This window comes from Roseinatronobacter sp. (genome assembly GCF_051859525.1).
Classification (GTDB): Bacteria; Pseudomonadota; Alphaproteobacteria; order Rhodobacterales; family Rhodobacteraceae; genus Roseinatronobacter.
In genome coordinates this window covers 1-57671 of record NZ_JBHYFM010000006.1, presented here as the reverse complement: position 1 = coordinate 57671, position 57671 = coordinate 1, and the positions used below count along the sequence as shown (strand labels likewise).

Sequence of the window (57671 nt, the reverse complement as noted above, 5' to 3'; positions counted from 1 at the left end):
CGCCACAGCACAAAGCCGCGATTTCGGGGCGGAAGGGGGCACGGTCCTGCCCCTGTATCCGCCCCGGTTTGGCGGGCTGCGATCAGCTTGCGCTGCTCATCAAGGCGGACAGATTTCCGCGATGGCTGTGCAACACCATGCGGTTCAGCGCGTTGACATAGGCTTTCGCGGACGCCACCACCGTATCGGTATCCGACGACTGGCCGGAAAACACGATTCCGTCCAGTGCCAGACGGACACTGACTGTGGCCTGCGCGTCCGTGCCTTCGGTGACGGCATGCACCTGATACAGTTCCAGCCGCGCATCATGCGGATACAGCATCCTGACGGCATTGAAGGTTGCATCAACCGGCCCGTCGCCTGTGGCGTCAATGAATTTCTCAACCCCGCCAATGGACAGCGTCAACTCGGCTTCCTGCGGGCCTTCGGTGCCGCAGATCACGCGCAGCTTGCGCACTTGCAGATAAGCGTCCTCGTCATTCAGGCTGGCCTCGGCCATCAGTGCGATCAGGTCGTCATCGTAAACTTCCTTCTTGCGGTCGGCCAGCGCCTTGAAGCGCACAAACACGTCCTTCAACTGGTTGTCGCCCAGTTCATAGCCCAGTTCCGACAGTTTCGCGCGCAGGGCCGCGCGGCCCGAATGCTTGCCCATCACCAGATTGGTTGCCGCCAGCCCGATATCTTCGGGGCGCATGATTTCAAAGGTTTCCTTGTTCTTCAGCATGCCATCCTGATGGATGCCAGATTCATGCGCAAAGGCATTCTTGCCGACCACGGCCTTGTTGAACTGCACAGGAAAACCCGACACTGCCGCGACCATGCGCGAAATGCCCATGATCTTGGTGGTATCAATGCGGGTGTTATAGGGCAGGATGTCATTGCGCACGCGCAGCGCCATCACCACCTCCTCCAATGCGGTGTTGCCCGCGCGTTCGCCCAGACCGTTGATCGTGCATTCAATCTGGCGCGCGCCCGCTTCCACGGCCGCCAGTGAATTGGCCGTCGCCATGCCAAGGTCGTTGTGGCAATGCGTCGCAAAGATGATTTCATCCGCACCGGGCACGCGTTCCAGCAACATGGCAATCAGCTCGGCACTTTCGCGCGGATAGGTATAGCCCACTGTGTCGGGAATGTTGATCGTCGTGGCCCCTGCCTTGATGGCAGTTTCCACAACCCGGCACAGATAGTCATGCTCGGTGCGGGTGGCGTCCATGGGGGACCATTGCACATCGTCGCACAGGTTGCGCGCATGGCTGACTGTATCATGGATGCGCGCGACCATTGCATCCTGATCCAGCGCCGTAATGTCGCGGTGCAGGGGCGATGTGCCGATGAATGTGTGAATGCGGGGGCGGGCTGCGTGTTTCACGGCCTCCCAGCAGCGGTCAATATCGTTGAAATTGGCGCGGGACAGGCCGCAGATGACAGAATTGCGCGAATTCTTCGCGATCTCGCTGACGGCCTGAAAATCCCCTTCGGATGCGATGGGAAAGCCCGCTTCGATAATATCGACGCCCATTTCATCCAGAAGGGCCGCGATTTCCAGCTTTTCCGCATGACTCATGGTGGCGCCGGGGGATTGTTCACCATCGCGCAATGTTGTGTCGAAAATCAGGACATGGTCCTGTTTGGGGGCGGCTTGTGTCATCTGTATAGTCCTGTAACCGGAGAGATGTTCTGTCTGATGCGTTTTCCGGGCGCTTGCAACCTCTGAGCGGCGCGCCCGTTCAGGACACGCTCAGAGGCTCCTAAGAAGAAGCAGGCCCGTTTGCAAGGGCAGCACCGGCAAAGCCGCGATATGCGTGTTCAGTGACATGGCGCTGTTATACGCGCGATGCCATCGGTTGAAAACCCCGAAACTGGCGTCACTTTCGCGTAGGGCCGTTTGCCCAACAGCTTGACTTCATGCCCGCCCCCGCCCATGAAGCCTGCAACATATCAGGTGAATGACAAACAAGCGGATTGGGCGCATGGCAGCAAGTGACGGCAAGAAAGACGGCCTTTGGGAAAACATAAAGACAATCATCTATGCCTTGGTGATTGCGGGGTTGTTTCGCACATTGTTTTTCCAGCCCTTCTGGATTCCGTCCGGGTCCATGAAGGAAACGCTGCTGATCGGGGATTTCCTGTTCGTCAATAAAATGGCCTATGGCTATTCGCGCTATTCCTGCCCGTTCGGGGCCTGCCCGATCACCGGGCGCCTGTTCGCAAATGATCCCGAACGCGGCGATATTGTCGTGTTCCGCCACCCCGGCACAGGGGCAGACTATATCAAGCGGCTGATCGGTATGCCGGGTGACCGTGTCCAGATGCGCGACGGAATTCTGTATCTGAACGACGAAGCCGTGCCGCAAGAACCTGATGGCGATTTCGCCGAAACCTATGAGCGTCAGGGCGGTGCGGGCCAGTTCCCGCGTTGTGCGAATGCGCCCGTGGGGCAGGGGGGGCAATGCCTGAAACCGCGCGCCATTGAGACATTGCCAAATGGCGTCAGCTATCCGGTTCTGAATATCTCGGACGGGGGGGCGGCTGATAACACGCCGGTATTCACTGTGCCGGAAGGGCATTTCTTCTTCATGGGTGACAACCGCGACAATTCACTGGACAGCCGCATGCCGCGCAGTGTGGGCGGCGTCGGCATGGTGCCGTTCGACCACCTGATCGGGCGTGCGCGCCATGTGGTGTTCTCTGCCGAAGGGCGTTCGCTGTTCTTCGTGTGGACATGGCGCAGTGACCGCTTCTTTGCGAGGTTGCAGTGACGCTGTCGCGGGAATTACAGGCATTTTCTGTCCGCATAGGGCATGAATTCACGAATCCTGAACTGCTGCGCCGCGCCCTGACGCATCCGTCCATTTCGTCACCGTCACGGCCTGACAACCAAAGGCTGGAATTCCTAGGTGACAGGGTGCTGGGCCTTGTGATGGCCGAAGCGTTGCTGCGCGCGGACGAAGCGGCCAGCGAAGGCCAGCTTGCGCCAAGGTTCAACGCGCTGGTGCGCAAGGAAGCCTGTGCCGATATTGCGCGCAGCGTTGATCTGGGCGATGTCCTGAAACTGGGGCGGTCTGAAATGCTGTCGGGCGGGCGGCGCAAGGATGCGTTGCTGGCCGATGCCATGGAGGCCGTGATCGCAGCGGTCTATAATGACGCCGGTTTCGATGCCGCGCGCGATATGATCCTGCGGCTGTGGGGGGCACGCATCGCCAGCGTCAAGGATGATGCGCGCGATCCGAAAACCGCATTGCAGGAATGGGCGCAGGCACGCGGGCAGACACCGCCTGCCTATGTTGAACGCGACCGCAGCGGCCCCCCGCATGCACCCGTATTCACCATAGAAGTGCAACTGTCAGACGGGTCTGTCGCGCAAGCCAGCGCCGGTTCCAAACGGCAGGCAGAACAAAAGGCCGCGCGACTGCTTCTTGACCGGCTGGAGGGCCAGACATGACCGATACCCCCGAAACGGACACCACGCCGACCCATACAGGACCAACCCGCGCGGGGTTTGTCGCCCTGATCGGCGAACCCAATGCCGGCAAATCCACGCTGACCAACCGGATGGTGGGCGCGAAGGTCAGCATTGTCACCCATAAGGTCCAGACCACCCGCGCGCGCATCCGCGGTGTGGCCATGGAAGGGGCGGCGCAACTGGTGTTCGTCGATACGCCCGGCCTGTTTCGGCCCCGCCGCAGGCTGGACCGCGCCATGGTTGCCGCCGCATGGGGCGGGGCGGCCGACGCCGATATCGTCGTGCTGCTGGTTGAAGCGCATCGCGGTGTGACTGATGGCACACAGGCCATTCTTGATGCGCTGAGCGAGCATATCTCGCCCAAGCAGACTGTGGCGCTTGCCATCAACAAGATTGACCGCGTCAAGGCCGAAGCGCTGCTTGCGCTGTCCGAGAAGCTGAACGCGGCCTATCCCTTTGCCAAAACCTTCATGATCTCCGCCGAGCGCGGGCATGGGGTGGAGGATCTGCGCCACTGGCTGGCCGAAACCCTGCCCGAAGGCCCGTGGTTGTACCCCGAGGACCAGATCGCGGATTTGCCGCTGCGCATGATCGCCGCTGAAATGACGCGCGAGAAACTGACTTTGCGCCTGCACGAAGAACTGCCCTATCAACTGACGGTCGAGACCGAGATGTGGACCGAACGCAAGGACGGCTCGGTCCGGATTGACCAGATCATCTATGTTATCCGTGACGGGCATAAAGGGATTGTTCTGGGCAACAAGGGCGAGACCATCAAATCCATTTCACAAGCCGCCCGCGCCGAGATCGCGGAATTTCTGGGCCGTCCCGTGCATTTGTTCCTGCAAGTCAAAGTGCGCGAAAACTGGCTGGAAGAAGCGGCGCGCTATTCCGAAATGGGGCTGGATTTCCGCGACGGAAACGCATGAGTGCGCGGCTGGCATCCGGCATCTGGGTGTCGGCTTATCTGCGCCGCTTGCAGATAGACGGGATACCGGCCTATGTCATCGCGCGCGGGGACGATACCGCAGGCGCGGTGCTGGTGAAGCTGGCATTGATGGACGGCACTGCGCGCGCATATCAGCGCGGGTTTGACCTGAACAGCGGGGCGCGTATCTGGCAGGTGCTGGTTGAAGGGCCGGAAGCCGTGGTTGATGGGGCCATAGCCCGCCAGCGCAGTTTTGACCCCGACCTGTGGGTGATCGAGGTCGAGGATGCGCGCGGACGTATCCTGCTTGATGAAATGGAGTAAGGTAATAGCGGAAAAAATGCTGCATCTGCAAAATTTAAAGCGCTTGCAATTTTATTTAATGCGCTTTAAACGTGGCGCTAATGGAGGGGGCGGTGACCAGAACACGCACATTGTCAGATCTTGCGCGCCATTTGGGCCTGTCGCCTGCGACTGTGTCACGTGCCCTTGCGCAGCATGAACAAATCGCGCTGAAAACCCGCGAGCGTGTGGCGAAAGCTGCGCAGGAATTGGGCTATGTCCCGAACCGCACGGCGCAGGCGTTGGCATCCGGCCGCACCGGATTTGCAGGGTTTCTGTTGCCCATGCGCGGACGTGGCCTTGCCGATCCGTTTCTTGGCGAATTTGTCAGCGCCCTGACCGAAGGATTTGGCGCAAAGGGTGTCGAACTGCTGCTGTCTGCCGTGCCGCGTGACGGGTCCGAACAACGCCATCTGGAAAGCCTGATAACATCAGGGCGGGTGGATGGCATGGTTGTCAGCCGCATTGAATGCGCAGACAACCGGATCGCATTGTTGCAGGATCATGGTGTGCCGTTTGTGGCGCATGGCCGGCTGGCGCAGGATGAAACGGGCTATAGCTGGCTGGATACGGACGGCGAAACGGCCTTCATGGAGGCGTTTGATCTGCTGTATCAGGCAGGCCACCGCCGGTTTGGTTTGTTAAGCATCGATGATCCGCTGACCTTCCGGCAAATGCGCGAGGCCGGTTTGCGCAAGGCCTATGCTGCCAATGGCGACCCCGAACTGACATTGCGGCATGTGTCATGTTCGCGCTACGACATGGACACGCGCGCACGCGCCATTGCGGGCATTCTGTCCGGTGACGACCGCCCGACTGCGGTACTGGCCATCGCCGACGGGTTGGCATTGGAATTGATGGCCGAGGCACAGAAACAAGGGCTAAGCGTGCCTGATGACCTGTCGATCATCGGGTTTGACAATATTCCCGCCGCAGCACATGTCGCGCCGGGTCTGACGACATTCGACGCCTGCATCGCCGAGAGTGCCACCCAACTTGCCGAAATGCTGCTGATGCGGATCAACGCGCCCGATGCGCCGCACCAGCAACGCCTGCTGCGCCCGCAACTTGTTTTGCGGGGCACACACGGGATTGCACCCGTCACCGCGGCCTGACCGCGCAACCAAAGACCAAAACCGGGAGGAAAGACCATGAAGTCCAGACTGAAACTTACCTTACTTGCGACTGCAAGCGCTTTAATTTCCACAAATGCCATCGCCGAGACCTTGTTCTGGTCCAGTCAGGCCACACCCATCGAAGAAACCCAAGCCATGCGCGAGCAGGTCTTGTCGGGCTTTGACGGGGGTGTGTCCTTCCAGCCCGCCGATCCCGGCCCATGGCTGACGCGTATTCAGGCCGAACTTGGGGCAGGCAGCGGCAGTATCGGGGTGCTGGGCGCGCTGCATGGTGATTTCACGCCGCTGTCGGATAACCTGTCGGATCTGTCGGGGGTGGATGCCAGCGCTGTTGCGCCGGGATTCATGGAACTGGGCACGCTTGGCACGACCGAACAGAAATATATTCCCTGGATGCAGGCCACCTATGTCATGGCCGCACATACCAACGCGCTGGAATATCTGCCTGAAGGCGCCGACCTGATGGCGCTAAGCTATGACGAGCTGATTGCATGGGCTGCCAATATGCATGAAGCCACGGGCGAGCCGCGCTTCGGGTTCCCCGCAGGACCACAAGGGTTGAAGCACCGCTTCTTTCAAGGGTATCTGCTGCCATCCTATACAGGGTCCATGGTGACCGAATTCCGATCAGATGCGGCGGAACAGGCGTGGACGGCCTTTCTGGAACTATGGGAACACACAAACCCTGCATCCACCAATTACAGCTTCATGCAGGAACAGCTGATTTCCGGCGATGCATGGCTGGTGTTTGACCACACCGCGCGGCTGGCAGATGCGTTCAACCAGCAACCGGATGATTTCGTGGCCTTTCCTGCGCCCGCCGGTCCGGCGGGGCGGGGATTCATGCCGGTTCTGGCGGGTATCGCGGTGCCTGTCACTGCCCCTGACATGGACGCAGCGACAGCCTTGATCGATTACATGCTGGCCCCTGAAACCCAGATCGCAACCTTGCGTGCGACCAATTTCTTTCCTGTAATCGATGTGGATTTCCCCGATGACATGCCCGCTTCGGTTCAGGCGGCAGGGGCTGCGATTTCGGCCATGTCGGGCGCAGATGACGCCCTGCCTGCGTTGTTGCCAGTGGGCCTTGGGGAACTGGGTGGCCAGTTCAACCAGATTTATAATGACACGTTTGAACGTATCGTTCTGGCAGGCCAACCCGTCCGCGCCGTTCTGGATGATCAGGGCGATGCGCTGCGGCGTATTCTGACGGAAGCGGGCGCGCCCTGCTGGGCACCTGATGCGGCATCCGAGGGGCCTTGCCCGGTGAACTAGGGCATTATCGGGGCTGCCGCCCCCACCCGGTCCCTGTCGGGGACCGGGTTCCCCCGCGAGTATTTCTGGCAAGATGAAATCATAGGGGCGGAATGGACCGCCTGCCGAACAAGGAGCCGGTAATGCCACGAGCCTTGCCCTATCTGTTGCTGCTGCCTGCATCGGTGTTTTTGCTGGTGTTCTTTTTCTATCCGTTTGGTCTGGTGGTTGTCGAAAGCCTGACCCGCGGTGGAGAATGGAGCACCGAGAATTTCACCCGCATGACAAGCCATTGGAAATTCGCGCCAGCGTTCTGGAACACGATCTGGCTGACCGCGATTGTGGTGCCGGTGCAACTGGTCATGGCGCTGACCATGGCATCTGTGGTGCAGAAGCTGAAAACGGGGCGGTCGGGGTTGTTGTATATTTTTGCGATTCCGCTGGGAATTTCCGATCTGGCGGCGGGGTTGATCTGGCTGGCGATATTCGAGCAATCGGGGTTTCTGAATTCGATACTGCATGCGTTTGGCATCATAGACCGCCCGACCCTGTACCTAGGCTATCAGAGTATGTGGGTCATCTTTCTGGCCGTCGTTCTGGCCGAGATCTGGCGCGCAACGGCGATCATGATGGTGATCATTGTCGCGGGCATGGGGCTGATCCCCAAAGAGTATAGCGAGGCCGCCGAAGTGTTCGGGGCCAGCCGCTGGCAGCGGTTCACACGCGTCACGCTGCCGCTGTTGCGGCCCAGCCTGCAAACCGCGCTGATCCTGCGCATTCTTATGGCATTCGAGGTGTTTGCGGTTGTTATGGCGCTGGGGGGCACCACGCTGCCGGTGCTGATGGGCGAGACGTTCCAGTGGCAGTTCCAGTTGCAGGATCGCGGTGTTGCCGCCGCTTATGCGATGGTCATTCTGGGGCTGTCGGTGGCATTCTCGCTGGTCGTGCTGCGGCTGTTGCATGTCCCTAAAGGAGCGCGGATATGACTGAAACGCCCCCCACCGCCACACACCCCGCCCCGCAGCTTGAGGCACGGCGCGCAGGCCGGTTCCTGTTTCATGCGGGCATTGCGCTGCTGGTGTTATGGGTGTTGGTGCCCATCTGGTTTTTGTTCGTCAATGCGCTGTCGGCCCCGTCCGAGGTGACAGGGTTTCCAAAACGGCTTTGGCCAAGTTTCGATCTGGCATCCGTGCAGTTCTTCTTGCAATTCCAGGGCGTCACGCAGGCGCTGTGGAATTCGGTCAAGGTGGCCGTATTGACGATGGTGCTGTCAATCGCGATGGGGGCGCCAGCGGGCTATGCGCTGTCGCGGTTCGAGTTTCCGGGCAAGGAATTTTTCCGCGTTCTGGTCATCATGACGCGCGCGTTTCCGCTGCCGCTGCTGGCGCTGCCCTTGGCGGTGATGTTCATTCGCACGGGTCTGGATGACACGGTTCTGGGGCTGGCGCTGGTGCATGCGATGCTGGCGCTGCCTTTTGCGGTGCTGATCACCTTTTCGCTGTTTTCCGGCATTCCGGTGGAGTTGGAGGAGGCTGCGTGGACATTGGGCTGCAACAGGGTGCAGGCCTTTATCAAGGTTGTGCTGCCGCTGGCGCTGCCGGGCATTATGGCGAGTGCGGTTTTCGCTTTTGTCATTTCGTGGAACGAGGTGTTTGCGGCGGCTGTGCTGACCATAGAGAACCGCACGCTGACGGCGTTCCTGTTGCAATCGCTGAATGTGTCGCCCTTGCCGCTGAAATTTGCGGGCGGTGCGGCGCTGGTCATGCCTGCGCTGATCTTCATCTTTGCGGTGCGAAAATATCTGTTCGCGATGTGGGGCATCGCCAATCGTTGAAAGGAGGGCCGATGGCCGAGATTGTCATCAAGGGTGTTGCGAAGGATTTCGGAGCCTTCACCGCGCTGCATTCGGTGGACCTGACCATTGCCGATCAGGAATTCATGGTGCTGTTGGGCGCGTCGGGCTGTGGCAAGACCACGCTTTTGCGTATCATCGCAGGGCTGGAGACACCAAGTCAGGGCGAGGTCTGGATCGGGGGGCGGCGGGTGGACCACCTGCCACCGCGCGCGCGCGGCATTTCGATGGTGTTCCAGAATTATGCAGTGTTCCCGCATCTGACAGTGTTTGAAAACATTGCCTTCGGGTTGCGCATGGCCAAGGTCGCGTCATCCGAGGTGGACCGCCGTGTGCGCCGCACGGCCGAATTGATGCATATCGAGCAGTTGTTGAAGCGCTATTCCGGCGAATTGTCGGGCGGGCAGCGCCAGCGTGTGGCCGTGGCGCGCGCGCTTGCGATGGAACCTGATGTTATTTTGATGGATGAACCGCTGTCCAATCTGGATGCGCTGCTGCGGTTGGAAATGCGCGCCGAGTTGAAGGGCGTTCTGGCGGAATCGAAAACGACCACCATCTATGTCACCCATGATCAGGTCGAAGCGATGTCGCTGGCCGACCGCATCAGCGTGATGAATGGCGGCTATATTGTGCAGGCCGACCGCCCGACCGAAGTATACCGCAACCCCGCCGCGCGGTTCGTGGGCAGTTTCATTGGCAACCCGCCGATGAATTTCCTGCCTGCAACACCAGACGGGGCAGGGCGCTGGCAAGTGGCAGGCCAAAGTTTCGCGGGGCCGCAAGGGGCTGCTGCCGAATTCGCCATTCGCCCCGAAGACCTGCACCCGTCCGACACGGGCCTGAGCGCAGAAGTGCGCGTTGTCGAGCCCCTTGGGCCGCATACGCTTGTGACCGCGCAGGTGGCGGGCCAGCCGTTTCGCGCCGTGCTGGAAAGTGACCGCCACATTACCCCGGGCGAGGTGATCACCCTTGCGCCCGTTCCCGACCGTATCCGCTGGTTTGACCCTGAAACACAAAAGGCCATCGCATGACCGACGCGCTGCGCAATGCTGCAATCGATATTCTGAAAATCAACGACAGGGGGCAGTACACGGTGCCCACCAAGGGGCTGTATCCGTTCCAGTGGAACTGGGACAGCTGCCTGACGGCCCTTGGCCAGCGCCATTTTGACGAAGCGCGCGCATGGACCGAGATCGAGACCCTGTTTGCGCATCAATGGCCTTGCGGGATGGTCCCGCATATCATTTTTCACCAGATGGATGACGGGTATTTCCCCGGCCCGACCGTGTGGGGCACGAACCGGCCTGTGCCGACATCCGGCATCACGCAGCCTGCGGTTGCAGGGTTTGCGCTGAAACGGCTGTTTGATCGCGCACAAGACCCTGCCCATGCCATGACCCGCTTGCGTGCGCTGTTGCCAAAGGTGGCCGCATGGCACCGCTGGTTCTATGCCACCCGCGACCCGCAGGGCGAAGGGCTGGTTGCCATTTTGCACCCGTGGGAGGCAGGGCGCGACAATTCCGTGGACTGGGACGCGCCGTTCGATCAGGTGCCAACCGACGGGATCACCCCCTATACGCGGCGCGACACCCTGCATGCCGACCCGTCGCACCGCCCCACCAAGGACCAGTATGACCGCTATCTTTGGCTTGTTGAGCATTTTCGCGCATTGGAATGGGACACATCGAAACTGCATGATGCGTCACCTTTTCAGGTGGTTGATCCCGGTTTCAATGCAATCCTGATACGGGCGTGTTCGGATCTGGCTGATCTGGCCGGTTTTCTGGGCGAGGAACAGATCGCGGCCGAAAACCGGCATTTCGCGCAGCGCGGCCTGTCCGCGATGGAAAGCCTGTGGTCGCCGCGCCATGGCCAGTATCTGTGCAAGGACCGAATAACCGGCAAGCTGATCGACAGCGCGTCCGTTGGCGGGATACTGGCGGCATTCTGCGACATTCCGCGTGAACGTGCGGCAAGTATTGCCGCGACGATACGCAATCATGAGACCCGCTATAGTGTTGCCAGCCATCCGCCCCATGACCCGCGATTTGATGCAAAACGCTATTGGCGCGGTCCTGTCTGGCTGGTGGTGAACTACATGATTGCCGACGGACTTGCACGGGCAGGCCAGCAGGATGCGGCCGCCCGTATTTCTGCGGATAGTCTGGAACTGATACATAAGGGCGGCTTTGCCGAATATTATGACCCGATCACCGGAGAGGCGCTTGGCGGCGGGCAATTCACATGGACCGCTGCCATGGTGCTGGAATTTCTGGCGCGCGAAACGGCCTAGGTGATGTCTGTTGCGCGCTGCAAAATAATGTCTGGACTGTAAAGCAATGAAAAACCCGGCCATTGCTGGCCGGGTTCCATAACGTGTCCTGCGCCTGTGTCAGATCACGGCAGCTGTTCGGACAATTCGTTGAACGCGGCTGTGAACCCTGCAAGCGACATTGTCAGGTCAATCGGCTGATCGGGGGCCGCGACCGGAACCACCTGCCACACAGCTTCGGCGCCACGGCGGAAGGCGTCAACTTCTTCTGCGGTGAAGCCCACGCGCGCGATGCAGCCCACCACTGTGCAGAATGTGAAGGGATAGCGTTTGGCCGACCCGCCATCGACCTGCATGATCAGCTGCGCGGTCAGCAATGTTTCCAGCGGTGTCAGGATTGTTGCGCCAGCAGCAGCTTCCTGACCGGGGGGCAGCGGGAACATGGTGATTTCGGCCGTTGCGTTACCTTCGCCATCGCGCAGCAACTGATACATCTGGCAGGGGTCATCGCCCTCGGGGTTTTCCACGCAGACCAGTTCCCAATCGCCATGGGTGTTGCCGATATAGCTTCCATCGCCCATTTCCTCGCCCAGCACTTCGCCTGTGGAAAGTGCCGTGATGGGGGAATCGGTGGCTGTGGTGGTCTGCGCCATTGCCGCAGATGTGCCCATAAGTGCGGCGAATGCTGCGACAGATGCGATATTGAAAAATGGGGTATATTTTCTGGACATGCCTTGATCCCTGATATGCTCGTTTTCCAGATGTGTCCTATCACGACATGCGTCAGGTGTCAGTCGAAAAAGATGGGACCACGCACTGGTGAAGATAGCTGTGCGTGCGGGCGGACCGCAGGAAGAAAAGGCATTAAAATAAGGGCCCGAAGGCCCCTATTCATGTCGATTATTTGCTTTTCTCCCTGTCGGACCGGCCGACGATTGGCCACACCGTATGGCGAAAGCGACACTGCGTCAACAGGAAATAGTAACCCGATTGTCATGGGATGTGACGCAATACCATTGCGTGCGCGGCAAGAAAAAAGGCCGTGCCCAAGGGCACGGCTAGTCTGACAGGGAGGATGCGCATCCGGGGATCACAAACACGGATGCGCAGGATCATAATTAGACCAAAATGGTTAAGAATTGCTTTTCTCATCCGGGGCTTTCGGCGTAATCTTGCATCCGGATACAAGTAGTCGGGGTATGAGTGATGCAAGACCAAAATGGACCGGTTCTGGTTGGCGGCGGCGGAGAGGGGCAGACTGTCCCGCAAGTGCTGCGGCTGGGATATGGCAACCGCCACGGGCTGATTGCGGGGGCGACCGGCACAGGCAAGACGATCACCATGCAAATCCTGGCCGAGGAATTCTCGAATGCGGGCGTTCCGGTATTCCTGACCGACATCAAGGGCGATGTTGGGGGCATGGCGATGGCGGGCACGCCCAAGGATTTTCTGGAACGCCGCGCTGCGCAAATCGGGCTTGACGGCTACGGGTATCAGGGCTGTCCCGTGATCTTCTGGGATTTCTTCGGCGAGCACGGCCATCCGGTGCGCGCGACAATGGCGGAAGTTGGGCCGCTTTTGCTGTCACGCATGCTGGATCTGACCGAAGCGCAAGAAGGGGTCATCAACGTGGCCTTCCGTATTGCCGATGATGAAGGCCTGCCGATACTGGACCTGAAAGACCTGCGCGCAATCCTGAATTTTCTGGGCGAGAACCAGCGCGAGATATCGCAGCGATACGGCAATGTCACAACCGCCAGCATCGGCGCCATTCAGCGTAAGTTGCTGGTGCTGGAAACGCAGGGCGCGGTACATTTCTTCTCCGAACCGGCGCTGGATCTGTCGGATTTCATGCGTCTGGCGCCGGACGGCCGCGGATATGTCAGTATTCTGCATGCCGAGCGCCTGATGCGCACCCCGCAGCTTTATGCAACTTTCCTGCTGTGGCTGTTGTCCCAGTTGTTCGAGGAATTGCCGGAAGTCGGCAACCCCGACAAACCCAAGCTGGTCTTTTTCTTCGACGAGGCGCATTTGCTGTTCAACAACGCCCCCCGCGCATTGGTTGAGAAGATTGAACGCGTCGCGCGGCTGATCCGGTCCAAGGGGGTGGGGGTGTATTTTGTCACGCAAAACCCCGATGATGTTCCTGATACTGTGCTGGGCCAGCTGGGCAACCGCATCCAGCACGCGTTGCGCGCGTTCACTGCGCGCGACCAGCAGGCGTTGCGGCGGGCTGCGCAAACCTACCGCCCCAATCCGCGTTTCGATATTGCCGATACCATCCGTGATGTCGGCGTAGGCGAGGCAGTCACATCGTTTCGGGAGGATAAGGGCAACCCTGGCATGGCAGAACGCACATTGATCCGCCCGCCCGCATCTGCGATCGGGCCAATCGATGACGGCGCGCGGCGCATGGTCATGCTGCAATCGCCGGTGGCCGGAAAATACGAACAGATGGTCGACAGCGACAGTGCGCATGAAATGCTGGCCCGCCGCGCCGAAGCCGCCGCACAAGAAGCCCAACAAGCATTGGGCGCAGACCATGGCCCCGATGCGGACAGTCCGCGCGAATTCAACGCCGCGCGCCGCTATGACGGGGGGCGTGCGCGGGCGCCGCGCGCAGTCAGGACGCCCGCCCGCACACCGGCGCGGCGCGGGGACAGTCCCGTGGATGCGTTTGCGAAATCCTTCGCGCGCCAGTTGGGGTCCAGGTCAGGGCAGGCGCTGATGCGCGGTGTGCTGGGGGGCTTGCTGAAAGGGCGCTGAGTGCTTGAGGCCGCGCGCGATTCCATGTAAGCGCTAGGCAAATCCGTCTGTAGAAGTGACGGGTTTGAATGAAACATGATGCCACAGCGCGCCTTGAACGTCCCTGCGGACTGGCGCGCTTTCGTGCATGACAACACGCGGAGCGCGCGAGCGAGAGTGATATGAAATTCCTTGATCTGGCCAAGGTCTACATCCGTTCGGGCGGGGGCGGTTCGGGCTGCGTGTCGTTCCGGCGCGAAAAATTCATTGAATATGGTGGTCCTGATGGCGGCGATGGCGGGCGCGGGGGCGATGTCTGGGTCGAAGTTGTCGACAGTCTGAACACGCTGATCGATTTCCGGTTTCAACAGCATTTCTTCGCCAATTCCGGCCAGCCGGGCATGGGCAAGGGCCGCACCGGCAAGGATGGCGCCACTGTCACCTTGCGCGTGCCCGTCGGCACCGAAATTCTGGATGAAGATCAGGAAACCGTTATCGCCGATCTGACCGAGGTGGGCCAACGCCTGTTGCTGGCCAAGGGCGGCAACGGGGGCTGGGGAAACCTTCAGTTCAAGTCTGCGACCAATCAGGCCCCGCGGCGCGCAAATGCCGGCCAGCCCGGCGTTGAACGCACGATCTGGCTGCGGTTGAAACTGATTGCCGATGCCGGGCTTGCTGGCTTGCCCAATGCGGGCAAATCCACGTTTCTGGCGGCCACATCCAATGCGCGGCCGAAAATTGCGGATTACCCGTTCACCACGCTGCACCCCAATCTGGGGGTTGTCGGCATTGACGGGCGCGAATTTGTCATGGCCGATATTCCCGGCCTGATTGAGGGGGCAAGCGAAGGGCGCGGGCTTGGCGACCAGTTCCTGGGCCATATTGAGCGCTGCGCGGTGCTGTTACAACTGGTGGACGGCACATCAGAGGATGTGGCCGAAGACTGGCGCATCATCGACCATGAACTGGACGCCTATTCCCATGATGTCGCGCTGAAGCCGCGCATCATTGCGCTAAATAAGATTGACGCGCTGGATGATGAGGAACGCGCCGAAAAATGCGCAGCCCTTGAGGCGGTATGCGGGCGCAAGGTGCATATGATCTCGGCTGTGTCGGGCGAAGGGATGCAAGGCGTTCTGCGCGCGCTTCTGGCGCGGATCGACAAGGGCAAGCAGGTCGAACAGGATGACGGGCCATGGCAACCCTGAGCGCGGCAGCGATGCTGTCACAGGCGCGCAGGGTCGTGGTCAAGATCGGCTCGGCGTTATTGGTGGAACATGGCGGTTTGCGCGGCGCATGGCTGCATGCGCTGGCGCAGGATATTGCGGCGCTGCGGGCGCGCGGCGCCGATGTTGTTGTCGTGTCATCAGGGTCGATCGCGCTGGGGCGGGGGGCGTTGGGCCTGCATAACGGGACATTGGCGCTGGAGCAAAGCCAGGCTGCCGCATCGGTCGGGCAGATCCGGCTTGCACGCGCCTATGAGGAAGCACTGGCCCCGCATGGCATTACCGCAGGGCAGGTTTTGCTGACGCTGGAAGATACCCATGACCGCCGCCGCTACCTGAATTCGCGCGCCACCCTGTCCACGCTGCTGGGGTTGGGTGTCGTGCCGATTGTCAATGAAAACGACACAATCGCCACGGATGAAATCCGCTATGGCGACAATGACAGGCTGGCGGCGCAAGTGGCCGTGACAATCGGGGCCGATGTGCTGGTGTTGCTGTCGGATGTGGACGGGCTGTATTCCAGCAATCCGCAAACCGACCCTGCGGCAGCGCGTTTCGACATTGTCGAGGTTATTACCCCCGAGATCGAAGGAATGGCAGGCGAGCCGGTGTCCGGCCTGTCCAAGGGGGGCATGAAAACCAAGGTCATGGCCGCGAAAACCGCCACTGCGGCGGGCTGTGCGATGGTCATTGCGGCAGGTGCCGCGCTCCATCCGTTGCGCGCGGTTCTTGATGGCGCGAATGCCACGCTCTTTGCTGCGCAGGGCGATCCGCGTTCGGCGCGCAAGGGCTGGATTGCCGCGATGAAACCCAAGGGAATTCTGCATGTTGACGCAGGGGCCCAGCAGGCCCTGCAACAGGGCAAATCATTGCTGCCCGCCGGTGTTACCCGTGTCGAGGGGCAGTTCCAGCGCGGCGATCCTGTGTCGATTGTCGGCCCGTCCGGCGCGCTGGGGCTGGGGTTGGCAGGCTATTCCAGCACGGAGGCGGCCGCGATCGCAGGCCATCATTCCCGCGAGATCGAGGCGATTCTGAACTATCCTGGCCGTGTGGCCCTTATTCACAGAGACGAGATGGCGCTATGACCGAAATCAGTCCCGAAATGCTTGAGATGGGCGCGCGTGCCCGCGCCGCCGCGACAATGCTGGCAACGGCCAGCGCCGAGGCCAAGAGCGGCGCGCTGATGGCGGCCGCACAGGCCCTGATCGCGGCGCAGACCGAAATTCTTACAGCCAATGCGCGCGATATGGCGGCAGGGCGCGACAAGGGGCTGTCCGCCCCGATGCTGGACCGGCTTATGCTGGATGAGGCGCGTTTGCAGGGAATTGCGGGTGCCCTGCGCGAGATTGCGGCGCAAGACGATCCTGTAGGCGCGGTCATTTCGGAATGGGACCGCCCAAGCGGGCTGCATATCCGGCGCGTGCGCACCCCTTTGGGCGTGGTCGGTGTCATCTATGAATCGCGCCCCAATGTGACCGCCGATGCAGGCGCGCTGTGCCTGAAGTCCGGCAATGCCGTGATACTGCGCGGCGGGTCGGAAAGTTTCCACTCCTCTCGTGCGATCCATGCGGCACTGGTGGCCGGGTTGCAGGCGGCGGGGCTACCCGAAGATGCAATCCAGCTTGTCCAGACGACCGACCGCGCGGCAGTCTCGGACATGCTGCGCATGGTTGAACATATCGACGTCATCGTGCCGCGCGGCGGCAAGGGTCTGGTCGGGCTGGTGCAGCGAGAGGCGCGGGTTCCCGTGTTCTCGCATCTCGAAGGCATTTGCCATGTCTATGTCGATGCCAGCGCCGATGCGGATAAAGCGCGCCGCGTGGTGATCAACGCCAAGACGCGCCGGACCAGCCCTTGCGGGGCGGCGGAATGCCTGCTGATCCACCGTGACCTTGTGGACGGGCTTGGCGCGCAGATTATCGCGGATCTGGTCGCCGCAGGGGTCGAGATGCGCGTGGACGAAGGTTTGCAGCATCTGCCCGGTGTCGTTCGCGCGCGTCCAGAGGATTTCGGGTATGAATTCTTAGATAAGATCATGGCAGCGGCGGTGGTCGATGATGTCGATGCCGCGATGGCGCATATCCGTCAATACGGATCACAGCACACAGATGCGATTCTTGCGGAAGATGATTCCGTTGCCGCGCGGTTCTTTGCAGGGCTGGACAGCGCGATCCTGATGCGCAACGCGTCCACCCAATTCGCGGATGGCGGTGAATTCGGGCTTGGGGCAGAAATTGGCATTGCCACAGGCAAGATGCATGCGCGTGGTCCCGTCGGCGCCGAGCAGTTGACCAGTTTCAAGTATCTGGTCACCGGCGATGGAACCGTACGCGCCTAAGTTGGCTGCGGGTTGTGGCACGGAACTGTTGCTATTGGGTCTGTTGCGGTCATTGGGTAATGCCCAAGGTGCGGGACAAGGCCGAAGGCCGCCGCACCATCGGCGGGCCGTCCCACGGCCTGCCGATGGTCTAATGGCAGTTCAAGCCTTGATTTTCAGGAATATGCAGCCTGCATAAAGTGAATTTCTATTACGTCGGATCGGCAGTCCCCGGCCCACCGATGGCGCGCGCTTTATCTAAGCACGAAGGTCCGCAACAGACGCCCAAAGCCCTCCCGTATCGTCCCCGTCTACTCTCGCATCAGCGGATAGCCGTCCCCCCATATGGCGGGACTGTCCCTTGCCAGACTGCGCGCTTCGGCGCGGGCCAGATGGGCCAGAATGGCCTGCCGGTCCGGCCCGTATTGGCGCACAGCCCTGTGCCACAACCGCAGCGCGGAGCGTGCGGACCACGGCAGGGCCGCCTGCGCCAGCCAGCGGCGCAGGTCAGGGGGCAGGCGGTCAAACTCGGCCATTGGGCTGGACCGCCTGCGCAAACTGGATTTCAGGTTCGCGCGCATGCGTCATGCGGCCTTGCGCTGTCCCCATTTGGGGAACGGGTCATCAAGACCTGCCCAAAGTTCGGGGGTGAAACTGTCGCAATCCATCAGGCAGGCATCCAGCTTGGCAATCAGCGCCGCATGATCCATGCCCGCGCCAATGAACACCAGTTCCTGCCGCCTGTCGCCCCATGGATCAACCCAGTTTTCGCGCATCTTCTCCAATGCCTCGGCGTGGTCGGGCCAGCGGTCACGGGGCACAGCCGCCCACCAGCCCCCCAAGGGCGTCACACTGGACATTGCACCGGCAAGCGAGAATTCGGCCACCCAATTGGGCCGCGTTGCCACCCAGAAATGCCCCTTGGCACGAATAACACCGGGCAGATTGCCGTTTAGCACCGCATGCACCTTGGCGGGGTCGAATGGCTGCCGCGCGCGGTAAACAAATGACGTCACACCATATTCTTCGGTTTCAGGGACATGATCGGCAAAGCCGTACAGTTCCTTGGCCCAAAGCGGGTGTTCATGCGCGGTGTCAAAATCAAACAGGCCGGTGTCAAAAATCTGGTCTGCCGCGACATGCGAATGGTCGGTTTCGATCAAGCGCGCATCGGGGTTCAGCGCCTTGATGATCTTGCGCGCGGCATCGGTTTGCGCAGCGCCCGCATCAGTGACCTTGTTCAGGATAATGACATCGGCAAATTCGATCTGGTCGGTCAGCAGATCAACAAGGCTGCGTTCATCCTGTTCGCCCAGAACCTCGCCCCGGTCGGACAGGAAATCATGGCTGGAGAAATCGCGCAGCAGATTGACCGCATCCACGACCGTCACCATTGTATCCAGCCGCGCCACATCCAGCAAACTGTCACCATGCTCGTCGCGGAACTCGAATGTAGCGGCCACCGGCAGCGGCTCGGAAATGCCGGTGGACTCGATCAACAGGTAGTCAAAGCGCCCTTCCTGCGACAGGCGCCGCACCTCGGCCAGCAGATCGTCGCGCAGGGTGCAGCAGATGCAGCCATTCGACATCTCGACCAGTTTTTCCTCGCCGCGCTTCAGGTCTACACCGGCATCGATCAGGTCGGCGTCAATGTTCACTTCGGACATGTCATTGACAATAACCGCAACGCGGCGGCCTTCGCGGTTGTTCAGGACATGGTTCAGCAGCGTTGTTTTGCCTGCGCCAAGAAAGCCCGACAACACAGTGACGGGCAGGCGGGGGTCGGGGACGGGCATGTGACACCTTTCAGTTATGATATATTATAACATTATTGCGGTATCTAATACAGTCCGGCCAGTTGAACAAGGGGTCAGGGCAGAAGCTGGCGCAGCAAATCGGCGTTAACATAGCCGTCAGGGGCCAGCCCTTGCGTTTTCTGCCATGCCTGCACGGCGGCAATTGTTGCGGGGCCGATGCGTCCGTCCACACCGCCAGTGTCATGGCCCAATGCGTTCAGCCTGCGTTGCAATGCGCGCCGTTCATCCTGTGTCAGGGCGCGGTCGCCACGCGGCCAGCTGCCGCGCAAACCGCCGTCACCGCGCAACCGGTCGGACAGGTGGCCCACCGCCAGAACATAGGCATCGGACAGGTTGTATTCCTTCAGCACATCATAATTTCCATAAGTCAGGAATGCGGGACCACGCGCGCCACCGGGCAGGACCAGTCGCGCCTGACCTGACTGCAATTGCGCCCCCGCTGCCGCGCGCACACCGGCATTTGTCCACGCAGACACCGCTTGTGCCTGTCCGGTCAGGCGCAGGTCGAACCCGTCGGGCAGGACCACCTCGCGCGCCCAGGGCTGACCGCGCGTCCAGCCGCGCCGGGCAAGGTAGTTTGCCGCCGATGCCAGCGCGTCAGACGGGTCATCGGCCCAGACATCGCGTCGGCCGTTACCGGTGAAATCCACCGCATAGGTCAGGAAACTGGAGGGCATGAACTGCATATGACCAAATGCGCCCGCCCATGACCCGATCATCGCCTGCGGGCTGATATCGCCCGCCTGAACGATACGCAGCGCATCCAGCAACTGCGCTTCAAAAAATTCACCGCGCCGCCCGTCCTTGGCCAGTGTCGCAAGGGTTGCCAATGTCTGCGTGCCGCCACGGTTCGCCCCGTAGGAGGATTCAATGCCCCAGATCGCCACAAGAATTTCGGGCGGCACCCCGTAGCGCGACTCAATGCGGGTCAGAATATTCGCATGACGGCGCAAGGCAGACTGCCCTTGCGAAATGCGTGCGGGGGACACGGTGCTGTCCATATAATCCCAGATGCGCGCGCCAAATTCGCTTTGGCGGCGGTCAAGGGCCACAGTTTCGGGCAGCAACTGCATGACGGGCAGGGACCGGTCCAGCGTCGCCTGCGTGATGCCGGCAGCAAGCGCACGGGTTGCAAAACCCGACCGCCATGCGTCGAAATTGCCGGTTTGCGGCTGCGCCAGCACGGCTGGCCGTGCGGCTGGCCTGGGGGATGTGTCAACATTGGCCAGCCCGCAGGCTGGCAAGGCAAAGGCCAAGGTTGCGGCCGGTATCCAACGTGACATGATATTCCCCGATTTGCGTGCACCCCGAATGCTAGCGGTCCTTTGGTCGGGAACCAAGATGGCAATGTTCACAATCTGCGGGACTTCGCCGATGGCTGCTTTTCTGCGCGGCCATGTTCCGCTACGCTTGCCCCAAAAATATATCAAAGGGGTAAGCAGTGCCATGCAACTTTCTAGACGTTTCTGTATCGCGGGATTGTCCGCAATCTCCCTGTCGGCCTGTATGGGCGGGGGGGTGCCAATGACACCACCGCAAACAACAAGCCGCATGCGGCCACAGGCAAATGCCGAATTTGACGCGTGGCTGGCGCAGTTCCGCACGCGCGCCGCATCGGCTGGCATAAATGCAAGCACACTTGACCCTGCCCTGCGCGGGGCAGGTTTCCTGCCTGATGTCATTGCACGCGACCGCAGGCAAACCGAATTCACCCGCACATTGGAAGATTATCTGTCAATCGCTGTTTCTGATGAGCGGCTGTCGGCGGGGCGGGCGGCCCTGTCGCGTCACAATTCAACCCTGCGCGCGATTGAAGGACGCTACGGCGTCGAGGCCGAGGTGATCACGGCAATCTGGGGGCTTGAATCGCGCTATGGCACGGAACGCGGTGATATTCCTGTGATTTCGGCACTTGCGACACTGGCCTTTGACGGGCGGCGGGGCGCGTTTTTCGAAAGCCAGTTGATGGCTGCGCTGCGTATCTTGCAACGTGGCGATACAAGTGCGGCCAATATGCGCGGGTCATGGGCGGGCGCAATGGGGCATACGCAATTCATTCCGACCACCTATCAGGAATATGCGGTGGATTTCACCGGCAACGGGCGGCGCGATATCTGGGCAGAAGATCCGTCCGACGCGCTGGCATCGGCGGCAAATTACCTGTCGCGGATGGGCTGGACACGGGGCCAGCCCTGGGGCGTGGAAGTTCAGTTGCCCGACGGGTTCAACACCGGTCTTGCCGGACGGGGCAGTTCGCGGGAGGTGTCGGAATGGACCGGCATGGGTGTGCGCGACATGAACGGGCGCGCGGTGGCGGACCATGGCGCGTCATCGGTCATCATTCCGGACGGCCCGCGCGGGCCTGCCTTCATGACATTCCGCAACTTCACAGCGTTAACGCGTTACAACAATTCCGAATTCTATGTCATTGGAATTGGGCATCTTTCGGACAGGTTGCGCGGCGGTGGCCCTATTCGGGGAAATTTCCAGCCGGACCGTCATGGCCTGCGTCTGGGCGAGCGGCAGGAAATCCAGCGCCTGCTGACGCGTGCGGGGTTTGATACGCAAGGCGTGGACGGGGTGATCGGGCCGAATTCGCAATCTGCAATCAGCGCCTATCAGCGCGCGCGCGGGATGGACGTTACCGGCAACCCATCGCGCGATCTGTTGGAGCGCTTGCGCCGCGGGGTTTGATAGAGGCAAAGGAAAAGGGGGCTTGCGCCCCCTTTATCATGTTTCTGCCCTGCGCTGCGCTTCGGGCCGTATTGAGTATTTTTGGCAAGATGAACCCCCTGACGGTGATCCATCCGGAGAGGGCGTTATCAGGCCTTGCCTTTGTAAATGTCGACCAGTTTGGCCAGCATCGCAAGCGCATCCTCGCGGGAGCGCTGGAAACTGTTACGCCCGATGATGGACCCGTTGCCGCCCCCGTCACGAATGGCGCGGGCGTCATCATAGACCGAATCCTCGCCCTTTTTGGCGCCGCCCGAGAATACCACGATACGCCGTCCGTTGAAGCTGGACTGCATACAATGTTTGACGCGCGCCGCTTGGGTGGCGATGTCGATTTGCTGGTCTTCATAGACTTTTTTGGCTTCCGGCAACATCAGGTGATCGGTGGACAGTTTGATCTTGATGATATGCGCCCCCAGAAGTGCGGCGATCTGTGCGGCATAGGCGGCCACATCAATACCGGTTTCGCCGTCTTTGGTGATGGCTTCGCCGCGCGGGTAGGACCAGATGACAGTGGCCACGCCTTTGGCAGCTGCTTCCTGCCGCATGGCGCTGATTTCTTCAAACATGCCCAAGGCGCAATCCGAACCGGGATAGATGGTAAAGCCGATGGCGGCGCAGCCAAGGCGCAAGGCATCATCAACACTGGCGGTGATCGCCTGATTTTTTCCTGCTGTATCAGACATCAGGGAATTGGCGCTGTTCACTTTCAGGATTGTGGGAATCTGGCCTGTGAATGTGTCCGCGCCTGCCTCGATCATGCCCAAAGGCGCGGCATAGGCATTCAGGCCTGCATCAATGGCCAGTTGGTAATGATAATGCGGATCATATGCGGCGGGGTTGGGGGCGAATGTCCGTGCGGGTCCATGTTCGAACCCCTGATCGACCGGAAGGATGATCATTTTGCCGGTGCCGCCAAGTTTGCCTTGCATCAGCATGCGGCACAGATTGGCTTTCACACCGGGGGTTTCCCCTTCATAATTGCTTAGGATTTTCTGAACGACGCGGGTTGCACGCATGGGCTGCTCCTGTCCGGATGGTTGTTTTGGGCAGGGTTAATCCCTGCATTGTGACGAAACAATGATGATAATGCGCAAGACAGGGATGTTAGCGCAATCAACCGTTTCTTTGGTGTGTTTGCGCCGTGACAGGAACAAATGCGGCCCTGTTTTGCCCGCGGGAAGGGCAGGCGGGTCGCGGGGCCAGTGCTTATGTGTTAAATCACATGGCATACTTGCGGCGAGTGATTGCCGGATAACAGGGTATATGCAGCGAAGTTCATGCTTGTCATTCCGGCAAAAGCGGGGTTTTGTTGCCCGCGCCCAAGAAAAGCGAAATGTGATGCCTGATTTCAAACCACCGAAAGACGCCTATACCCTGATATTGGAGGCCATCGATCTTGGTGTGTACAAGCCCGGTGACAGGCTTGTGGAATCAGAGCTTGCGGACAGGTTTGGCGTGTCACGCACCCCCATCCGTGAAGCCCTGCAACGGCTGGAAACGCAAAGCCTGTTGACGCGTGACGGGCGGTCCTTGATTGTTGCCTCTCTGGATCATAACCAGCTGGCGGAATTATATGCCGTCCGCGCCGAGCTGGAAGGGTTTGCCGCGCGACTGGCGGCACGCCATGCCACCGACGAGGAGGTGCGCCTGCTGCGCACCATGGTGGAGGAGGACCGCAAGCTGATTGATGACCCCAAGGCGCTGAGCCGCGCCAACCGGCGGTTTCACAAACAGATTCATCTTGCCTCGCATAACCGCTATCTGGTGCAGCAACTTGATCTGGTACATCGGTCCATGGCGCTGCTGGCCACCACCTCGTTGAGTTTTGAGGGGCGTGGAACCCAGACCATTGACGAGCATTCCGCGATTGTCGAGGCAATTGCCGCGCAGGACGGACAGGGCGCCTATGAGGCGTTGAAAACACATATCTCGACAGCGTTCCTGACACGGTTGCGTCAGGATGCGGACAGCGCGGACCGCTATTCGCTATAGCGGGAACCGCGCGCGCGCCCCGACACCGGGACAGGGCGCACGGGTGGTTTCAGAACACCTGATCCAGAAAGCGGTCAAGCGCTGCATGGGCCTTGTCATTGGCGTCGGCGTCCCAGTCATTCGATCCTTCGACCGTGAAGGAATGGCGCGCGCCGCCGAATATCTGGGCTTCATGCGCAACGCCTGCGCCGTGCAATTCGTCCATCAGGCGGGCCAGATCGGACATGCCTGAAACCGGATCGGCAGACCCGTGCAGAACCAGAACCGGGGCAGGGGTCGCGGTGTAATCCTGCCCTTGTGGTGTGTCCAGCCCGCCATGGAAGCTGACAAAGCCTGCCATATCCATGCCTGCGCGCGCCGCTTCCAATGCGGCGGCCCCACCGAAGCAATAGCCGGTGATGACCATTTGCGCTGGCACATCGTCCAACCCTGCCACGGCCTGCGCTGCGGCATCGATGCGCGCGCGGAACATGTCGCGATCTGCATAGAGGGCGCCAGTCTCCCGGCGGTAATCGTCCATTCCCTCCAGCACGGCATCACGCCCGAACAGGTCAACCGCAACCCCGACATAGCCGGACTGCGCCAATGCATCGGCGCGCGCGATTTCATGGTCATTTACGCCGTCCCAATCATGGACAATCAAAACAGTGCCGCGCGGCGGGCCATCCGGCCGCGCGACATATGCTTCGAACACCACGTCATTGACGCTGTATTCCAGCGTTTCCGCAAAGCCACTTTGCGCCGAAAGTGCAAGAACAGCGCCTGCCCCTGCAACCATGACTGACTTCAACTTTTGCATGCGCTCTTCCCCTTGGCTGACACATATTGGTCAGAACTTAGGGCACATACCGGAAATTCAACCGCTGTCGCGTCAGGCCAGCTTCGCCTTGACGATTGCGCCAGCCTTGCCGAAATCCATCTCGCCCGCATGTCGGGCCTTCAGCACCCCCATGACCTTGCCGATATCCCGCACAGAGGTCGCGCCAGTCTCTGCTATGGCGGCGTCAACGGCTGCGGTCATTTCATCGTCGGTCATCTGGCGCGGCAGGAAGGTTTCGATCACGGCAATCTCCGCGATCTCCTTCTCGGCCAGATCAAGGCGCGCGGCTTCTTCATAGGCGCGTGCGGAATCCCTGCGCTGCTTGACCATGCGCGTCAGAACCGCGACCAGATCACCATCGCTTAACTCGCCGCTGGTGCCATCACCGCGCGCAGCGATTTCGCGGTCCTTGATGGCGGCATTGATCAGCCGCAAGGTTGCCAGCTTCGCGCTGTCCTTGGCCTTCATCGCTGTCTTTAGGTCGCTTGATATCCTGTCGCGCAGTGACATGGGGCCGTCCTGTCTCAAATGGGGTTGTTGGGCGCGGACCCTAACGAAGGGCACACCCGCTCGCAAGGTTCAAAAAAATCGGCGGGGCGCAGATATCTTTTCTTCTTTCAAAATACGGGCCGGATTCGCTTGATTCTTGGTGCGCATGGCCGTAGGTTCCGCCGAAATCCGAACATGACGGAGCGACAGGATGTGTGCGCAGACACTCAAACCCACAGCATGCCTTGTTTTGGCTGATGGGACAATTTTTTATGGACGTGGCTTCGGGGCTACGGGCAAAACCGTGGCAGAGCTGTGTTTCAACACGGCCATGACCGGCTATCAGGAAATCATGACCGACCCGTCCTATGCGGGGCAGGTGGTTACGTTCACCTTCCCTCATGTCGGGAATGTGGGTGTGAACGCGGATGATGACGAAACCGCAGACCCTGTCGCGGCTGGAATGGTCGTCAAATGGGACCCGACAGCGCCCAGCAACTGGCGCGCAACCGAACCGCTGGTGGACTGGCTGGCCAGACGCGGCCGTATTTGTATGGGCGGCGTGGATACGCGTCGCCTGACGCGTGCGATTCGCCAGCAGGGTGCGCCGCATGTCGCACTGGCGCATGATCCGGACGGCAATTTCGATATTGAGGAATTGCTGGCCATGGCGCGCGGGTTCAAGGGCTTGGTCGGCCTTGATCTGGCGCGCGATGTGACATGTGCGCAAAGCTACCGCTGGGATGAAATGCGTTGGGCATGGCCGGATGGATATTCGCGCCAGACGGCACCCGTCCACAAGGTTGTTGCCATTGATTACGGGGCGAAGCGCAACATCCTGCGCTGTCTGGCCAGTGCCGGTTGTGATGTGACTGTGCTGCCCGCGACGGCCACAGCCGAACAGGTGTTGGCGTTGAACCCTGACGGGGTGTTTCTGTCGAACGGTCCGGGTGATCCCGCGGCAACGGGCGAATATGCTGTGCCAATGATCCGTGATGTTCTGGAGGCCGATATTCCTGTCTTCGGGATTTGTCTGGGGCACCAGATGCTTGCACTGGCGCTTGGGGCCCAGACCATCAAGATGAATCACGGCCATCACGGGGCCAATCATCCGGTCAAGGACCATGAAACCGGCAAGGTCGAGATCACCTCGATGAACCACGGTTTCGCAGTGGACAGCCAAACCCTGCCCGATGCGGTGGTGGAAACGCATACGTCGCTGTTTGACGGGTCAAATTGCGGCATCCGGATGAAGGACCGGCCGGTGTTTTCGGTTCAGCACCACCCCGAAGCCAGCCCCGGCCCGCAGGACAGTTTCTATCTGTTCGAACGCTTTGCCCGACATATGGCCGACCGCAAGGCAGGCTAGACAAATCTGGTGCCCTGCGATTTGTCAGGGCACCTGCCACTGCGCGGGGGGGATGCGGCGCAGGGTTCTTTTCGCGCCAGACACCACCCGCGCGGCCAATTCTTAATCAGTTGTTAATCATCATCGTGTTTCCCTTGGCGTTAACCAAAGTGGAACACTCGATGCGGCTGTATCGTCAATCAAGCACGCCATCTGCCCCGCAATACGTCGCGGGGTCGCCCCTGCATCTGACGGTGCAGCGTGACAAAACGCATGCGCGCGACTCACTTGGTGCCATACTGCGCGATATGGGGGCCATCAGCGACGATACCCTGCTTGAGGCGTTGAAACTGCAGGCGCAACAGGCCACCAGCCTTGGCGATCTTCTGGTTGCGAACGGGCAGATCACCGAAGACACCCTTCTGCAGGCGCTGTCCATCCAGTTTGACACCCCGATTGTGGACACAGCGCGCCAGAAACCCGACCCTGCGCTGACAGACAGGATCGGGGCCGAAACCTGCATTTCCTTGCGGTGCATGCCGTGGTGCAATGCGGGCGCGGTCACAGTGATCGCAACCCCGCGCCCTGACCAGTTCGAAGCGAAGCGCGCGCAGCTTCACGCCATATTCGGCCCGGTGGTTCCGGCGCTTGTTTCAGAAAATGCCTTGCACGACACGCTGTTAAGCCTCCGTCGTAACCGACTGAAAATATGGGCGGAAACCTGCGTTTCGGGTCGGGACAGTTGCAGGTCCATGAATTTCGATCATATGCGGAACTGGCTGGTCGCGGCGTTGGGCGCGGGGGTTGTGGCGACCGTGTTGTTTCCGCAAGCTGCGTTTCTGGCACTCACACTTGTGGCAAGTTTCTTTCTGGCATTTTCCGCCATGTTAAAGATTGCTGCCGCATTTTGCGCATTCTCGGACCAGCCCCCGCGCGAACACTCCGCAGGCAGAATCGTCAATCTTGCAGAGCGCCGCAAGCCGGTCGTGTCGATCCTTGTGCCGCTTTACAAGGAACCCGAAACTGTGCCGCGCCTGTTGCAGCGCCTGTCCCGCCTGACATGGCCGCGCAACCTTCTGGATGTTCTTCTGATTGTCGAGGAAAACGACACAGAAACACGGCAGGCCCTGCGCGCTGCCCGATTGCCGCGCTGGATGCGGGTTGTGCCTGTGCCAGATGCGCCCCTGAAAACCAAACCCCGCGCCCTGAATTATGCCATGCTGTTTGCGCGCAGGGGGTGCTGGATTTCTATAACCCGCGCAGCAACTGGCTGGCGCGGTGTTTTACCATCGAATACGCAAGCTGGTTTCGCGTCATCCTGCCAGGCATGCAACGGCTGGGTCTGGCAGTGCCGCTGGGCGGGACGACGCTGTTCTTCCGCCGCGATATTCTGGAACGCCTTGGGGGGTGGGACGCGCATAACGTGACCGAGGATGCGGATCTTGGCATCCGGCTTGCGCGGCGCGGCTATTACACCCAGCTTCTGGACACGGTCACCTATGAGGAAGCGAATTGCCGTGCCATTCCATGGGTGAAACAGCGGTCCCGCTGGCTGAAAGGATATGCAATCACATGGCTGGTGCATATGCGCGACCCGCGCGCCCTGTGGCGGGATCTGGGGGCGTGGCGGTTCTGGGGCGTTCAGGTGCTGTTTCTGGGCACATTGGTGCAATTCATGCTGGCCCCGTTGCTGTGGTCCTTCTGGCTTGTCATGCTGGGCTGGCAGCATCCGCTTCTTGACGCGTTTCCGTCCCACGCCCTGAAGGTATTCGTGGGGCTTTTCATCCTGACCGAGGCGATAAACCTGACCGTCGGAATATTGGGAACGCGCGCGCGTCATCATCGCCATCTGCGCCTTTGGCTGCCCACATTGCACGGCTATTTCCCCTTGGCTGTTCTGGCCGTCTACAAGGCCCTGTGGGAACTTGTTTCGGCGCCGTTCTACTGGGACAAGACCAATCATGGAAAACACGGCGCGGCCCTTGACGCAATCGCGGTTCACAGTCAAACCTAGAACCGGCGCATTATCGGGCGCCGACACCTGACAGGTTACATAAAGAATGGCGTGCAATGCTATATTTTGAAAAGCAAAACCTTGTTTTATTTGCGACACCCAAAACCGCAAGCACATCGCTGGAAGCCGCACTTGCGCCGATGGCGGACATTGTGTTGCAGGGCGATCCGCGGATCAAGCATTGCACATTTCATCGCTATAGATGGCGGTTTGAAAAATTCCTGATGATTTTCAAGAAGGTGCAGCCGGAAACGGTCGCCCTGATACGGCACCCCGAAGATTGGCTGAACAGCTGGTTCCGGTTTCGCCATGGCGACTGGCTGAAGGGCACCCCGCGCAGCACGCGCGGCAAAAGTTTCGATGAATTTGTTGCGGGCTACCTTCAAGACCCCAAACCTGAATTTGCCGCAGTGGGGTCGCAGGCGGCCTTTCTGACCCACCCCAACAAGGATGACCGTGTCCAGACCCTGTTTCGGTATGACGCCATGCCCGAATTCCAGAAATGGCTGGAAGAAAGGCTGGAGTGCAGTCTGGATCTGCCACAGAAGAATGTCTCGCCCAGAATGGAGACAAGCTTATCGGCAAATCTGCGTGCGCGGCTGGAAACGGGATCTGCGCGGGATTATGCGCTGTATGACATTGCACGCGACAGCGCATAAACTGCCCCTTACGCTGGAAAACGCCCCCTAAGCAGGAAAAGGATGACAAAATGACACTGGAAACCCGCATTCAACAGGCGCGCGGCGAAATTCCTGCTGATCTGGTTCTGCGCGGGGCGAAGGTGCTTTGCGTGGTCACCGGCACATATATCGAAGGTGACGTTGCCATTTGTGACGATACAATCGTGGGTATTGGCGCAGGGTATGACGGCGCAAGGATCATCGAATTGCATGGCCAAATCCTTGTTCCGGGGTTTATCGACACGCATCTGCATATTGAATCGTCGCTGGTGACCCCGTTCGAATTTGACCGCTGTGTCGCCCCGCGCGGGGTGACAACCGCCATTTGCGACCCCCATGAAATTGCCAATGTCGCAGGCAGTGCGGGTATTCGCTATTTTCAGGACGCGTCAAGCCGGACAGTGATGGACATACGGGTGAACCTGTCATCCTGCGTGCCGTCCACACATATGGAAACCGCAGGCGCGGCGCTGGATGCGCAGGATCTGCTGGCGCTTGCGGACCATCCCAGCGTGATCGGGCTGGCAGAGTTTATGAATTTTCCCGGCGTTATCCACCGTGATCCCGGATGCATGGCGAAATTGCACGCCTTCGCGGGGGGGCATATTGACGGGCATGCGCCGCTGTTGTCGGGGCGTGACCTGAATGCCTATATCAGTGCGGGCATTCGCACCGAACATGAATCCACCACCGCCGCAGAAGCCCGCGAAAAGCTTCAAAAAGGGCTGCGTTGCCTGATCCGCGAAGGGTCTGTCAGTAAGGATATGGTGGCGCTGGCACCACTGCTGACGCCCGTGACCGCGCCCTATATGTGCCTGTGTACTGACGACCGCAACCCGCTGGACATTGCCGAGCATGGGCATCTGGACCACATGATCCGCAGCCTGATTGCGATGGGCTGTGACACGCTGGCGGTGTATCGCGCCGCATCACTTTCAGCGGCCGAGGCGTTCGGGCTGAAGGATCGCGGACAGATCGCACCGGGCAAACGCGCCGATATTGTCGCCTTGCCCGATCTGGCTTCGTGTCGCGCCAGTCTGGTGCTGTGCGGGGGCAGGGTGGTCGATGATGCGGCATTCGCCGCGCGCGATGTGATAGCACCTGTGGCACGCGATTCCGTTCGCGCACCAAAGGTCGGCGCGCGCGATTTCCGCCATGCAGGCAACAGCCCCGACACCCCCGTCATTGGCATTCTGGAAGGCAAGATCATCACCCAACACCTGCGAGAGGAAATACCACCCCAAGACGGCGACAAACGCCCTGATCCCGCACGTGATCTGGCACGCGTTGCCGTGGTTGAACGGCACGGCAGGAACGGGAATATCGCCACGGGGTTTGTGCGCGGTTTCGGCATGACATCAGGCGCGATTGCGGCGACGGTCGCGCATGATCACCACAATATCGTAACTGTTGGCGTTGATTATGACGATCTGGCGCTGGCGGTGAACCGCCTGTCCGAAATCGAAGGGGGCTTTGTCGTGGCGCACGGTGGGCAGGTTGTGGCGGAACTGCCCCTGCCGGTTGCGGGGCTTATGTCGCTGGACAGCTATGAACAGGTCCATGCCCGCCTTGTTGAATTGCGCAGCGCCGCCAAATCACTGGGCGTGACGCTGGAAGAGCCGTTCTTGCAACTGGCCTTCATTGCCTTGCCCGTAATCCCGCATCTGAAAATCACCGATTTCGGCATGGTTGATGTGGACCGTTTCGAGGTGATCTGAAGCGCGCTATTCAATGCTGTAAGGCAACAGTTTCCGGTGGTCGGGATCAATACGCAGATGGCGTTCCAGCGGCGGAACAGAGCGCTGGTGGCAATTGTCGCGTTCGCAGATGCGGCAGGAAATTCCAATAGGATCATACCCGCCTTCGCGGCCCAGATCCATGCCGTCACCGTAAACCAGCGCGCCCGCGTGGTTAATCTCGCATCCCAGCCCGATGGCATAGCGTCGCACGGGCGCGTGAAACGCACCGCCGCCTTTGGTCACGGCCAACGCAAGGCAGAAATACCGCATACCGTCAGGGGTTTCCGCCAGTTGGCGCAGAAATCGCCCCGGCGTTTCAAAGGCGCGATGCACATTCCATAACGGACACGCCCCGCCGAAACGCGCAAATTGCAATCGCGTGGCGGAATGGCGTTTCGTGATTGTGCCCGCCTGATCGACCCGCACAAAGAAGAACGGCACCCCCTTGGCCCCCGGACGCTGCAAGGTCGACAGCCGGTGCGCGACCTGTTCGATGGACGCCCCAAAGACTTCGGCAAGTGTTTCCAGATCGTGGCGGCAGTCCTGCGCAGCGGCCAGAAAGCGGCGGTAGGGCATGAGTGCGGCACCCGCAAAATAATTCGCCAGCCCGATCCGCGCAATTGCGCGTGCCTCGGGCGACTGGAACCGCGCAAGGTCCAATGTGGCCTCCAGCAGGTCATGCTGGGTCAGCAACGCGACCTGATGGGCCATTTGGAACGCCTGCGTTGCGCGTGACACCCTCGATGACAGTTCCAGTATGCCGCGTGCGGCGTCAAAGCGGCGCAAATCCTCGGTATGGGTCAGCCGTATTGTGATCTTGTGATCGGCAAGCACCGATGCGGCATGCGCCATGAAATCCATACCGGTTTTCGCGCGGCCGGCGAAAGTCTCGGCTGCGCGGTCCACGGCGTCAATGTAGTTGTCACAGTAGTGAAAGAAATCACGCACCTCCTCCCAAGGTGACAAGCGCAAGGTGGTGTCTTCGCGGCCCAATGCCTCGTCCAGCGAGGCAAGCTGTTCCTGTGCCTGCCGGTAGGCGCGGTGCAGGTCCAGAAACGCGCGCGCAAATCCCGGCGCATTGGCCCCCACCAGCCGCAGATCGGGCAGGGCAGGGTTGGCGGTGGCAAAAAGCGGGTCTGCCAGCGCCTCTCGCAGGTCGGATACCAGCCTTTCGCTGTCGCCCGCCGAAAGTTCCGTTACATCCATGCCGAATTCGCGGGCCAGCGCCAGTACAACCGCTGTGGACAGCGGGCGATTGTTGTTTTCCATCTGGTTCAGATAGGGCAGGGATACGCCCAGCTTGGCGGCAAAATCCTTCTGCGTCAGTTGCAGTTGCAGCCGTGTTTCACGCAGTTTTGCACCGGCATACAGTTTTTGCGGTGGCATGGCCCCTCCGGCAACTTTGCTAAGCTGGAAGGCAAACTTTGCAAACCGCGTGCCTTAGGTCAAGCGCCGATCTGCCGCGCACGGCGCATCACATACAAGACCGGCGCAATGGTCGCGCCTGTGGTGGCCAGCATCATCCAGATCAACGGACCAGCGCCGCTGCCCGGTGTCAGCAGCGCGCCCGCCAGTGCCGATAACGCCGCACCACCCCCGATCATGATGGCCCCGCCCATGCCGCTGGCGGTTCCCGCCAGATGGGGGCGCACCGACATCATGCCCGATGTGGCCGATGGCAATAACATGCCATTGCCAAGCCCGATCATGATGAAGCAGCCGAAAAACACCGGCGCACTTAACGCGCCACCCAGATACAACAGGGCCAGCAGGATCATGCCCGAGAACCCGATAAGGCTGCCGACAAGGATCATTTTGTTGATCCCGTAGCGCGCCGCATACCGTCCGGACAGGAAATTACCGAACGCATAGCCGACCGCAGGCGCCCCGAAATAGATACCAAGCTGCGAGGGGGTCAGGTCGAATACCTGCGATCCCACAAAAGGCGCCCCCCCCAGATAGGCGAAAAACGCGCCCGATGCCAATGTCGCCGACCCGCAATAGCCCCAGAACCGGCGCGCGCGCATCAATTCGGGCAAGGCCGCAAATTGCTGGCGCAGGGACCCGCTGCGGTCATGTTTCGTCTCGCCCATATCGGCCCAGCTTAGGGCCAGAACGGCCACGCCAGCCAACAGCATCAATGTGAAACTGCCGCGCCAGCCAAATGCCTCGTCCAGAAAACCACCTATGGCAGGGGCAATCATGGGCACCAGTGCCATGCCCATCGTCACATAGCCGATGCGCGATGCGGCGGCACTTTCATCCAGCACATCGCGGATAGAGGCGCGGCTTAACACCATGGCCGATACAACCAGCGCCTGCATCATCCGAAAGATCAGGAAAACCGTGACATTGGGCGCAAGCAATGTGCCAATGGTCGCAATGATAAACACCACCAGTGATGCCAGCAGCACAGGCCGGCGGCCATATCTGTCCGAAATCGTTCCGATAAACACCTGAAGCACCGCATTCATCGCCAGATACAGCGACACTGAAAGCTGCATCACGCTGTAGCTGGTGTCAAAATACACCACCATTGATGGCAATGAGGGCAGAAACACATTCATTGCCAGCGCCGCAATCGAGGCCTGTGCCACCAGCGTGGCGACATGCGGCGGGGTTGTGCGGTCCAGAAACACAGAGTGTGGCGGAATAAGCGGTATGGTCACTGGTAATCGACCTTCAGATATCTTGTGCCGAACAAGTCTTACACATGTGAAAAGAAGGCGCAATGTGGATTGCAGGGCTCATGCGGTTTGCAAATTAGCACATCAACTTGCAGACACATTTGCAAATTATCTTAATTTCGCTTTTCATGCGATGAACGAAACATTATTGTGCGAAGAAATTTGCGGCCATGACTGTGCGCCGCGCGAAGGGGGATCGCATGAAAGATATTCTTCAACAGCTGGAAAACAACCGCAACGTGGCACGCCTTGGGGGGGGACAGCGCCGGATTGATGCGCAGCACGCAAAAGGCAAGCTGACGGCCCGCGAACGCATCGAGTTGTTGCTGGATGAAGGCAGTTTTGAAGAATTCGACATGTTCGTGGCCCATCGTTGCGTCGATTTTGGCATGCAGGACGACCGCCCTGCGGGCGACGGTGTCGTCACGGGGTGGGGCACGATCAACGGGCGTCAGGTTTATGTGTTCAGTCAGGATTTTACTGTCTTTGGCGGCTCGCTTTCGGAAACGCACGCCCAAAAAATCTGCAAGATCATGGACATGGCCATCCAGAACGGTGCGCCGGTCATTGGCCTGAACGACTCGGGCGGGGCGCGTATTCAGGAAGGGGTCGCAAGCCTTGCAGGCTACGCCGAGGTGTTCCAGCGCAATATCATGGCGTCGGGTGTGGTCCCGCAGATCAGCGTCATCATGGGCCCCTGCGCGGGCGGCGCCGTCTACAGCCCTGCGATGACCGATTTCATCTTCATGGTCAAAGACTCCAGCTATATGTTCGTGACCGGTCCCGATGTGGTCAAAACCGTCACGAACGAGGTTGTCACCGCCGAAGAACTGGGCGGCGCCAGCACCCATACGCGCAAGTCTTCTGTGGCTGACGGGGCCTTTGAAAATGATGTCGAGGCGCTGATCGAAGTGCGTCGGCTTGTGGATTTCCTGCCCAAGAACAACCGCGAAAAACCGCCGGTGCGCCCGTTCTTCGATGATCCGGCACGGCTGGAACACAGTCTGGATACGCTGATTCCGGACAACGCCAATACGCCCTATGACATGAAGGAACTGGTGCGCAAGGTTGCCGACGAAGGTGATTTTTTCGAAATTCAGGCTGAATTTGCCAAGAACATGCTGACAGGGTTCATTCGCCTTGAAGGGCGCAGCGTGGGCGTTGTGGCCAACCAGCCCATGGTTCTGGCCGGTTGTCTGGACATCGATTCCAGCCGCAAGGCCGCGCGGTTCGTGCGCTTTTGCGATGCGTTTGAAATTCCCATCCTGACCTTCGTGGACGTGCCCGGTTTCCTGCCCGGTACAGGGCAGGAATATGGCGGCATTATCAAGCATGGTGCAAAGCTGTTGTTCGCCTATGGCGAAGCGACCGTGCCCAAGGTGACCGTCATTACCCGCAAAGCCTATGGCGGGGCCTATGATGTGATGGCATCCAAGCATTTGCGCGGGGATTTCAACTATGCCTGGCCCACGGCGGAAATTGCAGTGATGGGCGCAAAAGGGGCTGTCGAAATTCTGTACCGGTCAGAATTGGGCGATAGCGATAAGATCGCCGAACGCACCAAGGATTACGAAGCGCGATTCGCAAACCCCTTCGTCGCCGCGGAAAAAGGGTTCATAGACGAGGTGATCATGCCGCATTCCACGCGCAAGCGCGTGGCGCGTGCCTTCGCATCATTGCGTCACAAGACGTTGCAGAATCCCTGGAAGAAACACGACAATATTCCATTGTAAGGGGGCGGCGTGAAGGCGCACAGGATCATGTTTCTGGCAGGATGTGTCTGGGCGGCATCGCTTGGTGCCACCGCCCGTGACCTGCCGGAGTCGGCACCGTTGCTTATGCCCTCTGGTGCGATGGCCTATCCGCTGGATGAAATATGGGACGAATCCGAATCCATGATCCGGCTGCGCTTCGTTGTGCCAAAACTTGCGGAACCTGCCAGCGTGTATGGTGGCGATGCGTTGCGCGTTTTTGACGACATGATGTGGCTTTGCAGCACCCAGTTGCGCGGGCTGGCCGATCTGGGCGAGTTTCCACAGGATCAGGGCTGGCAGGGTGCCATCATCACAATGCTGGAACGGGACATTCCCTTTGGAACACGCGATGCCGATGTGGTCCAGTTTTTTGAGGGTTTCCAGTTCGGAATGGACGGATGCGAACTTGAAGATGACATCTACCATGATTGAAACATGCCCGACATACACGCCTGATGCAGAAGCGCCACAGACGCAGGGCGCTGCTGAATTTGGATGGTCAGGATTCTTTCGGCGCTGTAATATCTGCTCGCGTGCGTATTTCCATGCACGCAGAGGCATATTGACGCGAAAAAACCAACAAACGCGTCAGAACATCATGAGCAGGAGAAATTCATGTCCAAAGTTGCACTTCTGGCCGCAGTATCGGCAGTCCTCGTGCTGGGTGCGTGCGAAAAGCACAAGCGTCAGGCCCCGCTGGAGCCGGTCGCAGCCCCGATTTACGTCGAGCCGGTCTCGAGCAAATCCAAATACTAAGCATTCCGCGGGGCAGGCTGTGCTGCCTGTCCCGCAGCCCCGCAACGGGGCAAATCTGATATGGTGCAGGTTGGACGCAGTTGTGTTTTGCCTGTTGCCTGTCATGCAAAACCTGTGGTCAAGTTCATGTGCATGCGCTACCCTGTCGCGCAAGCGCAGGGGCTGTTCCTGCGTGGCCAGTATGCCAGAAGGACAACCCCTTGCGCATACTTTTGCGGATAGTGACAACAGGAGATATGTATGTCCAAATTTACCATTCTTGCAGCTTTCGGCGCAGTCCTCGCACTGGGCGCATGTGCGAAACATCAACCTGCGCCCGAGCCGGTACCTGCACCCATCATGGTGGAGCCGGTTTCGACCAAAGGCTGATCCAGTAATAGCCGGGCAGGCGCAGCCCGCGCCTGCCTGTGCCGTGGCATATGGCACAGGCCTTCAACCATTCGGGGGACGGCCATGCTGAAGCATCGCGGCTTTCCTGGGCGTTTGCCCAGCACAGATTTTCAATTCGTTATTCGACGTGCAAACCCCAAGGGGGTTACACCACTTGTGGCGCGCAAGCGTTTTGCAGACCGGCGCGCGCCCGACCGCCGCGCCGATGAGGCATTTCTGGGTGCGCTGATCGCCCATTTTGGCGAAGACCCGTTCGAACGCGGCAATCTGGATGCCGGCCGCCTGTCATGGCTGTTTGGCCGCGAAGTCGTGCCCGCCGAGGATGATTTCGACCCCGCAAGCTATGACGCGCTACTGCGTGTGGACATGCGCGCGGCACAGGCCAGTTTTCCGCAGCTTTTTGACGGATCATCCGAATTCGCTTTTGACACATGGGAAGAGTGATGCCGCAAGGCGCTGCCATTATGAACCTTTTTCGCGCCATGGGTGCGCTTACCTTCAAGGAGTCCGCATGTTCCGCAAGATCCTGATTGCCAACCGTGGTGAAATTGCCTGCCGCGTCATCAAGACTGCCCGCAAAATGGGAATTGCGACAGTCGCCGTCTATTCCGATGCCGACCGTAACGCGTTGCATGTGCGCATGGCAGATGAGGCCGTGCATATCGGGCCTGCGCCCGCGAACCAGTCCTATATTGTCATCGACAAGATCATGGATGCGATTCGCCAGACTGGCGCAGAGGCGGTGCATCCTGGCTATGGGTTCCTGTCCGAAAACATGAAATTCGCCGAGGCGCTGGCGGCAGAAGGTGTTGCCTTCATCGGCCCCCCCGCCAACGCGATTGAGGCGATGGGCGACAAGATTACATCCAAGAAACTGGCCGCCGAAGCAGGGGTCAGCACAGTTCCCGGCTATATGGGACTGATCGCGGATGCGGATGAAGCGGTCAAGATTTCCAATGAAGTCGGCTATCCGGTGATGATCAAGGCCAGCGCGGGCGGTGGCGGCAAGGGGATGCGCATCGCATGGAATGATGACGAGGCGCGCGAGGGCTTCCAATCCTCCAAGAATGAAGCGGCATCCAGTTTTGGCGACGACCGGATTTTCATTGAAAAATTCGTCACCCAGCCGCGCCATATCGAAATTCAGGTTCTGGCCGACAGCCATGGCAACACGGTCTACCTGCATGAACGTGAATGCTCTATCCAGCGCCGCAATCAGAAAGTGATCGAGGAAGCGCCATCCCCCTTTCTGGATGAAGCGACCCGCAAGGCCATGGGCGAGCAGGCTTGCGCTCTGGCGGCTGCGGTGGGCTATACATCAGCGGGAACGGTGGAGTTTATTGTCGATGGTGCTAGGAATTTCTATTTCCTGGAAATGAACACGCGCTTGCAGGTGGAACACCCCGTCACCGAACTGATTACAGGGGTGGATCTGGTTGAACAGATGATCCGTGTAGCCGCCGGTGAAAAGCTGCCTTTCGCGCAATCCGATCTGACAATAAACGGCTGGGCAATCGAATCGCGCTTGTATGCCGAAGATCCGTATCGCAATTTCCTGCCCTCGATCGGGCGGTTGACGCGGTATCGCCCGCCTGCCGAAATCGCTGGGGCCGAGCGTGCGGTGCGCAATGACACCGGCGTGTTCGAGGGCGGTGAAATCAGCATGTATTACGACCCGATGATTGCGAAACTATGCACATGGGCGCCCACACGCGGACAGGCCATTGACGAAATGCGTCTGGCGTTGGATGAGTTCGAGTTGGAAGGCATCGGCCATAACCTGCCGTTCCTGTCGGCCGTGATGGACCATCCGCGGTTCATATCCGGCGAGATTACGACCGCCTTCATCGCCGAAGAATACCCCGACGGGTTCGAGGGGGCGACACTTTCACGCGATCTGCTGCACCGCGTTGCCGCCAGCGCCTGTGCCATGAACCGTGTCGCCGAAATCCGGCGTGCGCGCATTTCGGGGCGAATGGACAACCATGAACGCATTGTCGGCACCGATTGGGTGATCAAGATTCAGGGCGAAAGCCTGAATGCCGCGATTGATGCAGACCGCGAGGGGGCAACAGTCATCCTTGAGGGGCAGCGCTACCGCATCACCTCTGACTGGATGCCGGGCCAGCCCTTGGCGCGGCTGGACGTGAATGGCACCCCCCTTGTCATGAAGATCGAGAAAATTCCCGGCGGGTTCCGCGCGCGCCTTCGGGGGGCAGACATGAAAGTGCATGTCTTTTCGCCACGTCAGGCCGAATTGGCAGAGCTTATGCCCGAAAAACTGCCGCCCGACACATCCAAACTATTGCTGTGCCCGATGCCCGGAATGGTGGTGTCCATCGCAGTTGCAGAAGGCGATGAAGTCTATGAAGGGCAGGCGCTGGCGACAGTGGAAGCCATGAAGATGGAAAATATCCTGCGTGCCGAACGCAAGGGAACCGTGTCGCGGATCAGTGTGCAGGCGGGTGCGTCACTGGCCGTCGATGATGTGATCATGGAGTTTGAATGATGCAAAAGCGCACCCTTCTTCGGCTGTTCATGGTCTATTTCTTCAGCTTTGCAGCAGGGCTTGCGCTGGCATGGATAATCCTTACCCGCTTGGCCGACGGGGTGCGCGAAGGGTATTATATTCTGCTTCTGTTGCCGCCCTTGGGCGGGATGGCAGTGTTTCACGGGCTTTTCCCGCTGCTAAGCCGCATTCGCCTTGGTCTGGAATTTATCGCGGTCGGGGGCGCACTGGTCTACGGGATCGGGGCTGTTATGTCCGCCGTGGTCTGGATGGGCTGGCTGGACCCCGGCAGCGCATTGGTCATGTGGCTGGTGGCTGTTTTCGGTCCGGGCTGGTGGCTTATGTCACAACATGCCGAAAAGATCGGCTATTTTGAATGACTGTCTGTGTCGGACAGGCAAGCGCAATGGCCGGTGATGCGTGTCACCGGCCTGATGGCAGGCGTTCAAGTATTTCCTGTCTGCGCGACGGGAACCTGTCGATGACGGCCATTAGTTCACGCCCTGTGCGCACAGCGGGGCGGCGTGCCTTGACCTCTCCATCCTTGTCTATGATCGCGGTCATGAAACCGCGCGGCCGCAAGACCTGTCGCAGCGGGCTGCGATCTTCGGGATGGGCGTCAAAAATGACCACCGCATCGCGGGCAAAAAATTCGTCACTGCGTTCGCGCAATGCATCCAGCTGCCGTTCAAATTGCGGGTCATTGGGTGTGTCGGCCATGACCACGATAATACGGTTGACCCAGATGAAGTCCCGGGCCTCGATTTCGCGCGCATCCAGAAACAATAATGTATCTGGTGGCGCAACATCATCTGTCGTTTGTGCATTTACGCCAGTGGTTTCAGGCGTCATGCCGGATGTGTCAGGCCCGTCTGTGGCCAGCGCCGCAAACGGGAAATGTAACGCAAAAACAAGCGTGAAGATCGGTTTCATAATTCCTCCTGCTTGCATTGCATATAGTCGTAATTGTCAGGAAAACACCATAGCCCATGCGTTTTTCCATGCATGATGTCAGAAAGGACCAGCCATGAGCACATCCAAAAGCCGTTGGGCCGAAATTGCTGCCAGGGAAATGAAGAACCGGCCGCTGGAAAGTCTGACATGGGAAACGCTGGAAGGTATTCCCGTTCAGCCGCTTTACACCGCCGATGACCTGACGGGGCTGTCGCATCTGGACTCCATCCCCGGCGAGGCCCCCTATACGCGCGGCGTGCGTGCAACCATGTATACCGGCAGGCCATGGACCATTCGGCAATATGCGGGGTTTTCCACCGCCGAGGAATCGAACGCCTTCTACCGCAAGGCGCTGGCCGCAGGGCAGCAGGGTGTTTCCGTTGCATTCGACCTGGCCACCCACCGCGGCTATGACAGCGACCATGAACGCGTGACGGGCGATGTGGGAAAAGCAGGTGTGGCGATTGATTCCGTCGAGGATATGAAAATCCTGTTCGACGGCATTCCGTTGGAAAAAGTCAGCGTATCCATGACGATGAACGGCGCGGTGATTCCCATTCTGGCCAATTTCATCGTGACCGGAGAGGAACAGGGCGTTGATCGCAAACTACTGTCGGGCACCATTCAGAATGACATTCTGAAGGAATTTATGGTGCGGAATACCTATGTCTACCCGCCCAAACCCAGCATGCGGATCATTGCGGATATTATTGAATATACCAGTGCGGAAATGCCCAAATTCAACAGCATTTCAATTTCCGGCTATCATATGCAGGAAGCGGGCGCCAATCTGGTGCAAGAACTTGGGTTCACCTTGGCAGATGGACGCGAATATGTGCGCGCCGCCATTGAACGCGGTATGGATGTCGATCATTTCGCGGGGCGGCTGAGTTTCTTTTTCGCGATCGGCACAAACTTCTTCATGGAGATTGCGAAACTGCGCGCGGCGCGCCTGCTTTGGTCGCGCGTCATGGAAGAGTTTAACCCGAAAGACCCGAAATCCAGCATGTTGCGCACGCATTGTCAGACATCGGGCGTCAGTTTGCAGGAACAAGACCCCTATAATAACGTTATCCGCACTGCCTATGAGGCGATGAGTGCGGTTCTGGGGGGCACACAATCGCTGCACACCAATGCGCTGGATGAAGCGATTGCGCTGCCCACCGAATTCAGCGCGCGGATTGCGCGCAATACGCAACTTGTGCTGCAGGAAGAAACCGGCGTGACCAAGGTGGTCGATCCACTGGCAGGCAGTTACTACATTGAAAAACTGACCCATGATCTGGCCGAGGCCGCTTGGGAATTGATGCAGGAAGTCGAGGAGATGGGCGGCATGACCAAGGCCGTGGCTTCTGGCATGCCGAAGCTGCGGATCGAGGAGACCGCCGCGCGGCGTCAGGCCATGATTGACCGCGGCGAGGAAGTGATCGTCGGCGTCAACAAGTACCGCAAGGATGTCGAGGACCCGATTGATATTCTGGATATCGACAATGTGAAGGTGCGCGACAGCCAGATTGCCCGCCTTGAAAAAATCCGCGCAACCCGTGATCAGGCCGCATGTGATGCAGCGTTGAATGAACTGACCCGCCGCGCCAGCGAAGGCGGGAACCTACTTGAAGCAGCCGTGGACGCGGCCCGCGCCCGCGCCTCTGTCGGGGAAATCAGCATGGCTATGGAGAAAATATTCGGGCGCCACCGCGCCGAGGTCAAGACTTTGGCGGGCGTATATGGTGCCGCCTATGAAGGCGATGACGGTTTCGCGGCCATTCAGGCCGATGTAGAGGCGTTCGCCGAGCAGGAGGGGCGCCGCCCGCGCATGCTGGTCGTCAAGATGGGGCAGGACGGCCATGATCGCGGGGCGAAAGTGATTGCCACGGCCTTCGCCGATATCGGATTTGATGTTGATGTCGGGCCATTGTTCCAGACACCGGCCGAGGCGGCGCAGGATGCCATCGACAATGACGTGCACATCATCGGAATATCCAGTCAGGCTGCGGGCCATAAGACACTTGCGCCCCAACTGGTCAGCGCCCTGAAGGATGCGGGGGCCGACGATATTCTGGTCATCTGCGGTGGTGTCATCCCGCAACAGGATTACGAGTTCTTGTATAATGCGGGCGTGAAGGCGATTTTCGGACCGGGAACAAATATTCCTGACGCTGCAAAGAAAATTCTGGATCTGGTGCGCAAGGCGCGCGGATTGTCATAATTCCATGCGGCAGGGCAGGGGTCATGCCCCACACCCTGCCGCAGGTTAACGCCTCACGCGGCTGTCGCGGCGTCGCGCGGGTTAAGGCGTGCATCAACCGACAGACGGCCCGCACCCGTAACCGACAGCGCCAGATAGCCGCCTGTCAGTGCAAGATTTTTCAACAACTGGGTCATTTGCATCTGGTCGGCAGGGTCGAAATGATACAGCAGCCCCGACACGACACAAAACGCGGCCAGCGCATAAGCCGCGATGCGCGTCATCACGCCCAGCATCAGCGCCGCACCGGCGATAATTTCAAACAGGACCGCAGGCCATGCCAGCGCGGCAGGAATTCCGCCGGATGCCATGTACTGGCCAAAACCCGAAACATCGCCCAGCTTCCCAAAGCCGGAGATCAGGAAAAGCGCCCCTAACAGGATGCGCGCAACAAGCAGGAGTGTGGAATGTGTCATGTGAACCTCTGACATGGATATGTTATGGAACGCACATATAGCGGGTTAAATTCGCGGCAGAATTCACTGATACCCCACACCGGCTGTGCGAAATTACACATGCATGGGCCACGGCGATACCGGAATTTGCGTTTGATCAAGGCATCTGTTCCATAAAGGCTTAGGGTTCACTTGACCAATAGCCTGATGCATGGCCCGAAATCGGGTTTCCCGCACAGGTTTCCACCGACCGAATAACAGGACCAAAACCCATGCGCATTATCGTATTCAACGCTGGCAGTTCATCACTGAAATTCGGGGTATTCGATTTGAATGCATCTGACGGGCTGGACAGGGCAAGGCATGTTTTCAAAGGCAGCTTTGACCGGTTTGGCCCTGACGGGTGCGATTTCCGCCATGGCACGCAGCAACCCGTGACGGAACGCGCGCCCCATACAGACCTTGCCTGTGCAACTCGCGCTGTTGCCGATGTGCTGTCGCAACATGGGATCACGGGAATTGACGCCGTGGGTCACCGTATCGCCCATGGTGGGCTGGAATTCGACGCCGCCGCCAGACTGGATGATGACACCCTGTCGCGCATTGACGCGCTGACACCGCTTGCGCCCTTGCATAATCCCGCCAATCTGCAAGCCGTGCATGTCGCGCGGCAGGTCTGGCCTGATGTGCCGCAATGGGCTGTATTCGATACTGCGTTCCACCTGACAAATCCGGCACGCGCCAGCACCTATGCCGTGCCCAAGGACTGGCGCGACAAGGGGCTGCGCCGCTACGGGTTTCACGGGACATCCCATAAATATGTGGCCCATCGCGTCGCCGAGGAACTGGGCCAGCGATTGCGGGACCTGCGCCTGATCAGCCTGCATCTGGGCAATGGCGCAAGTGCCTGTGCCGTTGCTGGCGGCATAAGCATCGACAGTTCCATGGGTATGACGCCAATGGAAGGGCTGGTCATGGGAACCCGCGCCGGCGATGTGGACCCCGGTATTTTTGGCTATATCCAGCGCGAATTGGGGCTGGATATTCCGCAGATCGAGGACGCGCTGAACCGCGACAGCGGTTTGAAGGCGCTGACCGGATCATCGGATATGCGCGATGTCGAGGAACGCGCCGCCCAAGGGGACGCGGATGCGCAGCTTGCGATCCACATCTATGCCTACCGCGCGCGCAAGTATATCGGGGCCTATGCAGCGGCAATGGGTGGTCTGGATGCATTGGTGTTTACCGGTGGCATTGGCGAAAATTCCCCGTCTATGCGCAGGCGGATTTGTGACGGGCTGGGGTTTATGGGCATTCTTCTGGACCATGACCGCAACATGACAGTTGACCTTAGCGCGCGCGCTGCGCCGCAAATTCAGGCCTATGGGGCGCGCGTGAATGTTGTGGTAACCGAAACAGCCGAACAGTTGATGATTGCCCGCGATGTCGCTGTTGCGATGGACGGGCGCACGGGGCAGGGGGGGCGTATTCCGGTTGCGGTTTCGGCGCGGCATGTGCATTTGTGCCGCAAGGCCGTGGATGCACTGTTCGGGCAGGGTTATGAACTGACACCGGACAAGCCCTTGCGCCAAAAAGGGCATTGGGCAGCGGCGGAACGTGTCACATTGCATGGTCCCAAAGGGACAATTCGCAATGTGGCCATCCTTGGACCGCTGCGCGCGCAAACCCAGATCGAGGTGTCGCGCACCGATAGTTTCACATTGGGGCTGGACGCGCCTGTGCGTCAAAGTGGCAAACTTGACGGCACGCCGCAGATCCGGCTGTCCGGCCCGAAAGGCGCGTTGGATAGTGACGGGCTTATCATTGCATCGCGCCATATTCATATGTCACCCGATGATGCCCGTAAAATGGGGTTGAGGGATGGCGATATGGTCAATGTCACGCTGGACGCCACGGGACGCGACCTGACCTTTACCCGCGTGCTGGTTCGTGTGGCGGAAAATGCCTTCACGGAAATGCATATCGACACGGACGAAGCGAACGCAGCCGGCATCAAGGGCGAAGGCGACGGGGCGATCACGGCTGCTGCGGTGGTAGCCCCGGTCCGCACCAACCCCGAGTAATAGTGCGCGTTGGTGCTGGCGCCCTGTCCGCTTAGTCCTCCTCGTCCAGGGACGTCAGGGTCAGGGTGCCTGCGTCAATCATGGCGCGCACCGCCCCCATGACCCGTGCCATGATCTCGTCCTTTTGTTTGGGTGACGGAACGGGCAGGGCGGTTGCGTCCTCCCTCATGGTGTCCGCAACCCGTTTGGACATATTGGACAGCAGAAATTCAAGACTTGGTTGGTCTTCTTCGGCATTTGCGGCGATGATGAACATCATGTCGTCGGATGGAATTTCACGCATAAGGGCGGGCACATCGCGCGCGGCGATCCGCGTTGGAATGTCCTGAAACGTGAAAATCGATTTGCGCACACCAGTGGCGAATCCTTGATCCAGCCCTTCCAAACCTGCAAGAAGCCGGTCCCGCAGCGCCGTGGTTGATGAATTCAGGATTTCGCCAACGCGTTTGGTTGACGGTTTGACAAACGCACGCACAGGTTTGTCCGTAACTTGCTGCGCCAGTGCCGCCCCGATACGCGCGACAGTGTCAGGGTCTATGTCTTCGGTTTTTGCAACCGATATCGCCAGCGCCTGCGCCAGATCGGGGGGTAACTGCGCCAATATGCCTGCGGCCTTGTCGATGCTTAGCTTCGACAGCACTACCGCCCCCACCACAGTACTTTCAGATTCCAGCAACGGTATCAGGTCCGCATCCGGTGCCAGTTCAATATCTGCCCAAGGGTCGCGGCCGGACGCGCCGCGCGCCAATATGCGCAACTGTTCGGTTGCACCCGCATCAAGCCGCCCGTCCAGCAACGACAATGCACCATCCAGACCATCCGGAAAGGACAGTCCGACCTGTTCCAGCATGTCCACATATTCCGACACAACAGCATTCATTGTTGTCCGGTCAACAAGGCGCATTTTTCCCATTGTATGTGTAAGGTCTTCTTGCATGCGCGGCGAAAGCGATGACAATTTCATGTCGACACCTTCGGCAATCAGTACGCGTACAATTATGGCCGACTTCTGCAAACCGCTAAGATGCTGTGTTCCGTTTGGCGCAGCGCGATCTGACACAAAATCTGTGTCATCAGCCATTCCGCCAAAGTCGGATTGAGTCATCGGGCTATTGAAGGACATCATCGCGGCATCATCCATCATGCCAGACGAGAGCTGGTTGTATTCATGTGCATTCGCGGAATGCGCTTGAATTTCAAAAACCCTATTGGCGACATGCGATCTCCGGAACAAAGCAGATTCTGTTCCGTTGAACGTCGCATAAAAGCGTCAACAAAAGGTTGACCGCAGAAACACGTCAAAGAAAAAACGCATAAAAAAAGCCCCCGCCACATTGAAGGGCAGGGACAGTGTATCAAACAAGCGATCAGCTGGTTACAGGTTCAACGCATGTTGATGTTTCCGCGTCCCAGACCTGACCTGCCAAGCAGCTTGACGCAGTCGTATCAAACTGCATTCCCGAACACATTGCCGACGCAATAGCCGGCGACAACGAAAGTGCGATTGCCGCCAGTGCAAGTTTAAGTTTCATATCAAAACCTCCTTCTTGGGATTCGCTATGTAGCACGAATATTACCAAAAAAAGGATGTTTTGGAAATTAAGTGTCAAAAACACGCGAAAAAATGGTTTCCACATGTTTGGTATGATACTCAAGATCAAATTTTGAGCGTATCTCGGCGTTGCTCAAGGCCGCTGTAACATCCGCGTCGCCAAGCAGTTCTTCCAGAAAGTCGCACCCGTGTTCCCAGACTTTCATCGCATTGCGCTGCACAAGCGTATAGGCATCTTCGCGGCTGACGCCAGCCTGTGTCAACGCCAGCAAAACCCGTTGCGAATGGATCAAGCCACGGAATTTATTCATGTTTGCGATCATATTGTCAGGATAGACAACCAGTTTGTCGATCACCCCCGTCAGGCGGGCAAGTGCGAAATCCAGTGTCACTGTCGCATCTGGCCCGATCATACGTTCCACGGAGGAATGCGAAATGTCGCGTTCATGCCAAAGTGCCACATTCTCCATTGCCGGAATAACCGCCATACGCACCAGCCGCGCAAGCCCGGTCAGGTTTTCCGTCAGCACAGGGTTGCGTTTGTGCGGCATCGCGCTGGAGCCTTTCTGGCCCTTGCTGAAAAACTCCTCTGCCTCCAGCACCTCTGTGCGCTGCATATGGCGGATCTCAATCGCGATATTTTCAATGCTGCTGGCAATCACGCCCAGCGTGGCAAAGAACATGGCGTGACGGTCGCGCGGGATGATTTGTGTGCTGATGGGTTCGGGGGTCAGGCCCAGTTGCGCGCAGACATGTTCTTCGACACTTGGGTCGATATTGGCGAATGTGCCAACAGCGCCCGAAATGGCACCTGTGGCCACTTCGGCGCGCGCCGCCGCCAGCCGGTCGCGGTTGCGCTTCATTTCCGCGTAGAACCGCGCAAGGGTCAGGCCCATTGTGGTTGGTTCTGCATGAATACCGTGGCTGCGTCCCATGCGGATTGTGAATTTGTGTTCCATCGCACGACGCTTCAGCGCGTCCAGCAGGGCATCCATATCTGCCAGCAGCAAATCGGCCGCGCGCACCAGCTGCACATTGAAGGTTGTGTCCAGCACGTCAGAACTGGTCATGCCCTGATGGACGAAGCGCGCCTCGTCATTGCCAATGATTTCGGCCAGATGCGTCAGAAAGGCGATGACGTCATGTTTTGTCACCGCCTCAATCTCGTCAATGCGCGCGACATCGAATTCCACATCCTTGGCTTTCCAGACCGCAGCCGCACTTGCTGCCGGAATAACCCCTAGATTCGCCTGAGCATCGCAGGCATGCGCCTCGATTTCATACCAGATGCGGAACTTGGTTTCCGGTGACCATATGGCAACCATTTCAGGGCGGGAATAACGCGGGATCATCAGCGGGCCTCTTGCGGTTTGGGTTGCTGCGTCATAGCGATTGGAACGGTTGGCCGCAAGTTCGCGTTCCTTATACTTAATTTAACATAATACTGATTATGAGATAATCTTATCTGGATTGCTGTATACGGAAATTTAGGTCTTTTCCGATAGCCCGTTGGAAGTTGAATCCACTTTCCAAGGAAATCATATGCGTTTCTGGCGTTCCTCCACGTTCAAGCCTTCAGCAGATTTCAGTTTTCTGGAACAGATCACCAAGCCAGGCGTCCTGATGGATGCGCAAGGCAGGATCGTTTATGCAAATGCTGCATTCTCCGAATTATGCGGAGCATGGGGCACGGACCTGCATGAACGCACCATCAATGATCTCCTGAACGCCAAACCGGCATCCGGCACCCCGCCCCTGTCATCCTACAAATCCATAACGCATGACATGCATCTGGATGGGGCCGCGTTCAGGCTGCTTTGCCTTGATGTCCCGAAAGTCAACCAGAACGACACCGTTCTTGAACAGGCCATAGATGCGGTCGTGTCGATTGAGGCAAATAATGATGTGGTTTTCTTCAACAAAGCCGCTGAGGAATTGTGGCGAGTATCGCGCGACGAAATCATTGGTAAAAATGTCAAACGTCTGGTTCCACAGGCACTGCGCAGCGATCATGACGAAATGGTCAATCACAACCGGCGCACAGGTGAAAACCGGATTGTCGGCACTATGCGGGAAGTGCAGATTGAACGCTTCGACGGGACCGAAGTGACTGTTGGGCTGACCTTGTCCAAGGTCCATACGGATGCCGGAATATGCTATACCGCGTTCCTGAAAGACATTTCAGGCATCAAGGTTGCCGAAAAACGCCTGCGCGAAACCCTTGAACAGGCGCTTGATGCCGTGGTCGAGATTGATTGGCAAAATAACGTTGTGTTTTTCAATCCTGCGGCTGAACGGCTTTGGGGCTATTCCAGCGACGAGGTTCTGGGCAAGAATGTCGATATGCTTGTGCCGATAACCCACCGTGCGCAGCATGATGAACTGGTCAACCGCAATCGCAGAACGGGTGAAAACCGGATCGTCGGAACATCCCGCGAGGTGCAGCTTGTGCGCAAGGATGGTCAAAAACGCTGGGTAAACCTGTCCCTGTCCAAGGTCCCGCGCGAAGATGGCACAATCACCTATACTGCATTCCTGCGCGACGTCACCGAGGAGGTGGAACGCCGTGAACATATCCGCCTGCTTTCACTTGTCGCCAATGAAACCGACAATGCTGTCCTTATTACCGGCGTGGACCGGAAACTGATTTATGTGAATTCGGGTTTTACGCGCCTGACCGGCTACAAACCGGACGAAGTCATGGGCCGCAAGCCGGGTGATTTCCTGCAGGGGCCGGAAACCGACCCCGAAACAGTGAAGCGCATCTCGAAGGCGCTTTCGTCCGGAAACGCGTTTTATGAGGAGATCTTGAACTATGACCGGCATGGCAAACCTTATTGGATTTCGCTGGCCATCAACCCCGTGTTCGACAAGAATGGAAAGATTGAGAAGTTTATCTCGATCCAGGCAAATATTTCATCGATCAAGCTGACATCACTGGAATACACCCGCCAGCTGGAAGCTATTTCCAAAACTGCGGCAATGGCAGAATGGAACGCCGATGGTCGCAGCATCAAGGCAAACGCCTATCTTACCGCACATCTTGACGGCCAGCCCCTGCCCGGCCTGCTTGACCTGCTGGAGGTTGAGAAACTGGACAAGCTGAAGGAAACCGGCGAATGCAGGCAGGATATTGTCGTTTCGCGCGCGGATGGGACACAGTCCATTTTTGACGCCTATTTCCTGACACTGACCGACATTTCGGGCGATGTTCAGAAGTATCTTATGTATGGTCCGGACATTACCTCTCGTGCGCAGGCGGTCAAGGACACGAATGATGCTGTGCGCGATGTCACAACCTCCAGTCAGGAAATCTCACAGGTCGTCGAAACGATTGACAGCATTGCGATGCAAACAAACCTGCTGGCGCTGAACGCATCAGTAGAAGCGGCGCGTGCCGGTGATGCGGGACGCGGATTCGCGGTTGTCGCGGGCGAGGTTCGCGAGCTTGCTGTCCGCGCACGGGAGGCCGCTGAACAGGTGAATGCAAAGATTGCGGCAACGCGTGATCGCGTGGGACGACTTGCCGAAACCATCAATCGATTGAAGGAGTAGCTGTATAATTGACCCTACGTATTGCCATGGAATACGAACGGCAGGATCGCGGGCAGTATTTCAATATTCAAATCTTGCAATATGTTTTTTCTGTAAGTATATGGGGGGTCCGTTGTGCTGGTCTCGTGTCCGGCCAGCCCCCCCGACTGACAGGCTGTGCGCTATGCAAACCCGATTTCTGCCCTTCCTGACCTGGGCCAGGCACTATTCCCGCAACGATCTGAGCAATGATCTGATCGCGGCAGCGGTTGTGACGATCATGTTGATCCCGCAAGGCATGGCATATGCGATGCTTGCAGGACTGCCCCCGCAGGCCGGACTATATGGCGCAATGCTGCCACTGGTGCTGTATGCCGCATTCGGGACATCGCGCGCGCTTGCCGTAGGCCCTGTAGCTGTCGTTGCGCTGATGACGGCGGCGGCAGCGGGCACGGTTGCCCAAACAGGGACAGAACATTACCACCTTGCCGCATTATGGCTTGCGCTTCTGTCGGGCGGAATAATGCTGGTCATGGGGCTGTTCCGGCTGGGATTCATTGCCAGCTTTCTAAGCCACCCAGTGATTTCAGGGTTCATTACCGCTGCTGGAATATTGATTGCGGCCAGCCAGTTACGCCATCTGCTTGGGGCCGACATATCGGGCAAAACGCTGCCACAGGTCATACCTTCGGTCATTGCCAACAGCGCCGACATCTCGGTCATGACAATTGTGTTCGCGGCGGCAATCCTTGCATTCCTGTTCTGGTCCCGCGCGGGACTGGCACGCCTGTTGCAGCATATTGGCCTGTCGGCCGCTTTAGCCAGATTGCTTGGCAAAACCGCGCTGCTGATTGCGGTTGTCACATCGACAGCGCTGGTCTGGGCATTGGGGCTGGATGACCGCGGCATTGCCATTCTTGGCGATGTGCCGCGCGGCCTGCCGGAATTTGGCCTGCCAGCGGTTGATGTCGGTTTGCTGCAACTGTTGATTGCACCTGCCGCGATGATCGCCATCGTTGGCTATGTCGAGAGTATTTCCATCGCGCAGACCCTTGCAGCGAAGAAACGGCAATCTGTAGACCCCGACCGCGAACTTGTGGCGCTTGGTCTGGCCAATCTTGGCGCCGGTGTCAGTAACGCCATGCCGGTGACAGGCGGCTTGTCGCGCTCGATCGTGAACTATGATGCGGGCGCGGCCACCCCTGCTGCGGGTGCCATCACGGCGGTTTTCATTGCCATGGCGCTGATGGTCCTGACCCCGTTTATGTATTTCCTGCCGCGCGTCACGCTGGCGGCGATCATTGTGGTTGCAGTTCTGTCGCTGCTGGATTTCCGCGCCCTGCCCCGCACATGGGCCTATTCGCGTGCAGATGGGGCGGCAATGGCTGCAACAATGGTGTTCACCTTGTTCGTGGGCGTCGAACAAGGGTTGATGGCCGGTGTCGGTTTGTCGCTGGTCTTGTTCCTGTACCGGACATCACGCCCGCATATGGCTGTCGTCGGACAGGTGCCGGGAACCGAGCATTTCAGAAATATAGAACGGCATAATGTCATCACAGATGATCAGGTGTATTCGATACGGGTTGATGAATCGCTGTATTTCCCCAATGCGCGCGCGCTGGAGGACAAGATTATCCAGACGCTGTCACACCGCCCTGCCCTGCGGCACGTTGTGCTGCAATGCACTGCTGTCAATTACATCGATGCCTCTGCGTTGGAGAGTTTGGAAGCCGTGAACGAACGTTTGCAAACTGCGGGGGTTCAGTTTCACCTGTCCGAGGTCAAAGGGCCGGTCATGGACCAGTTGAAGCGCAGTCATTTTCTGGATGATCTGACAGGCCGGATATTCCTGACCCAGTTTGACGCCATGGCCGCGCTGTCGCCGGAAATGACACAGGCGTGCAAAGGGCGTGCGCGCTGCGAAACACTGCTGGAAGGATGAATTGCCCCCTGCAGCCTGAGTCGTATTCTGACCCTTGGCATGCCAGCGGCGTGAGGCGCCGTGATCCTGCTATGCGTGAAATCAGCGAATTCCCGCACGGTTCCATATGTCGTGACTGGTGAAATGCGGACGGGGCGATAACTTGCCGTTAAATTTTCTGCTTTTGGCAAAGTGGTGCCGAAGGATTTTCATCCGGCTTGTATGTGGCCGCGCGATGCGCACATCTACTGTTCAGACGCAGGATCTCCCTGTGTCGGTCACTGAAACAGGAGAATGAAGATGATCAAGAAAACCATGACCTCTATCGCGGCCCTTGCGTTCATGACCGGTATGGCAACCGCCCAGATGGGCACAACCGACATTGCCTGGACGCTTGACGACTTCATGATGGCGTTCCCGGACGCGACGCCTGAACTGTTCGATGAGGTTGACATGAATGATGACGGCGTGATCGACAGCTTCGAATATGAAGCCGCAGTCGAGGCGGGCCTGATCGATCCGGTGGAGGGCGTGGAGACTGCACCGATTGACGGGTAACTTCCCCTGTCACGAGGGCGGTAATCATATGCTGCAACACATGATTACCATTTAGTCCCGCGTTCACCAAAGCAAAGCGGCGCCACCCGACAGGTGGCGCCGCATCAGTATTTCAAACATTTCATGTTTTGTCGAGCATAGCCAAAGAAAAACGGCGCCAACAGGGGCGCCGTTTGAAAAACAAGGTGATTTCGGGCCTTAGCCTTGAAGTTTTGCAACTTCTGCTGCGAAATCTTCTTCTTTCTTTTCAATGCCTTCACCAACACCCATGCGGATGTACCCCAGAATTTCAACGCCTGCATCCTTTGCAGCCTGCGCGACCGTGATGTCAGGATTGATCACGAATTTCTGGTTCACCAGCGTGTTTTCTTCCAGATATTTCTTCATCCGGCCAGGGATGATGTTGTTCTGGATCACCGCTTCAGGCTTGGGTTTGTCGGCAGTGGCGTTTTCTTCCAGCGCTTTTTGGGTCTGAACGGTGCGTTCGCGTTCGACCAGTGCGGGGTCCAGCGCCTCTTCTTTCAGCGCCAGCGGGCTGGTGGCCGCGATATGCATGGCAATCTGTTTGCCAATGCCGTTATCCGCACCTTTCAGCGCAACAAGAACACCGATCTTGCCCATGCCATCGGCGGCAGCGTTATGGACATAGGCAGCAACAGCGTCGCCTTCGATGCTGTCCATACGGCGCAGGGTCATGTTCTCGCCGATTTTTGCGATGGCGTCGGTCAGCACGGTCGATACCGGCGTCCCCTTCACATCTGCGGACTTGAGGGCCTCAAGATCAGCAGCGGTCAGGGCCGCGTTGGTGATATCGGACACCATGGTCTGGAATTCGGCGTTCTTGGCGACGAAATCGGTTTCCGAGTTGATCTCGACGGCGACACCCTTGCCACCGGACACGGCCACACCGACCAGCCCTTCGGCTGCAACGCGGTCGGCTTTCTTCGCGGCTTTGGCCAGACCTTTGGTGCGCAGCCAGTCTTGTGCCGCTTCCATGTCGCCGTTGTTTTCGGTCAGCGCTTTTTTCGCGTCCATCATGCCTGCGCCTGTGGTCTCGCGCAGTTCTTTCACCATTGCAGCGGTGATGGTCATTGTTCTTACTCCTGCAAAAGAAGGAAACAGAGGCGTTGAACCACGCCCCTGTCACAATTTCATGTCAAAACCGGCGCTTATGCGTCCGAAGTTTCGGCAGCCGTTTCGGTCAGCGCGTCTTCGGTCGGGGTTTCTTCCAGTGCGCCAAGGTCGATACCGGCTGCACCCATCTGCGCGCTCATCCCGTCAAGGGCCGCGCGGGCAATCAGATCGCAATACAGCGAGATGGCACGCGATGCGTCGTCATTTCCGGGGATGATATAGTCGACACCATCGGGCGAGCAGTTGGTATCAACCACAGCCACGACAGGAATGCCCAGCTTGCGCGCTTCTGCAATGGCCAGATCTTCCTTGTTGACGTCGATCACAAACAGCAGGTTCGGAAGGCCGCCCATATCGCGGATACCGCCAAGGCTGGCTTGCAGTTTCGCCTGCTCGCGTTCCATGCCCAGACGCTCTTTCTTGGTCAGGCCTTCGGCCCCGCCGTCAAGCTGTTCGTCAATGGATTTCAGGCGCTGGATGGATTGGGACACGGTTTTCCAGTTGGTCAACGTGCCGCCCAGCCAGCGGTGATTCATGAAATATTGCGCCGAGCGTTCGGCTGCATCGGCAATCGGGCCTTGTGCCTGACGTTTGGTGCCGACAAACAGAACGCGGCCGCCTTTTGCAACGGTTTCGCGCACAACATTCAGTGCCGCGTCCAGCATGGGGACGGTTTGCGTCAGGTCCATGATGTGGATGCCGTTGCGTTCGCCATAGATATATGGCCCCATACGCGGGTTCCAGCGCTGTGTCTGGTGGCCGAAGTGAACGCCAGCTTCCAAAAGCTGACGCAGTGTGAATTCAGGAAGCGCCATATCGTTTTCCTTTCCGGTTTGCGCCTGGGTAGGGGATTTGAAGGCGATGCCTCAACCGGTGGACCTTGGGGGATGTCTGTCCCTTGGCCCTGCCCCTACCTGTGAAGTGGTGCCCCATTAGCGGCAGATCCACCGCGATGCAATAGCGAATGCGCAACCGCTGCCGCGCAAACGCGCTTGCGCGCGCCTGCCGCAGGTTTACCCCAATGCCATGCGCGCATCATGCAAAAGTTGTTGCCGCCCGATGGCCATGTAAAACCGCGTTACCAGATCCGCATATGTGCCGTTCAGGACTTCATCGCGCAGCAGGTGTTGCGCGGGGCCATCAACCTGCTGCCAGCGCGCCTCCAGCGTTTCGGGCGACAGGCTGTATCCCGCCTTGTCGGCAAAGAACGTGTTTCCCCCGCCCCCGAACTGCGACAATGCAGTTTGCAACGCGACCGGACGCAATTCCAGCGCAGCGGCAATATTATCGCGCACGGCCATATCCCCGACAAAGCCGTTATAATCAATCCGGTGAACCCGCCAATTGGCCCCGCGCCGCGACAGCTTGTCCGTTTCAGCCAGGAATTCCTGCGCCAGACTTGCCCATGCGCGCAGATGACGCGCCCGCATACGGGCCTTCCGGTCCTCGTCACCGGCGATCCATGCCGCGCGGTCAAGAACCTGAAGCAGGCTGGCGAAGGCATTCAGCGGGTCACGCAGGAAAACGATAATGTCCACCCTTGCATCAGATGGCAGGCAATGCGACAGTTGCGACCATTTCAGAACCTGATCAAGCGTGCGATCCTCTACACTGAAGGCCACCAGCGGGGTGTCGACACGATCATCGTAAGGGCTGGCCGCGGTGTCCCCGCCATCATGGCGCAAGGCGCGCGCGGCGGTGAAACCGGCCTGTGTGACGTCAATATTGTTATAATAGGTCCAAGGCTGTTCCATCCCTGCCAGCACCCATTCCAGAAACGCATGGTGCCCGCTGCGCCGTGTCGCGATACATAGCAACCGGCGCTTGTCAGGCCGGACCCTGGTCTTGGCGCGTTTTCTCCAAAAGGTCATTGCAGAGCCGATCCCGCTTGCGGGTCAAACGCCGCATGCAGGGCAATTTCAAACATTTGCGCAAAACTTTGCTCTCTCGCATGGGCGTCCAGCGCCTGCTTCTTCACCAGATGGTCGGATACAGTCATCACTGCCAGCGCGCGCGCGTCGAAACGGGCTGCGACTGCGTATAATTCTGCCGCTTCCATTTCGACTGCCAGAACGCCGTGGCGGGTCATAAGCGTGTTCAGGTCGGGGCGTTCGTCGTAAAACGTGTCGGAGCTGTAGATATTGCCCACATGCACAGTCGCCCCAAGGGCGCAGGCCGCATCATGGGCCGCGCGCAGCAGGCCGAAATCGGCGCAGGGGGCGAACTGCACTTCCCTGAACAGGGCCTTGGAGGGGGTGGATATGGTCGTGCAGGTCTGGGCCAGCACGATGTCGCGCAAATTCACATGATCCTGCATCGCGCCGGCGGACCCTACACGAACAAGCGTGCGCGCGCCGTAATCTTGCAGCAATTCATGCGCATAGATCGACATCGACGCCATGCCCATGCCAGAGGCATGAATACTGACACGGTGGCCACGCCATGTGCCGGTATACCCCAACATGCCGCGCACCTGATTGACGCATTGTGCATCGGTCAGGAACCGCTCTGCCGCCCATTTCGCGCGCAACGGGTCCCCCGGCATCAGCACTGTTTCCGCAATTTCCCCCCGCTTCGCCCCGATGTGGATTGTCATCTGCGCCCCTTTTCATCTGTCGCGCCCAGATTGCCCCCTTCCCCCGACCCGCGCAAGCGCCTATACCACCCACGCATGCCAGACAGACGAACAGAATGAAGGATTGCCGATGCGCGAGGCCCTGATCACCCGCAAAACCGCCGAGACCGATATTTCGGCCAGCGTCAATCTGGACGGAAGCGGCGCTTATGACATTCAGACCGGCGTGGGGTTCTTCGATCACATGCTGGACCAGCTTGCGCGCCATTCGCTGATCGACATCACGCTGAAGGCGGTGGGCGATCTGCATATTGATGACCACCACACGGTCGAGGATTGCGGCATAGCGCTGGGTCAGGCGATCGCGCAGGCTTTGGGCGACAAGCGTGGCATCCGGCGCTATGGCGAGTGCCATCTGCCGATGGATGACGCGCAGGTCCGCTGCGCGCTGGACCTGTCGGCGCGCCCCTTTCTGGTGTGGAATGTGGACTTTCCGACCGCGAAAATCGGCACATTCGACACCGAACTGGTGCGCGAGTTCTTTCAGGCACTGGCCACACATGGCGGGATTACGCTGCATATCGATCAGATACATGGCATCAACAGCCACCACATTGCGGAAGCGGCCTTCAAGGCGGTTGCGCGCGCGCTGCGCATGGCCGTGGAAACCGACCCGCGCAAGGGCGATGCAATCCCGTCCACCAAGGGGGCATTGTAGGCACAGATGCTGACAGTTCTGGTTGATTACGAAAGCGGCAATCTGCATTCCGCCGAAAAAGCGTTCCAGCGCATGTCCGCAGAGACGGGCGCGGGCGATGTGCTGGTCAGCGCACGCGCGGAGGATGTGGCGCGCGCAACGCGTATCGTGCTGCCCGGTGACGGGGCGTTTCCCGCCTGTCGGCGCGCGCTGGGGGCCGTGGACGGGCTGCATGACGCCTTGGAGGAGGCGGTCCTGCGCCGCGCAGTGCCGTTTATGGGGATCTGCGTGGGCATGCAGATGCTGGCCAGCATCGGGCGCGAATATGAAGATGTGGCCGGTCTGGACTGGATCGGCGGCGAGGTGGTGCGCATCGCGCCAAATGATCCCGCGCTGAAAGTGCCACATATGGGCTGGAATGATCTGGTGATCGACCGCGCCCATCCGGTGCTGGAGGGCGTGCAAAGCGGCGATCATGCCTATTTCGTGCATAGCTACCAGTTCCGCGTGACGGATCCTGCGCATCTGCTGGCACATGTCGATTATGAGGGGCCGGTGACTGCGATTGTGGCGCGGGACAATATCGTTGGCACCCAGTTCCACCCTGAAAAATCGCAAGCCACCGGCCTGCGGATGATTGCGAATTTCCTGCGCTGGACGCCATGAAACAGGGGAAGGGGGGGGGGGGGGGGGGGGGGGGGGGGGGGGGGGGGGGGGGGGGGGGGGGGGGGGGGGGGGGGGGGGGGGGGGGGG

Annotated in this window: 50 protein-coding genes and 1 pseudogene; 33 read left to right on the top strand and 18 right to left on the bottom strand. The window is 59.1% G+C overall.

Annotation, left to right across the window (positions count from 1 at the left end):
* Window positions 1-82: 82 nt before the first annotated feature.
* Window positions 83-1648, bottom strand: a complete 1566-nt coding sequence (locus ACTIE1_RS07405; RefSeq protein ID WP_439560582.1) for a 2-isopropylmalate synthase — start codon at window positions 1646-1648, stop codon at window positions 83-85.
* Window positions 1649-1970: 322 nt separating this feature from the next.
* Between ACTIE1_RS07405 and lepB the strand changes: the two genes are divergently transcribed.
* The 10 genes from lepB (at window position 1971) to ACTIE1_RS07355 (ending at window position 11268) form a co-directional block, all read left to right on the top strand.
* The gene (lepB, locus tag ACTIE1_RS07400; protein ID WP_439560581.1) at window positions 1971-2759 is read left to right on the top strand and encodes a signal peptidase I; all 789 of its coding nucleotides are present in this window, start codon (window positions 1971-1973) and stop codon (window positions 2757-2759) included.
* A complete protein-coding gene (rnc, locus tag ACTIE1_RS07395; protein WP_439560580.1) occupies window positions 2756-3442 on the top strand; it encodes a ribonuclease III in 687 nt (228 codons plus the stop codon). Before lepB ends, rnc begins: the two co-directional genes overlap by 4 nt.
* The gene (gene era, locus ACTIE1_RS07390; RefSeq protein ID WP_439560579.1) at window positions 3439-4392 is read left to right on the top strand and encodes a GTPase Era; all 954 of its coding nucleotides are present in this window, start codon (window positions 3439-3441) and stop codon (window positions 4390-4392) included. Before rnc ends, era begins: the two co-directional genes overlap by 4 nt.
* On the top strand, window positions 4389-4715 hold the full coding sequence (locus tag ACTIE1_RS07385) for a DUF1491 family protein (RefSeq protein WP_439560578.1): 327 nt from the start codon (window positions 4389-4391) through the stop codon (window positions 4713-4715). Before era ends, ACTIE1_RS07385 begins: the two co-directional genes overlap by 4 nt.
* 92 nt (window positions 4716-4807) lie before the next feature.
* Window positions 4808-5848, top strand: coding sequence for a LacI family DNA-binding transcriptional regulator (locus ACTIE1_RS07380; protein WP_439563321.1), 1041 nt, complete (start codon window positions 4808-4810; stop codon window positions 5846-5848).
* 36 nt (window positions 5849-5884) lie between these two features.
* The gene (locus tag ACTIE1_RS07375) at window positions 5885-7144 is read left to right on the top strand and encodes an ABC transporter substrate-binding protein (protein ID WP_439560576.1); all 1260 of its coding nucleotides are present in this window, start codon (window positions 5885-5887) and stop codon (window positions 7142-7144) included.
* Between the two features lie 122 nt (window positions 7145-7266).
* A complete protein-coding gene (locus ACTIE1_RS07370) occupies window positions 7267-8109 on the top strand; it encodes a carbohydrate ABC transporter permease (RefSeq protein WP_439560575.1) in 843 nt (280 codons plus the stop codon).
* Window positions 8106-8957 carry a carbohydrate ABC transporter permease gene (locus ACTIE1_RS07365; RefSeq protein ID WP_439560574.1) on the top strand — a complete coding sequence of 284 codons (852 nt, stop codon included), beginning with the start codon at window positions 8106-8108 and terminating at the stop codon, window positions 8955-8957. Before ACTIE1_RS07370 ends, ACTIE1_RS07365 begins: the two co-directional genes overlap by 4 nt.
* 11 nt (window positions 8958-8968) lie before the next feature.
* Window positions 8969-10006 (top strand): ABC transporter ATP-binding protein, encoded by a 1038-nt coding sequence (locus ACTIE1_RS07360; RefSeq protein ID WP_439560573.1) that lies wholly within the window; start codon window positions 8969-8971, stop codon window positions 10004-10006.
* On the top strand, window positions 10003-11268 hold the full coding sequence (locus ACTIE1_RS07355) for an amylo-alpha-1,6-glucosidase (RefSeq protein ID WP_439560572.1): 1266 nt from the start codon (window positions 10003-10005) through the stop codon (window positions 11266-11268). The genes ACTIE1_RS07360 and ACTIE1_RS07355 overlap by 4 nt, the downstream gene beginning before the upstream one ends.
* A 104-nt stretch (window positions 11269-11372) precedes the next feature.
* On the opposite strand, the gene ACTIE1_RS07350 is transcribed toward ACTIE1_RS07355, so the two are convergent.
* Window positions 11373-11978 carry an invasion associated locus B family protein gene (locus ACTIE1_RS07350; RefSeq protein ID WP_439559765.1) on the bottom strand — a complete coding sequence of 202 codons (606 nt, stop codon included), beginning with the start codon at window positions 11976-11978 and terminating at the stop codon, window positions 11373-11375.
* A gap of 475 nt (window positions 11979-12453) precedes the next feature.
* Here ACTIE1_RS07350 and ACTIE1_RS07345 point away from each other — a divergent pair, with 475 nt between their 5' ends.
* From ACTIE1_RS07345 to ACTIE1_RS07330, 4 genes are all read left to right on the top strand, one after another.
* The gene (locus ACTIE1_RS07345) at window positions 12454-14013 is read left to right on the top strand and encodes a helicase HerA-like domain-containing protein (protein WP_439559766.1); all 1560 of its coding nucleotides are present in this window, start codon (window positions 12454-12456) and stop codon (window positions 14011-14013) included.
* Between the two features lie 161 nt (window positions 14014-14174).
* Window positions 14175-15200: a GTPase ObgE gene (gene obgE, locus ACTIE1_RS07340; RefSeq protein WP_439559767.1), complete on the top strand. Its 1026-nt coding sequence runs from the start codon at window positions 14175-14177 to the stop codon at window positions 15198-15200.
* The gene (gene proB, locus ACTIE1_RS07335) at window positions 15188-16303 is read left to right on the top strand and encodes a glutamate 5-kinase (RefSeq protein ID WP_439559768.1); all 1116 of its coding nucleotides are present in this window, start codon (window positions 15188-15190) and stop codon (window positions 16301-16303) included. The genes obgE and proB overlap by 13 nt, the downstream gene beginning before the upstream one ends.
* Window positions 16300-17556 (top strand): glutamate-5-semialdehyde dehydrogenase, encoded by a 1257-nt coding sequence (locus ACTIE1_RS07330; protein ID WP_439559769.1) that lies wholly within the window; start codon window positions 16300-16302, stop codon window positions 17554-17556. The genes proB and ACTIE1_RS07330 overlap by 4 nt, the downstream gene beginning before the upstream one ends.
* A 290-nt stretch (window positions 17557-17846) precedes the next feature.
* On the opposite strand, the gene ACTIE1_RS07325 is transcribed toward ACTIE1_RS07330, so the two are convergent.
* The 3 genes from ACTIE1_RS07325 to ACTIE1_RS07315 all read right to left on the bottom strand — a co-directional run bounded on the left by ACTIE1_RS07325 (window position 17847) and on the right by ACTIE1_RS07315 (window position 20635).
* On the bottom strand, window positions 17847-18116 hold the full coding sequence (locus ACTIE1_RS07325; protein ID WP_439559770.1) for a DUF6525 family protein: 270 nt from the start codon (window positions 18114-18116) through the stop codon (window positions 17847-17849).
* 3 nt (window positions 18117-18119) lie between these two features.
* Window positions 18120-19331, bottom strand: coding sequence for a GTP-binding protein (locus ACTIE1_RS07320; RefSeq protein ID WP_439559771.1), 1212 nt, complete (start codon window positions 19329-19331; stop codon window positions 18120-18122).
* A gap of 74 nt (window positions 19332-19405) precedes the next feature.
* Window positions 19406-20635, bottom strand: coding sequence for a lytic murein transglycosylase (locus tag ACTIE1_RS07315; RefSeq protein ID WP_439559772.1), 1230 nt, complete (start codon window positions 20633-20635; stop codon window positions 19406-19408).
* Between the two features lie 163 nt (window positions 20636-20798).
* On the opposite strand from ACTIE1_RS07315, the gene ACTIE1_RS07310 reads away from it, so the two are divergent.
* On the top strand, window positions 20799-22046 hold the full coding sequence (locus tag ACTIE1_RS07310) for a lytic murein transglycosylase (RefSeq protein ID WP_439563320.1): 1248 nt from the start codon (window positions 20799-20801) through the stop codon (window positions 22044-22046).
* A gap of 128 nt (window positions 22047-22174) precedes the next feature.
* Here ACTIE1_RS07310 and ACTIE1_RS07305 read toward each other — a convergent pair whose 3' ends face one another.
* Window positions 22175-23104, bottom strand: a complete 930-nt coding sequence (locus ACTIE1_RS07305) for a class I fructose-bisphosphate aldolase (RefSeq protein WP_439559774.1) — start codon at window positions 23102-23104, stop codon at window positions 22175-22177.
* Window positions 23105-23426: 322 nt separating this feature from the next.
* Between ACTIE1_RS07305 and ACTIE1_RS07300 the strand changes: the two genes are divergently transcribed.
* Entirely contained in the window at window positions 23427-24080 is a 654-nt protein-coding gene (locus ACTIE1_RS07300; RefSeq protein WP_439559775.1) for a GntR family transcriptional regulator, read from the top strand.
* 49 nt (window positions 24081-24129) lie between these two features.
* On the opposite strand, the gene ACTIE1_RS07295 is transcribed toward ACTIE1_RS07300, so the two are convergent.
* Entirely contained in the window at window positions 24130-24879 is a 750-nt protein-coding gene (locus ACTIE1_RS07295) for a dienelactone hydrolase family protein (RefSeq protein WP_439559776.1), read from the bottom strand.
* Between the two features lie 72 nt (window positions 24880-24951).
* Window positions 24952-25410 carry a GatB/YqeY domain-containing protein gene (locus ACTIE1_RS07290; RefSeq protein ID WP_439559777.1) on the bottom strand — a complete coding sequence of 153 codons (459 nt, stop codon included), beginning with the start codon at window positions 25408-25410 and terminating at the stop codon, window positions 24952-24954.
* A gap of 190 nt (window positions 25411-25600) precedes the next feature.
* Here ACTIE1_RS07290 and carA point away from each other — a divergent pair, with 190 nt between their 5' ends.
* The 4 genes and pseudogenes from carA (at window position 25601) to ade (ending at window position 31149) form a co-directional block, all read left to right on the top strand.
* Window positions 25601-26758 carry a glutamine-hydrolyzing carbamoyl-phosphate synthase small subunit gene (carA, locus tag ACTIE1_RS07285; protein WP_439559778.1) on the top strand — a complete coding sequence of 386 codons (1158 nt, stop codon included), beginning with the start codon at window positions 25601-25603 and terminating at the stop codon, window positions 26756-26758.
* A 971-nt stretch (window positions 26759-27729) separates the two neighbouring features.
* Window positions 27730-28751 (top strand): annotated as a pseudogene (locus ACTIE1_RS07280) (glycosyltransferase family 2 protein); the annotation flags it as partial.
* Between the two features lie 56 nt (window positions 28752-28807).
* Window positions 28808-29410, top strand: a complete 603-nt coding sequence (locus ACTIE1_RS07275) for a gamma-glutamyl kinase (RefSeq protein WP_439559779.1) — start codon at window positions 28808-28810, stop codon at window positions 29408-29410.
* Window positions 29411-29460: 50 nt separating this feature from the next.
* Window positions 29461-31149, top strand: coding sequence for an adenine deaminase (gene ade / locus ACTIE1_RS07270; protein WP_439563319.1), 1689 nt, complete (start codon window positions 29461-29463; stop codon window positions 31147-31149).
* 6 nt (window positions 31150-31155) lie between these two features.
* Here ade and ACTIE1_RS07265 read toward each other — a convergent pair whose 3' ends face one another.
* Both ACTIE1_RS07265 and ACTIE1_RS07260 read right to left on the bottom strand, forming a co-directional pair.
* Window positions 31156-32556 (bottom strand): helix-turn-helix domain-containing protein, encoded by a 1401-nt coding sequence (locus ACTIE1_RS07265; protein WP_439559781.1) that lies wholly within the window; start codon window positions 32554-32556, stop codon window positions 31156-31158.
* A 59-nt stretch (window positions 32557-32615) separates the two neighbouring features.
* Window positions 32616-33839 carry a multidrug effflux MFS transporter gene (locus tag ACTIE1_RS07260; protein WP_439559782.1) on the bottom strand — a complete coding sequence of 408 codons (1224 nt, stop codon included), beginning with the start codon at window positions 33837-33839 and terminating at the stop codon, window positions 32616-32618.
* Window positions 33840-34057: 218 nt separating this feature from the next.
* On the opposite strand from ACTIE1_RS07260, the gene ACTIE1_RS07255 reads away from it, so the two are divergent.
* The 6 genes from ACTIE1_RS07255 (at window position 34058) to ACTIE1_RS07230 (ending at window position 39646) form a co-directional block, all read left to right on the top strand.
* Window positions 34058-35590 carry an acyl-CoA carboxylase subunit beta gene (locus tag ACTIE1_RS07255; RefSeq protein ID WP_439559783.1) on the top strand — a complete coding sequence of 511 codons (1533 nt, stop codon included), beginning with the start codon at window positions 34058-34060 and terminating at the stop codon, window positions 35588-35590.
* A gap of 9 nt (window positions 35591-35599) precedes the next feature.
* Entirely contained in the window at window positions 35600-36043 is a 444-nt protein-coding gene (locus ACTIE1_RS07250; RefSeq protein WP_439559784.1) for a DUF6497 family protein, read from the top strand.
* Window positions 36044-36226: 183 nt separating this feature from the next.
* Window positions 36227-36367, top strand: coding sequence for a hypothetical protein (locus ACTIE1_RS07245; RefSeq protein ID WP_439559785.1), 141 nt, complete (start codon window positions 36227-36229; stop codon window positions 36365-36367).
* A gap of 453 nt (window positions 36368-36820) precedes the next feature.
* A complete protein-coding gene (locus tag ACTIE1_RS07240) occupies window positions 36821-37201 on the top strand; it encodes a hypothetical protein (RefSeq protein ID WP_439559787.1) in 381 nt (126 codons plus the stop codon).
* A 67-nt stretch (window positions 37202-37268) separates the two neighbouring features.
* Window positions 37269-39266, top strand: a complete 1998-nt coding sequence (locus ACTIE1_RS07235; RefSeq protein ID WP_439559788.1) for an acetyl-CoA carboxylase biotin carboxylase subunit — start codon at window positions 37269-37271, stop codon at window positions 39264-39266.
* Window positions 39263-39646, top strand: coding sequence for a hypothetical protein (locus ACTIE1_RS07230; RefSeq protein WP_439559789.1), 384 nt, complete (start codon window positions 39263-39265; stop codon window positions 39644-39646). The genes ACTIE1_RS07235 and ACTIE1_RS07230 overlap by 4 nt, the downstream gene beginning before the upstream one ends.
* 43 nt (window positions 39647-39689) lie before the next feature.
* Here ACTIE1_RS07230 and ACTIE1_RS07225 read toward each other — a convergent pair whose 3' ends face one another.
* Entirely contained in the window at window positions 39690-40199 is a 510-nt protein-coding gene (locus ACTIE1_RS07225) for a DUF4174 domain-containing protein (protein ID WP_439559790.1), read from the bottom strand.
* Between the two features lie 94 nt (window positions 40200-40293).
* On the opposite strand from ACTIE1_RS07225, the gene scpA reads away from it, so the two are divergent.
* Window positions 40294-42429, top strand: a complete 2136-nt coding sequence (gene scpA, locus ACTIE1_RS07220) for a methylmalonyl-CoA mutase (RefSeq protein WP_439559791.1) — start codon at window positions 40294-40296, stop codon at window positions 42427-42429.
* A gap of 53 nt (window positions 42430-42482) precedes the next feature.
* On the opposite strand, the gene ACTIE1_RS07215 is transcribed toward scpA, so the two are convergent.
* Window positions 42483-42884 (bottom strand): DoxX family protein, encoded by a 402-nt coding sequence (locus ACTIE1_RS07215; protein WP_439559792.1) that lies wholly within the window; start codon window positions 42882-42884, stop codon window positions 42483-42485.
* A gap of 251 nt (window positions 42885-43135) precedes the next feature.
* Between ACTIE1_RS07215 and ACTIE1_RS07210 the strand changes: the two genes are divergently transcribed.
* The gene (locus ACTIE1_RS07210; RefSeq protein WP_439559793.1) at window positions 43136-44947 is read left to right on the top strand and encodes an acetate/propionate family kinase; all 1812 of its coding nucleotides are present in this window, start codon (window positions 43136-43138) and stop codon (window positions 44945-44947) included.
* 31 nt (window positions 44948-44978) lie between these two features.
* Here the strand turns inward: ACTIE1_RS07210 and ACTIE1_RS07205 are convergent, their stop codons facing one another.
* Both ACTIE1_RS07205 and purB read right to left on the bottom strand, forming a co-directional pair.
* Window positions 44979-46028 (bottom strand): FliG C-terminal domain-containing protein, encoded by a 1050-nt coding sequence (locus ACTIE1_RS07205; RefSeq protein WP_439563318.1) that lies wholly within the window; start codon window positions 46026-46028, stop codon window positions 44979-44981.
* 518 nt (window positions 46029-46546) lie between these two features.
* The gene (gene purB, locus ACTIE1_RS07200) at window positions 46547-47851 is read right to left on the bottom strand and encodes an adenylosuccinate lyase (protein WP_439559796.1); all 1305 of its coding nucleotides are present in this window, start codon (window positions 47849-47851) and stop codon (window positions 46547-46549) included.
* 190 nt (window positions 47852-48041) lie between these two features.
* Between purB and ACTIE1_RS07195 the strand changes: the two genes are divergently transcribed.
* The 3 genes from ACTIE1_RS07195 (at window position 48042) to ACTIE1_RS07185 (ending at window position 52512) form a co-directional block, all read left to right on the top strand.
* Window positions 48042-50054, top strand: coding sequence for a PAS domain S-box protein (locus ACTIE1_RS07195; protein WP_439559797.1), 2013 nt, complete (start codon window positions 48042-48044; stop codon window positions 50052-50054).
* 163 nt (window positions 50055-50217) lie between these two features.
* Window positions 50218-51975 carry a SulP family inorganic anion transporter gene (locus tag ACTIE1_RS07190; protein ID WP_439559798.1) on the top strand — a complete coding sequence of 586 codons (1758 nt, stop codon included), beginning with the start codon at window positions 50218-50220 and terminating at the stop codon, window positions 51973-51975.
* A 279-nt stretch (window positions 51976-52254) separates the two neighbouring features.
* On the top strand, window positions 52255-52512 hold the full coding sequence (locus ACTIE1_RS07185) for a hypothetical protein (protein ID WP_439559799.1): 258 nt from the start codon (window positions 52255-52257) through the stop codon (window positions 52510-52512).
* Between the two features lie 198 nt (window positions 52513-52710).
* Here ACTIE1_RS07185 and tsf read toward each other — a convergent pair whose 3' ends face one another.
* The 4 genes from tsf to deoD form a co-directional block, all read right to left on the bottom strand.
* Window positions 52711-53604, bottom strand: coding sequence for a translation elongation factor Ts (tsf, locus tag ACTIE1_RS07180; RefSeq protein ID WP_439559800.1), 894 nt, complete (start codon window positions 53602-53604; stop codon window positions 52711-52713).
* Window positions 53605-53681: 77 nt separating this feature from the next.
* Entirely contained in the window at window positions 53682-54461 is a 780-nt protein-coding gene (rpsB, locus tag ACTIE1_RS07175) for a 30S ribosomal protein S2 (protein ID WP_439559801.1), read from the bottom strand.
* A 198-nt stretch (window positions 54462-54659) separates the two neighbouring features.
* Window positions 54660-55517, bottom strand: coding sequence for a hypothetical protein (locus ACTIE1_RS07170; protein WP_439559802.1), 858 nt, complete (start codon window positions 55515-55517; stop codon window positions 54660-54662).
* Window positions 55514-56242, bottom strand: coding sequence for a purine-nucleoside phosphorylase (gene deoD / locus ACTIE1_RS07165; RefSeq protein ID WP_439559803.1), 729 nt, complete (start codon window positions 56240-56242; stop codon window positions 55514-55516). Before deoD ends, ACTIE1_RS07170 begins: the two co-directional genes overlap by 4 nt.
* Window positions 56243-56351: 109 nt before the next feature.
* Between deoD and hisB the strand changes: the two genes are divergently transcribed.
* Together hisB and hisH are read left to right on the top strand one after the other, a co-directional pair.
* Window positions 56352-56939, top strand: a complete 588-nt coding sequence (gene hisB, locus ACTIE1_RS07160) for an imidazoleglycerol-phosphate dehydratase HisB (RefSeq protein WP_439559804.1) — start codon at window positions 56352-56354, stop codon at window positions 56937-56939.
* 6 nt (window positions 56940-56945) lie between these two features.
* Window positions 56946-57584 carry an imidazole glycerol phosphate synthase subunit HisH gene (gene hisH / locus ACTIE1_RS07155; protein WP_439559805.1) on the top strand — a complete coding sequence of 213 codons (639 nt, stop codon included), beginning with the start codon at window positions 56946-56948 and terminating at the stop codon, window positions 57582-57584.
* Window positions 57585-57671 lie beyond the last annotated feature (87 nt).

Bases quoted from the DNA above. Each gene is read 5' to 3' on its own strand.
- ACTIE1_RS07310 (WP_439563320.1), top strand. From the start codon at position 20,799: ATGCAACTTTCTAGACGTTTCTGTATCGCGGGATTGTCCGCAATCTCC.
- ACTIE1_RS07185 (WP_439559799.1), top strand. From the start codon at position 52,255: ATGATCAAGAAAACCATGACCTCTATCGCGGCCCTTGCGTTCATGACC.
- ACTIE1_RS07360 (WP_439560573.1), top strand. From the start codon at position 8,969: ATGGCCGAGATTGTCATCAAGGGTGTTGCGAAGGATTTCGGAGCCTTC.
- ACTIE1_RS07330 (WP_439559769.1), top strand. From the start codon at position 16,300: ATGACCGAAATCAGTCCCGAAATGCTTGAGATGGGCGCGCGTGCCCGC.
- ACTIE1_RS07230 (WP_439559789.1), top strand. From the start codon at position 39,263: ATGATGCAAAAGCGCACCCTTCTTCGGCTGTTCATGGTCTATTTCTTC.
- ACTIE1_RS07365 (WP_439560574.1), top strand. From the start codon at position 8,106: ATGACTGAAACGCCCCCCACCGCCACACACCCCGCCCCGCAGCTTGAG.
- ACTIE1_RS07405 (WP_439560582.1), bottom strand. From the start codon at position 1,648: ATGACACAAGCCGCCCCCAAACAGGACCATGTCCTGATTTTCGACACA.
- ACTIE1_RS07195 (WP_439559797.1), top strand. From the start codon at position 48,042: ATGCGTTTCTGGCGTTCCTCCACGTTCAAGCCTTCAGCAGATTTCAGT.
- ACTIE1_RS07295 (WP_439559776.1), bottom strand. From the start codon at position 24,879: ATGCAAAAGTTGAAGTCAGTCATGGTTGCAGGGGCAGGCGCTGTTCTT.
- ACTIE1_RS07375 (WP_439560576.1), top strand. From the start codon at position 5,885: ATGAAGTCCAGACTGAAACTTACCTTACTTGCGACTGCAAGCGCTTTA.
- ACTIE1_RS07350 (WP_439559765.1), bottom strand. From the start codon at position 11,978: ATGTCCAGAAAATATACCCCATTTTTCAATATCGCATCTGTCGCAGCA.
- ACTIE1_RS07290 (WP_439559777.1), bottom strand. From the start codon at position 25,410: ATGTCACTGCGCGACAGGATATCAAGCGACCTAAAGACAGCGATGAAG.
- ACTIE1_RS07205 (WP_439563318.1), bottom strand. From the start codon at position 46,028: ATGGCTGATGACACAGATTTTGTGTCAGATCGCGCTGCGCCAAACGGA.
- ACTIE1_RS07265 (WP_439559781.1), bottom strand. From the start codon at position 32,556: ATGCCACCGCAAAAACTGTATGCCGGTGCAAAACTGCGTGAAACACGG.
- ACTIE1_RS07370 (WP_439560575.1), top strand. From the start codon at position 7,267: ATGCCACGAGCCTTGCCCTATCTGTTGCTGCTGCCTGCATCGGTGTTT.
- lepB (WP_439560581.1), top strand. From the start codon at position 1,971: ATGGCAGCAAGTGACGGCAAGAAAGACGGCCTTTGGGAAAACATAAAG.
- ACTIE1_RS07235 (WP_439559788.1), top strand. From the start codon at position 37,269: ATGTTCCGCAAGATCCTGATTGCCAACCGTGGTGAAATTGCCTGCCGC.
- ACTIE1_RS07190 (WP_439559798.1), top strand. From the start codon at position 50,218: ATGCAAACCCGATTTCTGCCCTTCCTGACCTGGGCCAGGCACTATTCC.
- hisH (WP_439559805.1), top strand. From the start codon at position 56,946: ATGCTGACAGTTCTGGTTGATTACGAAAGCGGCAATCTGCATTCCGCC.
- purB (WP_439559796.1), bottom strand. From the start codon at position 47,851: ATGATCCCGCGTTATTCCCGCCCTGAAATGGTTGCCATATGGTCACCG.
- ACTIE1_RS07210 (WP_439559793.1), top strand. From the start codon at position 43,136: ATGCGCATTATCGTATTCAACGCTGGCAGTTCATCACTGAAATTCGGG.
- ACTIE1_RS07240 (WP_439559787.1), top strand. From the start codon at position 36,821: ATGCTGAAGCATCGCGGCTTTCCTGGGCGTTTGCCCAGCACAGATTTT.
- ACTIE1_RS07275 (WP_439559779.1), top strand. From the start codon at position 28,808: ATGCTATATTTTGAAAAGCAAAACCTTGTTTTATTTGCGACACCCAAA.
- proB (WP_439559768.1), top strand. From the start codon at position 15,188: ATGGCAACCCTGAGCGCGGCAGCGATGCTGTCACAGGCGCGCAGGGTC.
- scpA (WP_439559791.1), top strand. From the start codon at position 40,294: ATGAGCACATCCAAAAGCCGTTGGGCCGAAATTGCTGCCAGGGAAATG.
- ACTIE1_RS07320 (WP_439559771.1), bottom strand. From the start codon at position 19,331: ATGCCCGTCCCCGACCCCCGCCTGCCCGTCACTGTGTTGTCGGGCTTT.
- ACTIE1_RS07255 (WP_439559783.1), top strand. From the start codon at position 34,058: ATGAAAGATATTCTTCAACAGCTGGAAAACAACCGCAACGTGGCACGC.
- ACTIE1_RS07325 (WP_439559770.1), bottom strand. From the start codon at position 18,116: ATGCGCGCGAACCTGAAATCCAGTTTGCGCAGGCGGTCCAGCCCAATG.
- obgE (WP_439559767.1), top strand. From the start codon at position 14,175: ATGAAATTCCTTGATCTGGCCAAGGTCTACATCCGTTCGGGCGGGGGC.
- ACTIE1_RS07345 (WP_439559766.1), top strand. From the start codon at position 12,454: ATGCAAGACCAAAATGGACCGGTTCTGGTTGGCGGCGGCGGAGAGGGG.
- ade (WP_439563319.1), top strand. From the start codon at position 29,461: ATGACACTGGAAACCCGCATTCAACAGGCGCGCGGCGAAATTCCTGCT.
- ACTIE1_RS07300 (WP_439559775.1), top strand. From the start codon at position 23,427: ATGCCTGATTTCAAACCACCGAAAGACGCCTATACCCTGATATTGGAG.
- ACTIE1_RS07315 (WP_439559772.1), bottom strand. From the start codon at position 20,635: ATGTCACGTTGGATACCGGCCGCAACCTTGGCCTTTGCCTTGCCAGCC.
- ACTIE1_RS07170 (WP_439559802.1), bottom strand. From the start codon at position 55,517: ATGACCTTTTGGAGAAAACGCGCCAAGACCAGGGTCCGGCCTGACAAG.
- hisB (WP_439559804.1), top strand. From the start codon at position 56,352: ATGCGCGAGGCCCTGATCACCCGCAAAACCGCCGAGACCGATATTTCG.
- tsf (WP_439559800.1), bottom strand. From the start codon at position 53,604: ATGACCATCACCGCTGCAATGGTGAAAGAACTGCGCGAGACCACAGGC.
- deoD (WP_439559803.1), bottom strand. From the start codon at position 56,242: ATGACAATCCACATCGGGGCGAAGCGGGGGGAAATTGCGGAAACAGTG.
- rpsB (WP_439559801.1), bottom strand. From the start codon at position 54,461: ATGGCGCTTCCTGAATTCACACTGCGTCAGCTTTTGGAAGCTGGCGTT.
- ACTIE1_RS07355 (WP_439560572.1), top strand. From the start codon at position 10,003: ATGACCGACGCGCTGCGCAATGCTGCAATCGATATTCTGAAAATCAAC.
- ACTIE1_RS07215 (WP_439559792.1), bottom strand. From the start codon at position 42,884: ATGACACATTCCACACTCCTGCTTGTTGCGCGCATCCTGTTAGGGGCG.
- ACTIE1_RS07225 (WP_439559790.1), bottom strand. From the start codon at position 40,199: ATGAAACCGATCTTCACGCTTGTTTTTGCGTTACATTTCCCGTTTGCG.
- ACTIE1_RS07385 (WP_439560578.1), top strand. From the start codon at position 4,389: ATGAGTGCGCGGCTGGCATCCGGCATCTGGGTGTCGGCTTATCTGCGC.
- ACTIE1_RS07245 (WP_439559785.1), top strand. From the start codon at position 36,227: ATGTCCAAAGTTGCACTTCTGGCCGCAGTATCGGCAGTCCTCGTGCTG.
- carA (WP_439559778.1), top strand. From the start codon at position 25,601: ATGTGTGCGCAGACACTCAAACCCACAGCATGCCTTGTTTTGGCTGAT.
- ACTIE1_RS07305 (WP_439559774.1), bottom strand. From the start codon at position 23,104: ATGCGTGCAACCCGCGTCGTTCAGAAAATCCTAAGCAATTATGAAGGG.
- era (WP_439560579.1), top strand. From the start codon at position 3,439: ATGACCGATACCCCCGAAACGGACACCACGCCGACCCATACAGGACCA.